The sequence below is a fragment of the Helicobacter sp. MIT 03-1614 genome, assembly GCF_000762925.2.
GTDB classification, from domain to species: Bacteria; Campylobacterota; Campylobacteria; order Campylobacterales; family Helicobacteraceae; genus Helicobacter_C; species Helicobacter_C hepaticus.
In genome coordinates this window covers 57,672-115,342 of record NZ_JRMS02000003.1, presented here as the reverse complement: position 1 = coordinate 115,342, position 57,671 = coordinate 57,672, and the positions used below count along the sequence as shown (strand labels likewise).

The 57,671-nt window shown below is 36.6% G+C and carries 52 protein-coding genes and 1 tRNA gene (2 of these 53 cut by a window edge); 17 read left to right on the top strand and 36 right to left on the bottom strand.

Annotated features, from left to right (window positions below; all coding sequences use genetic code 11):
- On the top strand, window positions 1–938 hold the 3' portion of the coding sequence (lon, locus tag LS66_RS02945) for an endopeptidase La (protein WP_034366536.1). The gene continues 1,471 nt to the left of window position 1, outside the view; 938 of the gene's 2,409 nt are visible here — the last part of the coding sequence; its start codon lies off the left edge, out of view; it ends in the stop codon at window positions 936–938.
- Window positions 939–981: 43 nt separating this feature from the next.
- On the opposite strand, the gene LS66_RS02940 is transcribed toward lon, so the two are convergent.
- The 3 genes from LS66_RS02940 to LS66_RS02930 form a co-directional block, all read right to left on the bottom strand.
- Window positions 982–2,178: a capsular biosynthesis protein gene (locus tag LS66_RS02940; protein WP_034366534.1), complete on the bottom strand. Its 1,197-nt coding sequence runs from the start codon at window positions 2,176–2,178 to the stop codon at window positions 982–984.
- 187 nt (window positions 2,179–2,365) lie between these two features.
- On the bottom strand, window positions 2,366–3,700 hold the full coding sequence (locus LS66_RS02935) for a BspA family leucine-rich repeat surface protein (RefSeq protein ID WP_052057364.1): 1,335 nt from the start codon (window positions 3,698–3,700) through the stop codon (window positions 2,366–2,368).
- 133 nt (window positions 3,701–3,833) lie between these two features.
- A complete protein-coding gene (locus LS66_RS02930; protein WP_034367864.1) occupies window positions 3,834–4,271 on the bottom strand; it encodes an energy transducer TonB in 438 nt (145 codons plus the stop codon).
- Window positions 4,272–4,358: 87 nt separating this feature from the next.
- Here LS66_RS02930 and cysK point away from each other — a divergent pair, with 87 nt between their 5' ends.
- On the top strand, window positions 4,359–5,261 hold the full coding sequence (cysK, locus tag LS66_RS02925) for a cysteine synthase A (protein ID WP_011115689.1): 903 nt from the start codon (window positions 4,359–4,361) through the stop codon (window positions 5,259–5,261).
- Window positions 5,262–5,358: 97 nt separating this feature from the next.
- Here the strand turns inward: cysK and ilvD are convergent, their stop codons facing one another.
- The 4 genes from ilvD to LS66_RS02905 all read right to left on the bottom strand — a co-directional run bounded on the left by ilvD (window position 5,359) and on the right by LS66_RS02905 (window position 11,436).
- A complete protein-coding gene (ilvD, locus tag LS66_RS02920) occupies window positions 5,359–7,062 on the bottom strand; it encodes a dihydroxy-acid dehydratase (protein WP_034367866.1) in 1,704 nt (567 codons plus the stop codon).
- A gap of 80 nt (window positions 7,063–7,142) precedes the next feature.
- Window positions 7,143–8,048, bottom strand: coding sequence for a methylenetetrahydrofolate reductase (locus tag LS66_RS02915; protein WP_034367869.1), 906 nt, complete (start codon window positions 8,046–8,048; stop codon window positions 7,143–7,145).
- A 35-nt stretch (window positions 8,049–8,083) separates the two neighbouring features.
- Window positions 8,084–10,360, bottom strand: coding sequence for a 5-methyltetrahydropteroyltriglutamate--homocysteine S-methyltransferase (gene metE / locus LS66_RS02910; protein WP_034367871.1), 2,277 nt, complete (start codon window positions 10,358–10,360; stop codon window positions 8,084–8,086).
- A gap of 218 nt (window positions 10,361–10,578) precedes the next feature.
- Window positions 10,579–11,436 carry a phospholipase A gene (locus tag LS66_RS02905; protein ID WP_034367873.1) on the bottom strand — a complete coding sequence of 286 codons (858 nt, stop codon included), beginning with the start codon at window positions 11,434–11,436 and terminating at the stop codon, window positions 10,579–10,581.
- A 110-nt stretch (window positions 11,437–11,546) separates the two neighbouring features.
- On the opposite strand from LS66_RS02905, the gene glmS reads away from it, so the two are divergent.
- Window positions 11,547–13,343, top strand: a complete 1,797-nt coding sequence (gene glmS, locus LS66_RS02900) for a glutamine--fructose-6-phosphate transaminase (isomerizing) (protein WP_034367879.1) — start codon at window positions 11,547–11,549, stop codon at window positions 13,341–13,343.
- Here glmS and LS66_RS02895 read toward each other — a convergent pair.
- Together LS66_RS02895 and LS66_RS02890 are read right to left on the bottom strand one after the other, a co-directional pair.
- The gene (locus tag LS66_RS02895; protein WP_034367881.1) at window positions 13,330–13,764 is read right to left on the bottom strand and encodes an NfeD family protein; all 435 of its coding nucleotides are present in this window, start codon (window positions 13,762–13,764) and stop codon (window positions 13,330–13,332) included. The genes glmS and LS66_RS02895 overlap by 14 nt on opposite strands.
- 24 nt (window positions 13,765–13,788) lie before the next feature.
- The gene (locus tag LS66_RS02890) at window positions 13,789–14,691 is read right to left on the bottom strand and encodes an SPFH domain-containing protein (protein ID WP_011115696.1); all 903 of its coding nucleotides are present in this window, start codon (window positions 14,689–14,691) and stop codon (window positions 13,789–13,791) included.
- Between the two features lie 229 nt (window positions 14,692–14,920).
- On the opposite strand from LS66_RS02890, the gene LS66_RS10250 reads away from it, so the two are divergent.
- Window positions 14,921–16,870, top strand: a complete 1,950-nt coding sequence (locus LS66_RS10250) for a BspA family leucine-rich repeat surface protein (protein ID WP_161594726.1) — start codon at window positions 14,921–14,923, stop codon at window positions 16,868–16,870.
- Window positions 16,871–17,021: 151 nt separating this feature from the next.
- Here LS66_RS10250 and alaS read toward each other — a convergent pair whose 3' ends face one another.
- The 6 genes from alaS to LS66_RS02855 form a co-directional block, all read right to left on the bottom strand.
- Window positions 17,022–19,700, bottom strand: coding sequence for an alanine--tRNA ligase (gene alaS, locus LS66_RS02880; RefSeq protein ID WP_034366140.1), 2,679 nt, complete (start codon window positions 19,698–19,700; stop codon window positions 17,022–17,024).
- Window positions 19,701–19,751: 51 nt separating this feature from the next.
- A complete protein-coding gene (locus tag LS66_RS02875) occupies window positions 19,752–20,342 on the bottom strand; it encodes a phosphatase PAP2 family protein (RefSeq protein WP_050720604.1) in 591 nt (196 codons plus the stop codon).
- Between the two features lie 78 nt (window positions 20,343–20,420).
- Window positions 20,421–21,347, bottom strand: coding sequence for a 4-hydroxythreonine-4-phosphate dehydrogenase (pdxA, locus tag LS66_RS02870; protein WP_034366142.1), 927 nt, complete (start codon window positions 21,345–21,347; stop codon window positions 20,421–20,423).
- On the bottom strand, window positions 21,335–22,138 hold the full coding sequence (locus LS66_RS02865) for a pyridoxine 5'-phosphate synthase (protein ID WP_371414315.1): 804 nt from the start codon (window positions 22,136–22,138) through the stop codon (window positions 21,335–21,337). The genes pdxA and LS66_RS02865 overlap by 13 nt, the downstream gene beginning before the upstream one ends.
- A 10-nt stretch (window positions 22,139–22,148) precedes the next feature.
- Window positions 22,149–22,631 carry an acetolactate synthase small subunit gene (gene ilvN, locus LS66_RS02860; protein WP_011115703.1) on the bottom strand — a complete coding sequence of 161 codons (483 nt, stop codon included), beginning with the start codon at window positions 22,629–22,631 and terminating at the stop codon, window positions 22,149–22,151.
- A 1-nt stretch (window position 22,632) separates the two neighbouring features.
- The gene (locus LS66_RS02855) at window positions 22,633–24,345 is read right to left on the bottom strand and encodes an acetolactate synthase large subunit (protein WP_011115704.1); all 1,713 of its coding nucleotides are present in this window, start codon (window positions 24,343–24,345) and stop codon (window positions 22,633–22,635) included.
- Window positions 24,346–24,498: 153 nt separating this feature from the next.
- Between LS66_RS02855 and LS66_RS02850 the strand changes: the two genes are divergently transcribed.
- Window positions 24,499–25,668 carry an MFS transporter gene (locus tag LS66_RS02850; protein ID WP_034366146.1) on the top strand — a complete coding sequence of 390 codons (1,170 nt, stop codon included), beginning with the start codon at window positions 24,499–24,501 and terminating at the stop codon, window positions 25,666–25,668.
- Between the two features lie 270 nt (window positions 25,669–25,938).
- Window positions 25,939–26,142 carry a hypothetical protein gene (locus tag LS66_RS02845; protein WP_052057348.1) on the top strand — a complete coding sequence of 68 codons (204 nt, stop codon included), beginning with the start codon at window positions 25,939–25,941 and terminating at the stop codon, window positions 26,140–26,142.
- 35 nt (window positions 26,143–26,177) lie between these two features.
- Here the strand turns inward: LS66_RS02845 and LS66_RS02840 are convergent, their stop codons facing one another.
- The 4 genes from LS66_RS02840 to LS66_RS02825 are packed head-to-tail and all read right to left on the bottom strand — an operon-like array spanning window position 26,178 to window position 30,189.
- Entirely contained in the window at window positions 26,178–27,578 is a 1,401-nt protein-coding gene (locus tag LS66_RS02840; protein ID WP_034366149.1) for an FAD-linked oxidase C-terminal domain-containing protein, read from the bottom strand.
- A 2-nt stretch (window positions 27,579–27,580) separates the two neighbouring features.
- Window positions 27,581–28,327, bottom strand: coding sequence for a plasminogen-binding N-terminal domain-containing protein (locus tag LS66_RS02835; protein ID WP_034366152.1), 747 nt, complete (start codon window positions 28,325–28,327; stop codon window positions 27,581–27,583).
- Window positions 28,328–28,337: 10 nt separating this feature from the next.
- A complete protein-coding gene (locus LS66_RS02830; protein WP_034366156.1) occupies window positions 28,338–29,000 on the bottom strand; it encodes an NUDIX hydrolase in 663 nt (220 codons plus the stop codon).
- On the bottom strand, window positions 28,990–30,189 hold the full coding sequence (locus LS66_RS02825) for a peptidoglycan DD-metalloendopeptidase family protein (protein WP_052057350.1): 1,200 nt from the start codon (window positions 30,187–30,189) through the stop codon (window positions 28,990–28,992). Before LS66_RS02825 ends, LS66_RS02830 begins: the two co-directional genes overlap by 11 nt.
- 165 nt (window positions 30,190–30,354) lie before the next feature.
- Here LS66_RS02825 and LS66_RS02820 point away from each other — a divergent pair, with 165 nt between their 5' ends.
- The 5 genes from LS66_RS02820 to LS66_RS02800 all read left to right on the top strand — a co-directional run bounded on the left by LS66_RS02820 (window position 30,355) and on the right by LS66_RS02800 (window position 33,877).
- Complete coding sequence (locus LS66_RS02820) at window positions 30,355–30,543, top strand: hypothetical protein (RefSeq protein WP_011115713.1); 189 nt, start codon at window positions 30,355–30,357, stop codon at window positions 30,541–30,543.
- Window positions 30,544–30,633: 90 nt separating this feature from the next.
- Window positions 30,634–30,846 (top strand): flagellar biosynthesis anti-sigma factor FlgM, encoded by a 213-nt coding sequence (locus LS66_RS02815; protein ID WP_034366159.1) that lies wholly within the window; start codon window positions 30,634–30,636, stop codon window positions 30,844–30,846.
- A gap of 64 nt (window positions 30,847–30,910) precedes the next feature.
- Window positions 30,911–31,336, top strand: coding sequence for a hypothetical protein (locus tag LS66_RS02810; RefSeq protein WP_011115715.1), 426 nt, complete (start codon window positions 30,911–30,913; stop codon window positions 31,334–31,336).
- 8 nt (window positions 31,337–31,344) lie between these two features.
- Window positions 31,345–33,165, top strand: a complete 1,821-nt coding sequence (gene flgK, locus LS66_RS02805) for a flagellar hook-associated protein FlgK (protein ID WP_034366162.1) — start codon at window positions 31,345–31,347, stop codon at window positions 33,163–33,165.
- A gap of 1 nt (window position 33,166) precedes the next feature.
- Window positions 33,167–33,877, top strand: a complete 711-nt coding sequence (locus LS66_RS02800) for an EI24 domain-containing protein (RefSeq protein ID WP_034366165.1) — start codon at window positions 33,167–33,169, stop codon at window positions 33,875–33,877.
- A gap of 81 nt (window positions 33,878–33,958) precedes the next feature.
- On the opposite strand, the gene LS66_RS02795 is transcribed toward LS66_RS02800, so the two are convergent.
- The 9 genes from LS66_RS02795 to LS66_RS02755 form a co-directional block, all read right to left on the bottom strand.
- A complete protein-coding gene (locus LS66_RS02795) occupies window positions 33,959–34,336 on the bottom strand; it encodes a hypothetical protein (RefSeq protein ID WP_034366167.1) in 378 nt (125 codons plus the stop codon).
- Window positions 34,317–36,005: an AAA family ATPase gene (locus LS66_RS02790; RefSeq protein WP_034366170.1), complete on the bottom strand. Its 1,689-nt coding sequence runs from the start codon at window positions 36,003–36,005 to the stop codon at window positions 34,317–34,319. Before LS66_RS02790 ends, LS66_RS02795 begins: the two co-directional genes overlap by 20 nt.
- Complete coding sequence (gene mtaB / locus LS66_RS02785) at window positions 35,992–37,263, bottom strand: tRNA (N(6)-L-threonylcarbamoyladenosine(37)-C(2))-methylthiotransferase MtaB (RefSeq protein ID WP_034366173.1); 1,272 nt, start codon at window positions 37,261–37,263, stop codon at window positions 35,992–35,994. Before mtaB ends, LS66_RS02790 begins: the two co-directional genes overlap by 14 nt.
- An 11-nt stretch (window positions 37,264–37,274) precedes the next feature.
- Entirely contained in the window at window positions 37,275–38,858 is a 1,584-nt protein-coding gene (locus LS66_RS02780; RefSeq protein WP_371414317.1) for a mechanosensitive ion channel domain-containing protein, read from the bottom strand.
- A 35-nt stretch (window positions 38,859–38,893) separates the two neighbouring features.
- Window positions 38,894–39,955 (bottom strand): 3-dehydroquinate synthase, encoded by a 1,062-nt coding sequence (aroB, locus tag LS66_RS02775; protein ID WP_011115722.1) that lies wholly within the window; start codon window positions 39,953–39,955, stop codon window positions 38,894–38,896.
- A gap of 8 nt (window positions 39,956–39,963) precedes the next feature.
- Entirely contained in the window at window positions 39,964–41,397 is a 1,434-nt protein-coding gene (locus LS66_RS02770) for a COG3400 family protein (RefSeq protein WP_011115723.1), read from the bottom strand.
- 64 nt (window positions 41,398–41,461) lie between these two features.
- Complete coding sequence (locus tag LS66_RS02765; RefSeq protein ID WP_034366181.1) at window positions 41,462–42,145, bottom strand: MqnA/MqnD/SBP family protein; 684 nt, start codon at window positions 42,143–42,145, stop codon at window positions 41,462–41,464.
- A gap of 8 nt (window positions 42,146–42,153) precedes the next feature.
- Window positions 42,154–42,411, bottom strand: coding sequence for a DUF493 domain-containing protein (locus tag LS66_RS02760; protein ID WP_011115725.1), 258 nt, complete (start codon window positions 42,409–42,411; stop codon window positions 42,154–42,156).
- A 3-nt stretch (window positions 42,412–42,414) separates the two neighbouring features.
- Window positions 42,415–42,831: a thioesterase family protein gene (locus LS66_RS02755; RefSeq protein ID WP_034366184.1), complete on the bottom strand. Its 417-nt coding sequence runs from the start codon at window positions 42,829–42,831 to the stop codon at window positions 42,415–42,417.
- A 171-nt stretch (window positions 42,832–43,002) separates the two neighbouring features.
- Between LS66_RS02755 and LS66_RS02750 the strand changes: the two genes are divergently transcribed.
- Entirely contained in the window at window positions 43,003–44,412 is a 1,410-nt protein-coding gene (locus LS66_RS02750) for a sodium-dependent transporter (protein ID WP_034366187.1), read from the top strand.
- Window positions 44,413–44,416: 4 nt separating this feature from the next.
- Here the strand turns inward: LS66_RS02750 and carA are convergent, their stop codons facing one another.
- The 4 genes from carA to LS66_RS02730 all read right to left on the bottom strand — a co-directional run bounded on the left by carA (window position 44,417) and on the right by LS66_RS02730 (window position 49,594).
- Window positions 44,417–45,553 (bottom strand): glutamine-hydrolyzing carbamoyl-phosphate synthase small subunit, encoded by a 1,137-nt coding sequence (carA, locus tag LS66_RS02745; RefSeq protein WP_034366189.1) that lies wholly within the window; start codon window positions 45,551–45,553, stop codon window positions 44,417–44,419.
- The gene (locus LS66_RS02740) at window positions 45,550–46,101 is read right to left on the bottom strand and encodes a DUF507 family protein (protein ID WP_011115729.1); all 552 of its coding nucleotides are present in this window, start codon (window positions 46,099–46,101) and stop codon (window positions 45,550–45,552) included. Before LS66_RS02740 ends, carA begins: the two co-directional genes overlap by 4 nt.
- Before the next feature lie 69 nt (window positions 46,102–46,170).
- Window positions 46,171–48,180: a transglycosylase domain-containing protein gene (locus tag LS66_RS02735; RefSeq protein WP_034366191.1), complete on the bottom strand. Its 2,010-nt coding sequence runs from the start codon at window positions 48,178–48,180 to the stop codon at window positions 46,171–46,173.
- 7 nt (window positions 48,181–48,187) lie between these two features.
- Window positions 48,188–49,594 carry a methyl-accepting chemotaxis protein gene (locus tag LS66_RS02730; RefSeq protein ID WP_034366193.1) on the bottom strand — a complete coding sequence of 469 codons (1,407 nt, stop codon included), beginning with the start codon at window positions 49,592–49,594 and terminating at the stop codon, window positions 48,188–48,190.
- Between the two features lie 248 nt (window positions 49,595–49,842).
- Between LS66_RS02730 and LS66_RS02725 the strand changes: the two genes are divergently transcribed.
- Together LS66_RS02725 and LS66_RS02720 are read left to right on the top strand one after the other, a co-directional pair.
- Window positions 49,843–50,298, top strand: coding sequence for a Fur family transcriptional regulator (locus LS66_RS02725; RefSeq protein ID WP_034366214.1), 456 nt, complete (start codon window positions 49,843–49,845; stop codon window positions 50,296–50,298).
- Between the two features lie 65 nt (window positions 50,299–50,363).
- Window positions 50,364–50,439, top strand: a tRNA-Lys gene (locus tag LS66_RS02720).
- Between the two features lie 36 nt (window positions 50,440–50,475).
- Here LS66_RS02720 and LS66_RS02715 read toward each other — a convergent pair.
- Genes LS66_RS02715 through LS66_RS02700 form a run of 4 tightly spaced genes read right to left on the bottom strand, consistent with a single transcriptional unit; the run spans window position 50,476 to window position 54,688 of the window.
- Window positions 50,476–51,156, bottom strand: a complete 681-nt coding sequence (locus tag LS66_RS02715) for a hypothetical protein (protein ID WP_034366195.1) — start codon at window positions 51,154–51,156, stop codon at window positions 50,476–50,478.
- A 2-nt stretch (window positions 51,157–51,158) separates the two neighbouring features.
- Window positions 51,159–52,463 (bottom strand): glycosyltransferase family 39 protein, encoded by a 1,305-nt coding sequence (locus LS66_RS02710; protein ID WP_034366197.1) that lies wholly within the window; start codon window positions 52,461–52,463, stop codon window positions 51,159–51,161.
- 9 nt (window positions 52,464–52,472) lie between these two features.
- Window positions 52,473–53,699, bottom strand: coding sequence for a threonine ammonia-lyase (ilvA, locus tag LS66_RS02705; protein WP_011115736.1), 1,227 nt, complete (start codon window positions 53,697–53,699; stop codon window positions 52,473–52,475).
- The gene (locus LS66_RS02700; protein WP_138091851.1) at window positions 53,699–54,688 is read right to left on the bottom strand and encodes a DMT family transporter; all 990 of its coding nucleotides are present in this window, start codon (window positions 54,686–54,688) and stop codon (window positions 53,699–53,701) included. The genes ilvA and LS66_RS02700 overlap by 1 nt, the downstream gene beginning before the upstream one ends.
- A gap of 194 nt (window positions 54,689–54,882) precedes the next feature.
- Here LS66_RS02700 and flgH point away from each other — a divergent pair, with 194 nt between their 5' ends.
- The 3 genes from flgH to pseH all read left to right on the top strand — a co-directional run.
- Window positions 54,883–55,596, top strand: a complete 714-nt coding sequence (gene flgH, locus LS66_RS02695; RefSeq protein WP_193328816.1) for a flagellar basal body L-ring protein FlgH — start codon at window positions 54,883–54,885, stop codon at window positions 55,594–55,596.
- An 11-nt stretch (window positions 55,597–55,607) separates the two neighbouring features.
- On the top strand, window positions 55,608–56,291 hold the full coding sequence (gene pseF / locus LS66_RS02690; RefSeq protein ID WP_034365163.1) for a pseudaminic acid cytidylyltransferase: 684 nt from the start codon (window positions 55,608–55,610) through the stop codon (window positions 56,289–56,291).
- A 1,027-nt stretch (window positions 56,292–57,318) separates the two neighbouring features.
- Window positions 57,319–57,671 carry the 5' portion of a UDP-4-amino-4,6-dideoxy-N-acetyl-beta-L-altrosamine N-acetyltransferase gene (pseH, locus tag LS66_RS10245; protein ID WP_236096968.1) on the top strand. 199 nt of this gene lie beyond the right edge of the window, so 353 of the gene's 552 nt are visible here — the first part of the coding sequence; it begins with the start codon at window positions 57,319–57,321; its stop codon lies beyond the right edge, outside the window.

Genomic DNA, 57,671 nt, shown 5'->3' with positions numbered 1-57,671 from the left:
TTATTTTTATTGCCACTGCAAATGATATTTCTACTATTCCCGCACCATTGCGCGATAGAATGGAATTTATTGCCGTATCTTCCTACACGCCGCAGGAAAAATTTGAAATCGCCAAAAAATATTTGATTCCTCAAGAATTAAAAAAACACGGCTTAAAACCCGAAGAGCTCAAAATTTCTACACCTACGCTTAAAATTATTATTGAAAAATACACGCGCGAAGCAGGAGTGCGCAATCTACGTCATAAAATCGCACAAATTATGCGCAAAGTTGCAACTATTATTTTAAAAGGTGAAAAATCTATCACACTCACACCACAGAATCTAGGGCAATTTCTTGATAAAATTGTGTTTGAAATTTCACCCACAGATAAAAAAAATATGGTTGGCATTGTCAATGGGTTAGCTTGGACAAGTGTAGGCGGCGATGTGCTTAAGATTGAAGCAGTGAAAATTAAAGGCAAAGGCATACTTACGCTTACAGGGAGTTTAGGCGATGTAATGAAAGAATCTGCACACATCGCACACTCCGTGGTAAAAGTCTTGCTTGATAAAAAAATATTAAAACACAGCGCAAAAGCGCCCATTTATCAGCATTATGATATTCATCTTCACGTCCCAGAAGGTGCAACACCAAAAGATGGACCAAGTGCGGGTATTGCTATGGCGTGCGTTATTGCCTCAATCCTTACAGATTCTAAAATTGATACAAGTGTGGCGATGACAGGCGAACTCACATTAAGAGGCAATGTTCTACCTATCGGTGGTTTGCGCGAGAAACTCATTGCTGCACATAAAGCTGGCATTAAAACTGCGCTTATTCCACAAAAAAATTATGAACGCGATTTAAAAGATATTCCCCAAGAAGTGCTTAAAAAGCTTAAAATCATTGGCGTGAGTGATATTAAAGAAGTGCTTGATATGGCTCTTGTGAAATAAGATATTTTGAGGTAATTTTGCCCAAATGCACTCGATTTTCTACTTATTCTACTTTGATGTCAAGTTTATGGAGTAGATTCTTTAAGCACTTTAAATTATAATTTAAATGCCATTTTTGTGCTGCCCTATGACTCTCTTGCTTGTATTTATCAATATCTGTAATTTTAAGTTTTAAAAGCATTTGTGCAATATCGTAGCTTTGAAAACCTTGTGTTATAGCACCGCAACTATGTATTTGCACAAAATTTCTCACATCATAAAGCGGTGTAGAGACGATTGCTAATCGTGCTTGGAGGTATTCAAAAAGCTTATTTGGCATACAATGAGCGAGATTAAAGGTAGTAGGCTTAAAAGGAATAATTCCTATATCATATTGTGTGCTTTTTGGGATAATCTCCTCTAGGCAAACAGGCGGCACAATTTCAAGTGATGGAATCTCATAAGCATTAGTGCAAAAAGATTCTAAAAAACCCTTTTGGTTACTCAAAACCATAGCACAAAGTGTATAAGGCGTATTAATAAGCAAACGTGCTAACTCTAAAAGCTCCATAGAGCTTCTATCAGGGCTTATAAATCCGTGATACAAAATCTTGATTTCTTGCTTTAAAGTGGGCTTAGGCTTATAATCAAAAAATGGTGGCAGGGAATAAAAAAGCTCGCAAGTAATGCCAAAATCACTTTTATACCGCTCACACAACCCCTCACTCACGCTTATTGCCATATCTACATAAGGCAAATATGTTTCACACAAATATGCAAAAAATCGCCCTAATCCTTGTAGCCATTTTTCATCATTTTCATATTCAAGCGGATAAAACTCACGCAAATCAATGAGAATCTTACAAGTTTTATGTGTATTTTTATATGCGCACGCAAAAGGAAGAAGTGTAATATCTTCTACAATTAATACATCTTGAGGTGGCAGAGAATCTAAAAGATTAGGAATACACTTGCGATTTGGTGTAAAAATAAGCGATTCAAAATTGCCACTTTGACAATGAGATAAAATAGCATCATTTTCTTGTTGAGTGCGCTCTTTGCTTGATTTATCATTGCCAAAACAAAAAAGGTGAGATTCTATGCCTAAAGCATTAAATTCGCGTGTATCACAGGCTTTAGAAATAACGCTAAGACTTAGTTTAGCCCCCTCTTGCTTTATCTTATCTAAAAGTTGTAACATACGGCTTGAGCGGGGTTTTTTCGTGATATTATGATCGCAAAGCAAACTTATATATTTCATTTTTTTCCTTTTTTAGAATCTTAAAAGCTATTTTACTCTTTAGGAAATCTTTTTAGCAACTCTAAAAAATAGAGAATCTTTACTATACAAGATTCTATAAAACTTTAAGGAAAATATTTAGTTTGAATGTCAATTCTTTCTTAATCCTCAATACCAACTCGGGAGTGTTTCAAGGCTTAAAGCATCATCAAACATATAAGCTGTGTTTGCAATTTTTTGATACCTGCCAAGATTCTAAAGAGGCATTAAAAAAATAGGCATTTTCAAAACAGCTTGTAAAGTCCTCGACTTGTGAGACATTCCACTTTTCTATCCCGCTAAAATCCCTCCTACAAGAGCGGGAAAATAAATATTTCATACTTGTTACCTTGCTTGTATCAAGCTGACTTAATGGAATCTCCTCTATTCTGGCAAACATTTTCAAGGTCTCATTATCTACTTCAATGACTTCTCCCCTCTTGATAGAATCTAAACTACTCATAAATCTTTGCAAAGCTTTAAAATACGCTAACGCTTCTTCATCCTCTTTAAATATACTCCCATAGGCATTGCCCTTTGTAGTTAATATAATGTATTCCTCAATCTTTTTTTGCAAAAAGCTCTCAAAGTCCTCTCCTTTGTCGTTTTTCCTGCCCTTATGCAGTCCAAGAAAAAGGGCATATTCTAAAACTTCATAAGTTGTATCCTCAAACATCGCAAAGACAAAAGGCACGATTCTTTGAGTTTTTGGCTGTGTATGTATAGAGTCAGTATCTAGCAAGGCTACCCCCTCCTTGCCTAAAAAAGCGAGATTTATTCCACCTTGTGGTGCTAATCCTGAAAAGCTAGAATCTAGCACTTCTATATCAAAGAGCTTATTTCTTAAGGCATAAATAAAGGCTTGCTGGGATTCCCTACCACTTCGTCTGCAACGCTCTATCCCGTCATAAAACGTAATGCCTGTGGAGTAGATTGCATCCATACTAAAGCCCTGCGCAATAAGTAACTCCCACATTATCCTTAGCATTTCATCTTTTTTGCACTTAAAGCCCAAAGCATCAGCAAAATGCACTTCAATATTAAACATATTATCCCAATCATATCTTAAGTCATTGAGATGTTCTTGCGTAAAGGCTATACCATTTTTCACTAGCACTGCAGCAATATCGCTCCTACCCGCACTGATAGCATATTTTAAAAAGTCTAGTCTGCTTTGCTGCATACCTAACACGACACTTTTGTCTTTGGCATTGTCAATGAGAAATTCCACAAGCTCCAAAGGCAGGAAAGTTGATACTTCTATGCGTTGGCTATAAGATTCTCCTCTAATCTCTATCCTTGCACTCCATCTACCTTTTTTTAAGCAGGTTTTAAAGACTTTGTATAAATCTTTATCGCTGATTTTCCTGCCTTTTTTTGCAATAAGGATATTTTGTAGTGCTTCTAGTGCTTTTTGGTAAATCCCCACATAGTAAGCTATCTCTCTATCACTCTCTGCGTCCTCGATAAAGGCACAAATTGACTTAATGTCTGTAAGTTCCATATTATTCCTCCTATGACAAATCCTTTGTGTCCGCGCATTATATTGTTTTTTTTTTTTTTGTAAAGCAAGATTGTATATTCAATCATAATAAATTGTATTAACTCAAAGTGCTAAATTCACCATTTAAATCTTTTTAGATATTCATTTTTTGCACTTCAATATCTTGTTTTTTAGAATCTGCAAATCTAAATTCTATTGGCACTATGAAAGCATATTCAAAGATTATCTTATCAAAATAAGCATCAAATACATTTTGCAAACATATTTTGGATTTTTCAACCGCCCTTAAAGCTGCTATATCAAAGATTTTATAACCACTGCTTTGTATGATTTGGAATTTATGTATTTGATTATTTTTAAGACTTATCATTATTTTTGCAACACCCTCAATCTTATTGATTTTAGCTTCTTTAGGATAAAGCAAATGTTGCATAATGCAACCTCTGCTTTTTTGACCTAATGCTTCCTCGCTGAAATTATTTACTTGCATATAAGAATCTGCTGCTTGAAGCGGAGTAAAGAATTGATATATCACATAAATAACAAAAAAATAAGAGAAGAAAATTTGCATTATTTTCCTTGATTTTTTTATAAAAAATTGCTAGATTCTAAGCTTTAAATACCAAATTCACGCTTAAATGCGCACAAAGGATTTTCAATGATAGCTCAAAATATTACCGAACTCATTGGCAACACTCCGATTTTACAACTTCAGCAATTTGCTCCAAATCTTTATGGCAAATGCGAGTTTTTAAACCCAAGCCATTCTGTTAAAGACCGCCCCGCATATGCAATGATAGATGAGGCTCTAAAGACAGGCAAAATCACAAAAGATACAACTATTGTAGAATGCACAAGCGGCAATATGGGCATATCTCTCGCTATGATTTGTGCTTCTCTTGGATTAAAAATCATCATCACTATGCCAGAATCTATGAGCATAGAAAGACGCAAGATGATAGCTTTGTTTGGTGCGAATCTTGTGCTTACTCCTGCAAGTGAGGGTATGCAAGGTGCGCTCAATAAGGCTCAAGAAATTTTAGATTCCACACCAAACTCATTTATGCCAAGTCAATTTGATAATCTCGCTAACAAAGAAATGCACAAACGCACTACTGCACTAGAGATTTATAAAAGCTTTGAGGGAAGTTTGGATTATTTTGTGGCAGGATTTGGCACAGGTGGGACAATTAGCGGTGTAGGCGAAGTGCTTAAAGAGAAGATTCCATCTATTAAAATTATTGGTGTAGAGCCTGCTGCTTCACCACTGCTTAGCAAAGGACAAGCGGGACCACATAAGATTCAAGGCATTGGCGCGAACTTTATCCCTAAAATCCTTAATCGCGATGTGATAGATTCTATTGAAGTTGTAGAAAATGAAGTCGCTATTAAAATGGCTCAAAATTTAGGCAAAATCGGCGTAATGGTTGGAATTTCTAGTGGCGCAAATGTCGCAGCTGCGCTTGAAATTGCCAAAAACAATCCAAATAAAAAAGTGCTTACTATGCTTAATGACACAGCGGAGCGATACCTTTCAACGGATTTATTTAATACGCTTTAAACCTTGAATGCTACTAAAAGCGGTGGATAATGAGACTTTGGCAATGCTTCCTTGATACAAGCAAAGTAACAAGAGTTTGAAAACCGCATTCTCACTCTCATATCTCCGTCTTTAAAACCGCGCCATTTGCGGCGTTGCTCACAAGCAAAGAGTATCTTTTAAGCCATTTGCTTTTTATCTCTTTTTTTATAGGCTTCCATTGCGTGCGGCGAGATTCTATAATCTTAGAATCCACAAGCAATTCCAATGTGCCTTTTGAAACTGAAATTGCGATTTTGTCTCCGTCCTCAATGAGCGCGATTAGTCCTCCCTCTGCTGCTTCGGGGCTAATATGTCCGATACAGCCGCCACGCGTTGCCCCGCTAAAGCGTCCGTCCGTAATCAGCGCAACCGATTCTCCAAGTCCCATTCCCATAATAAGACTTGTGGGGGTGAGCATTTCTTGCATTCCCGGTCCCCCTTTGGGTCCCTCATAGCGGACTACTACGACATTTCCCGCCTTTACCTTGCCTCCCGCAATGCCTTTAATCGCTTCCTCTTGCGAATTAAAGCACACTGCACTTCCTTCAAACTCTTTCATAGATTCCGCCACAGCGGCGACTTTTAGCACCGCACCTTCACGCGCGAGGTTGCCATAGAGGATTTTCAAGCCTCCCACAGGCGAATACGCGTTTTCATTGTGGCGAATGATATTAGAATCTGCAATTTCCGCGCCTGCAATGCGTTCTCCCAAAGTCTCGCCTGTAATTGTGAGTGCATCTAAATAGAGAATAGAATCTTGCATTGCATTTCTTTTTGCAACTTCATTCATTACTGCCGACACGCCCCCCGCGCGATTGATGTCTTCCATATGGATTGTGCTTAATGCCGGAGCAATTTTAGCGATATGCGCTACTTGAGAGGCAATGGCATTGATAGAATCTAAGTTGAAATCCACCTCCGCTTCTTTAGCAATAGCTAACATATGCAAGATTGTGTTTGTGCTACCACCCATTGCCATATCCACGACAAAGGCATTATGCACAGCCTTTTTATTGAGGATATTGCGGAATCTAAACTGCTCGGTTTTACGCTCATCTAGGGCAATTTCTACAATTCTACGCGCCGCTTTGCGTAAAAGCTCCTCACGTTCCTTGCTTAAGGCTAAAATCGTGCCATTTCCCGGCAGCGCAACCCCCATCGCCTCACAAAGCGTATTCATAGAGTTTGCAGTAAACATTCCACTACAGCTCCCACCGCCCGGACACGCATTGCATTCTATCTCGTGTAGCCTTTTTTCATCAATCTTGCCCTCTGCGAACGCTCCCACAGCCTCAAAAGCAGAATTTAAATCCAAAATTGTGCCGTCCTCTAGCTTCCCGGCTTTCATTGGACCACCACTCACAAAGATAGTTGGCACATTCACGCGCAACGCACCCATAAGCATTCCGGGCACGATTTTATCGCAATTTGGGATACAAATCATCGCATCTAGCGAGTGCGCGTTCATCATTGTTTCAATAGAATCTGCAATCAGCTCACGACTAGGCAAAGAGTAGAGCATACCGCTATGCCCCATTGCGATGCCATCATCTACGCCAATGGTATTAAATTCAAAAGGCACGCCCCCAGCAGCGCGAATCTCCTCTTTGATAATCTGCGCATAGCGGTTTAAGAAAAAATGCCCGGGAATAATGTCAATATAACTATTTGCAATGCCGATAAAGGGTTTATTAAAATCTTCATCTTTTAGCCCTGTGGCACGCAATAAACTTCTATGAGGGGCTCTTTGATAGCCCTTTTTCACAATGTCGCTTCGCATAAATCTCCTTTAGAGTTTTCTAAAATGCCATTATAAGTGAAATCTTTGAAAATATTATAAATCAATAAGGAATCAAAGCTTTATGCAAATTCCTTTACCAAGCTTGGCTTATTTGCACTCATAAAGTGAAATTTATTATGCACACTTTTAAGTTCCATAAACAAAGAATGAGAAATCTCTAGCCCTACCTTATTTTCCTCATCTTTGCCTTTATTATGAGCTTTTTCTAGTTTTTGCACCCATTCATTTGGTATATATACACCCGGAAGCTTATCGCGCAAAAAAAGTGCCGTTTTGTAGCTTAAAACAGGAAAAAATCCAAGTACAAGTGCGCTTTTGATATTGCATTCACTCTTAATCTCTTCAAGGCTTTGGAGTAAAAATTCCGCTGCATTAAGAGAATAAACAGGCTGTGTAAAAAGAGCGTAAATCTCGCAACTGCTTAATTTTTTACGCATTTTATTTTTTAGCGATAAAGGATTATTCGCATACGCATTTATCACTTGAAAATTATAGATTCTTTTAATGTTTTCTTTAAGAGACTTGCCATTGAGTGCTCTACCACAATTTAACTCATCAATGATATGTCCGAGTTTAAGAGAATTATCCTCAAACACACCCTTTGATTGTAGGCAATCTCCATTTTTAATGCTATCGCCTGTGAGTGTCAAAAAAGTGCGCAATCCTAACTCATTAACACTTAAAATATCGCCACATAAAGCGATAGAGTTCCTATCTCTCATTGAAATTGTGCAAATAACAGGCTTTTGGAGTGCATTTTGAAACTTAAGAGAACTTAAGATTGATGAAGGTTTAAAACGAGCTAAAGGCGAATCTGTGCAAACAAAAGCGTGAGCAAGTTTAAGTGTTTTTAAATCTTCTAGTAAATTCTCATCAAGCCTACCACTTATACTTGGAGCAATCTCTACACTCAAAAAAGGCTCTGTAGAGTGAATTTGCTCTATGAGGGATTCTATGTCATACATATCTATTTACCATTATCATAGAATCTATTTCACACTTATAAAGCTGCTCGCACACTCTTAACAGCTTCTACAATGTTTTTCAAACTTGGCTTTACTTCTTCCCATTTGCGCGTTTTAAGCCCACAATCTGGATTAATCCATAGCTGCTCTTTGGGCAATACTTCAAGCAAAGCCTTAATTTGCACATTAAGTTCCTCCACACTTGGGATTCTAGGACTATGTATATCATATACACCCGGTCCTACTTCGTGTGTATAACCCACTTGTTTAAAGACTTTTAATAGCTCATTGCCACTTCTTGCTGTTTCAATGCTTATCACATCAGCATCAAGGGCTTCAATGGTTTTAATAATATCATTAAACTCACTATAACACATATGGGTATGAATCTGGGTTTGAGGAAGTGCTACTGCGGTAGAAATCTTAAAGCACTCTAATGCCCAAGTCTCATACGCTTTGATATTTTCGCTACGCAATGGATACCCCTCTTTGAAAGCAGCTTCATCAACTTGAATGATTTTAATTCCACCCTTTTGCAAATCATCAATTTCATCAGCAATAGCTAGAGATATTTGCCTACACACCGCACTTCTCTCTAAGTCATCTCGCACAAAACTCCAATTTAAAATTGTAACAGGACCTGTGAGCATTCCTTTCATCACCTTTTGTGTAAGGCTTTGCGCAAATTTACTCCACTCTAATGTCATAGGCTTTGGACGAGCCACATCACCAAAAATAATCGGTGGTTTTACACAGCGACTGCCATAGCTTTGCACCCACGCATTTTGACTAAACACAAATCCTTCTAATTGCTCGCCAAAATACTCCACCATATCATTTCGCTCCGGCTCTCCGTGCACAAGCACATCAATGCCAATTTCTTCTTGGAACTTCACACAATCTCTAATATAAGTTTTTATACCCTCTTCATATTGCGCCTTATTTATCTCGCCTTTTTTGTAATTAAGACGCAATGCTCTAAGTTCAGGCGTTTGGGGAAAAGAACCAATTGTAGTTGTAGGTAGGATAGGAAAATTAAACTGCTCTTTTTGAAGCTTAATGCGCTGCGCAAATGGCACACTTCTTTGATTTTGTGTGTGATTTTGGACACGCTCTCTCACAGCCTTGTTATTTGTTTTATCTGAATTTTTACGCGTAGCATTTATATTTTTATTTTCTTGTAAAAAACCTTGAATTTGATTATCCACACGCCCTTTAAATACGCTCTCCAACACACTGATTTCTTTAATTTTTTCCTGCGCAAAACTAAACCAAGAGAGAATTTGAGAATCTATTTTTTCTTCACCCTCTTTACTAAAAGGCACGTGCAAAAGTGAGCAAGAGCTGCTTACCACGATGCGATCTTTGGGGATAAATGTCGCTATATGCTCTAAAAGAGCAAGTTTGGATTCTATATCTGCCACCCAAATATTGCGTCCATCTATCACCCCAGCGTAGAGCACCTTATTGCTTTTACCAATAAGTTCTAAAGATTGCTTATTTTTTTCTCCATAAATAAAATCTAATCCAATGCCATAAATATCTGTTTGGAGTAAAATCTCACTTAGCTCATTGCTATGCTCAAAAAATGTGCTTACAATGGCTTTGATACCTTTTTTGCTTATTTCATTATAAACACACTCTAGCGCAGACCTATCATAAACGCAATGCAAAGATTCAAAAAGCTCTTTATTATCCTTAAATCCAAGTGCAAAAATAGGCTCACTAAATTCTACCACTACATCACTGCCAAGCGCTGAAATCTCATCTATTAAATCCATATATGCGTTTTTTAACTTATTAAATATCGCCGCTGTATCACCTTTAACAATCTTACTCAAACCAAAAAAAGTAAAGAGTCCAATAAGTGAAATTTTGGGCTGATAACCTAAGGCTAAAGCCTCATTATATTGTGCTTTAATATTTTCTATATTTGCTTTGTAATCATCATCATCGCTTAATTCTGGCACTACATAATGATAGTTAGTATTAAACCATTTTGTCATCTCACAAGCCACACCCTTTTGATGTCCTCTCGCCATTGCAAAATAGCCCTCTAATCCCTCCAAATCCTTAAATCTATATGGTTTGGCATTGAGTGCATAAGCTAAATCTAATACATTATCATAGAGACTAAAATCATTGACACATACATAATCAAGTCCTTTTTGTATTTCCCAATGCTTTGCTCTTAAACTTTTTGCTACAGATTCTAATTCTTGACTACTACACTTTCCACTCCAAAAGCTCTCTAGTGCTTTTTTTAACTCTCTATTTTTCCCAATACGTGGAAACCCTAAAATGCTGCTCATAATATCTCCTTTGAAATAAATTTCCATATTTTCGCATAAAATTTATAAATACAATATGTAATTTTATTTTTTTGTTGAGATTTTTAGAGAATCTAATGTGCCAAAACTGCTCCAAAGCCCTTGATATAAGCATTTTACAAAAGATACAAAAAGTAACAAATACAATATGTAATTTTATTTTTTTGTTGAAAAATGAATGAAATTCTATATTTTACCTATCACTTATCCCACAAGCGAAACCCTACACCTATGCGTTCGCTGCGCATTTTATACTCAAACATATTATCCCCATATCCATTTATATATTGAACATAAATCCCTATATTATCACTCACACGCAGTGTATAGCCCAACTCAAAATAAGGATAATACCTCCGCGCAATAGGTGGACGCATATATAATTCAAGCAAATTACGATTACTCTTGTAATACAATCCTATATCATTATACCCACGATAAAGGGCTAAATCAGGATTATCTGCCATAAAACCATCAAGATGTTTGCCTATATACACCCACGTACCTAGCTTAATACCAAATACACTTTGTGGTGCTATGTCATACTCCCATCGCATATTAAGCAAAATACGATTCTGTGTGCGTGAGCGCAATGCTCTCTCACCATTTGAAATATGATTGTATCCAAGAGAAATATTCTTAAAAGAACCGCCCAAAAAGCTTATAGGACGCTCATAGCTATAAAATAATTCAGGTTGATAATCCACATCTCTAAAAGGACGAGAATCTGCTTGATTATAACTTTGAAACCACGCTGTTTGTGTATAAGCAAAGTAAAAATATCCATAGGGCGAGAAAAGCTCATTAAACACAGCAAGTTTAAAACTAAATTGAAATTTGATTTCTGTATCTTTATTTTTGTATGCACTTTGGCTAGGAGTAGGCTCACTCAAGCTATGATAAAAAGGCAAAATATATACTGCATTGTGTGGGTAGAGCAAAAGATAAGGTTTTTTATTTTCTTTTTCTTGTGAGTGAGTTATAAGATTATTGGGCAATGAATCTGCAAATGCACTGCTTAATCCCACAGATAAATATAGCATACACCATTTATTCATAATTATTTCTCTCCTCTAAATATGGATAGATTCTCTAAATCGTGTGATAAAGCGTGAATAATTTTATAGTAAAATACCCAAAAATTACATTAATTCTAAAAGGAGAGGCAATGTGCGGTATTGTAGGCTATATTGGTCGAGATGAAAAAAAAGAGATTCTTTTAAATGGCTTAAAGGAGCTAGAATATCGTGGTTACGATAGTGCAGGAATTGCGGTATTAAGCGAAAATGAATTGCAAACTTTTCGCTCTGTTGGAAAATTAAGCAATTTAGAATCTAAATGCAAAAATTTTAGCTCCACAGATTTTGGCGTGAGTATCGGGCATACGCGTTGGGCTACGCACGGCAAACCTACCGAAGCAAATGCCCACCCTCATATCGCTGCTTTTAGCAATGTTGTGCATAATGGCATTATTGAAAATTATCAAGAAATTAAACACGCTTTGGAACAAAAAGGACATACTTTTCTCTCGCAAACTGATACCGAAGTGATTGTGCATTTATTTGAGGAATATACACAAACTTTTACAGATTCTCTCCAAGCCTTTAAAGCGACTATTGCCGAGCTCAAAGGTGCTTTTGCCATTTTGCTTATTACCAAAAAAGCACCCGATTGTATCTTTTATGCCAAAAATGGCTCACCGCTTATCATTGGCAAAAGCGCGACAAAGCAAGATGAAATTTATTTTGCAAGCTCTGATGCGCCACTCATAGGACTTGTAGAGAGTGTAGTATATTTGCAAGATGGCGATATAGGCGTGATGAAACTTGGCGCATTTGACACGCTCAAAGGTGCAAAAAAACTAAATAGCACCAAAGGCTACGCACAAAAAGAAGGGTATCGCTACTTTATGGAGAAAGAAATCTATGAGCAACACAAAGTTCTCCTTGAAACTATGATGGGACGCGTGAGTGAGGGAGATATTATCCTCAATGAAATAGAATCTCACTTTTTTAATGATATACAAAGTATTAGCATTTGTGCGTGTGGGACAAGCTATCACGCGGGATTAAGCGCAAAATACCTCTTTGAACGTTTGGCAAAAATAAAAACAAATGTGCTCATTGCAAGCGAATTTCGCTATTCTCAACCTGTGATGAATAAAAATGAGCTTTTTATTGTCATCTCCCAAAGTGGTGAAACTGCCGATACACTTGAAGCCCTCAAGCTTGCCAAAAAAAATGGCTTAAAAAGCCTCGCTATTTGCAATGTGGATAATAGCTCTATTGTGCGTGAAGCCGATGTCTCGCTCCTCACTCGTGCAGGAATTGAAAAAGGCGTGGCAAGCACAAAAGCATTTGCAACGCAAATGATGTTGCTGTGGATTCTAAGCGTGTATATAGGCAAAATACGCGGACATATCGCACAAAAAGAGCTAGAAACTCATATCGCACAAATGGTAGCTTCGGCAAAAAAAACTTATATAGAATCCGATATGCACGAACACATTAAACGTCTATCAAAGCGATATTTACACGGACACGGATTTTTCTTTATCGGGCGAGATGTGTTTTATCCTCTCGCACTTGAGGGTGCGCTTAAGCTCAAAGAGATTAGCTATCTTCACGCTGAAGGCTACCCAAGCGGAGAAATGAAGCACGGACCTATTGCACTAGCAGATTCTGAGCTTTTTACCCTTGCTCTTATGCCTACACATTTACTTTTTGATAAAATTAAAAGCAATGTAGAAGAGCTAAGTGCGCGTGATGCAACTATTTGTGCAGTAAGTGCGCAACCCATTAAAGGCGTTGATGATATGATTCTTATCTCACCTTGCCAAAGCTATATGGAGGAGTTTTTTGCGATGATGGTAGTGCTTCAACTTTTTGCACTTGAAGTAGCAATCAGATTAGGAAATGATGTAGATATGCCACGTAATCTCGCCAAAAGTGTTACGGTTGAATAATTGCCTTATTATCCTTAATCTCTAGCACTTTAACCTTATCTCCCTCTTGCAAGTTATAAGAAGGCTGCTGGCTATTCTCTTTGCTCTCTTGCTCATACGCCCACAAAGTGCCTTTAAAATACACCATTCCTTGTTGTATTTCGCCTATGCCACCCTCTAGTAAGCTATCTTCATATACTTGTGAGTGGCTAAACCACGATTTTATGGGTTTTCTTAGTGCTACAAGTGAGAGGAGCGAAAAAAGACAAATACTCACAGCCTGCCACACAAAAGCATTTCCAAAGTGATGAAAACCAATAAAAAATTCAATAGCTGATGTTATACAAAATCCTATGCCCACAAATAAAAGAAAAAACGAGCCAAAAAATATTTCAGCTATTATCACAGCAATACCTACACCTAGCAATATTAAAGCTGACATTATTTTCTCCTTATGTGTGTGAGCCTATTTAGCAGTTTTTGCACCTAAAAAGTCCCCAATCACACTTAAACCACCGATAAATTCACTTGTCTCATAGGGAATAATGACTTTATCTTTGCTGGGATTCTTTGAAAGCTCATTAAAAGCACTTATACGCTCTTTTGTAAGCAAAAACTCCGCAGCTTGTGCATTTTTTGCCATTTGAGCGGCAATAAGTTCCATCGCATCGCTTTGTCCTTGTGCCAATGCAATTTGCTCATATTTTTTCGCATCTGCCATTCTCTCAATCGCTTCAGCTTGAAGCACTTTTTCTTGTTTTAAGGCTTCAGCATTGCGAATAAGCGCTTCTTTTTCTGCTTGAGCTTTAAGCTCAATGGCTCTTTTTTCCCTCTCTGCTTTCATTTGTAGATTCATAGCCGCCTCAATATCTCTTGGCACAGATATTTCACTAATCTCAACACGCATAATTTTCACACCCCAATTATTCGCTGCATCGCCTAATGCAACCTGCAAAGCAGCATTTAATCTATCACGAGATGAGAGAGAATCATCAAGATTAATGCGCCCTATTTCACCCCTAAGTGTTGTGGTGGCAAGATTTGCAATCGCATTTTTATAATCATTTACGCTATATACGGCAGATTTTGCATCAAATACCTTTAAAAACACGATTCCATCAATATTGATATTCACATTATCTTTGGTAATCACTTGCTGTCGCCCAATATCTATGATTTGCTCCCTTGCACTCACTACTGCACTCACTCTATCAATCACAGGAATAATAAAATGAAAGCCTCCATCAAGCACTCTATGGAATCTCCCTAATCGCTCCACAATCGCAATATCTGTTTGTGGAATAATTTTTATCCCTACAAATAACACCGCTACACATAAAACTAATACAACCAATGCAAAACCAAGCATAAAGCCTCCTTTAACTCTACGAAATGCAAAATTATAACATTATTTATCACAAAGTTTATGGGTATTTATAAGTTTCAAGGGAGAGAATACACAATAATAGGGTGAATTTAACACTTTGAGTTAATACAATTTATTATGATTGAATATACAATCTTGCATTTACAAAAAAAAAAAAAACGATATAATGCGCGGACACAAAAATCCACAAACAACTTACAAAAGGACACTAATGGCAGAAACGCAAAAAGATAATAACAAACTCACACAAAAGCTTGAACAAGCAATAGAAAATCACAATCTCGAGCAGTTAAAAGAGATTTTGCACACAATGGAAGTAGAGAAAATAAAACTAAGCAGCATAACACTTGGTAAAAATCAATCAGTTTTTGGCTTTGCCTTGTATTGTATGGTTTATCCAAACGAGTCTGGGTATGTTCGTTGGGATATACGTAGGAAGCGGTATGCGCCGATCATCTCCACACTTTTAGAATTAGATGCGATTAAAGATTCAAGAGACTTAGAAGATGCAAAAATTTTAGAATTTATTATCAGGGAAATGCCGCATTTGGTGGTTTTATATGTCAAAAAAGGGCTTATTTTACATCGGGAGCTTTCAATTGCAGGCTATATGCCCGAGAAGGATTATGGTATGCTTAATCTCCTTGCCTTTGCGGTGCTAATGGACGCGTATTGGCGTTTAAATAATCCAGACGAGCCAAATTACCACAGGGATCTTATCAAGGTGCTTTTGGAATCTGGCGTAAATCCCAATGAGGTTGCACTCACGCAAGAGGATTGCAGACACGACAATCGCGGCAAGGGTGCGATATACTACACATTAACCTTTGGCGAATATGAGACACTCCTACCACTTTTGCAACAATATGGCGCGAAAGATGAGGGGATATTTTTAGCATTGCTTCATTGCTCACAGAAACAACAAGAGAAACTTTTAGAATCTTATATCAATAAGGTAGATTTGAACTACATTAACTATGACAGCGCGTTGCATAGGGTGAAAAATGTCGCGTTAGCTAAACGTCTTATTGATAAGGGCGCAAATGTGAATGCGCAAAATATCAATGGTCAAACGCCCCTAATGGTACACTATCGCGATGTAGATATGTGGAAACTCTTACTTGATAATGGCGCAGATATACGCATCAAGGACAATGCAGGCGATACACTCGCATTTTATACCTTAAAACGTGAGTGGGATGGCAGAGATGGCGATATGAGCTTTTTAAAGACCCTAAAACTCCTCATAGCAAATGGGCTTGATGTCAATGAATGCAACAAGGACGGGTGTAGTCTGCTCTATCTCACCCAAAAAAATCAATTCAAAGAATCAAGTGAATTTTTGCAAGAAAATGGAGCAAAATTGTCGCAAATTGATGAGCAATTAATAGAAGAAGAAAAGAAAAAAGATGAAGAGCTCGCACCTAAAAATAGGCTTAGAATCGAATTGATTGAAGCAATTGATGACAGCCTAACCGCACTTAATAGACAATCAGTAGAGAAATTAAAATCTCTTAAAACAAAAGTTCTAGATCTCTTTGAAAAAGGAGCTGTGATAGAAGAAGATGAGATTTCTAATTTAGAGAATTTTCTTGGCGATTTGGAGCAAGAGTATTGGGACGATAGAGCTGTGTATGCTGGGCGAAGTGTCAAACAGATGCGCGAGTATTGGTACTTACAGGCTGTAAAAAAACTAAAGTATGCGGAGGATAAGGCAGAAGCATTTGATTCACTCTTTATGCTTGGCACACAATCTAAAGGTGTAACATATCAGCCAAAGACAAAAGCGGAGCTTAAAAAGCTTGTCAAGGATTATAAAATTTATTTGGGTGATATTGATGTAACTTGCACGAAAAACTTTGCAAGCTTATTTGCTGGAAGCAGAAGAAAGTATTTTGATGGAATAGAGCTATGGGATACAAGTAAGGTTACCACTATGGAAGATTGCTTTAGCGGAGCAAAGCATTTTAATGTGAATATTCAATCGTGGAATGTGAGCAAAGTAAAAAATATGAGTGGTATGTTTTATAACTCAAACTTTAATCAAAACCTTGATAAATGGCAGGTGAGAAGTGATTGTGATGTGGGGTATATGTTTAAAGGAACGCCTTTAGAAAAGAATCCGCCCAAATGGTATAAGAAAATAGCAGATAAGAACTAAGTATAATCCCTTTGCAAAAAGTGGGTTTAGCCCACCAAAGGAAAAATACGCGTTTTATTATGGCAAATGATATGAGAATCTGCCAATGTCATTTACTCCTAATCTTTAGAATTTTCCTAATAATTGAGCGCATTCCTTAGCATCATATTCCTTATTGCAAAGCCTTTGTAGCAATGTCTTTTGCAAGATTTAAAGCCTGTGAGATTTTGTCTATATCTTTACCTCCAGCAGTGGCAAAGTCATCTCTGCCCCCGCCATTGCCTCCTAATTCTTGCGCGACTTGTTTTACCCAAGCTCCTGCTTTAAGAGGTGCATTTTTTACCCCTGCTACAATGCTTATTTTATTATTAGATTCGCTAAGAAGCAAAATAGCTACACTTTCATTTTCGTTTTTGCTTCTATCAATAATTTCTTTTGCCTCATTTGCACTTACAGAATCAAGTTTGAGCACAATCAGCCTCACACCATTTATCTCCTCATAATCGAGGCTTTTTACACTTTGTTTTGCTTTGTTTGCTTTCTCTTTTGCCTCATTTAACTGCATTTTTATTTTTTCAATACCCTGCAAAACATCTTGTGCTTTTAAAGATTCTCTTGCCCTACTTAGTTCAAGCAAAGCATTCTTGCCATAATGATATGCCGCATTCCCACACACTGCTTCAATGCGACGCACACCACTACTTACACCAGATTCTTTTACAATATAAAAACTGCCGATTTCAGCAGTGTTATTCACGTGAATCCCACCGCATAACTCAATAGAATCTCCAAAGCTCACTACGCGCACCCTCTCTCCATATTTTTCACCAAAAAGTGCCATTGCACCTTTTGCTTTTGCCTGTTGCATATCCATATTCTCGCATAATTGCGCATTTGATTGTAAAATCTGCTCATTGACAAGATTTTCAATGTGTGTAATCTCCTCATTTGTCAAAGCCTTTGGGTGAGAGAAATCAAAGCGCAAACGATGCGGCTGCACAAGACTTCCTGCTTGAGCGATATGTGAGCCCAAAATCGTGCGCAATGCCAAATGCAGCAAGTGCGTAGCCGAGTGATGTTTGGCGATTTCAAATCGTATAGAATCTACCTCTGCAAAGACTTCTTGCCCTACTTTTAAAGCACTTAAAACTTCGATTTGAGAGAGATTTAACCCAAAAAATTTCTGCGTATCAAGCACTTGTGCAAACTTCTGTGCTTGTGCAGATTCTAAAGATTTATTTGTAGAATATAATGCGCCCTTATCGCCCACAGGACCGCCAGATTCAGGATAAAAAGGTGTTTTATCAAGCATTACCCAACCTTGAGAGCTAGGGCTTAGAGTATCCACCATTTTAAATTGAGAATCAAGCAAGGCTTTAATCTTGCAAGTTTCTTTATTGCTCTCATAGCCAACAAATTTATTTTCTCCAAACTTGCTTAAAAGCACATTGAAATCACCCTCTTTTAAAGCGTCCCCGCTACCTTTCCAACTCGCTTTAGAGCGATTTTTCTGTTCATTCATACATTGCTCAAAAGCTTGCATATCCACTTGTATATGCCTTTCTCGCAGCATATCTTGGGTTAAATCAAGTGGAAAACCATAGGTATCATAAAGCTTAAATGCTACCTCTCCACTAAAAAATATCTCTTGTTTTTTACTAGAAGCTACACTTTGCAGATTCTCTAGCTCTGTATTAAATAATACCATTCCAGATTCTATGGTTTCAAAGAATCTTAACTCTTCCGCTTCGCATTGTGCCATTATGGCAGCTTTACGCTCTTGTAAGTAATGATAATGCTCACCCATACATTCACATACCACACCCACAACTTCATATAAAAATGGCTTTTTAAGCCCTAATAAATAGCCGTGTCGCACTGCTCGGCGTAAGATTCTGCGCAAAACATAGCCGCGTCCCTCTTTATCAAAATTCACCCCTTGTGCGAGGAGAAATGCTACACTTCGTGCGTGGTCAGCTATCACGCGAAAAGAAGCTTGAATATTTTTTATTTCAACAATCTGTGCTTCTTGCAAATCAAGTCTATCAAAAATTTCATCATCTCCAAAATATGTTTTATTTGTAAGTTTTTGAAGACATTGCATTAAAGGTGCAAAAAGGCTTGTATCAAAATTATTTATTTTGCCCTCTTTAAGTGCTATCACGCGTTCTAGCCCCATTCCTGTATCAATACTAGGCTTTGGTAAAGGTGTTCTCACACCATCTTTTTGCTCAAACTGCATAAAGACAAGATTCCATATTTCTAAGAATCTATCTCCCTCGCCACCAAAATAATCCTCTTCAGTATGAAAATATTTCTCGCCTTGGTCTATGTAAATTTCACTGCAAGGTCCGCAAGGTCCGCTATCACCCATTTGCCAAAAGTTATCCTTATCGCCCATTCTTTTAATGCGACTTGGCTCAATGTGTTCGCACCACAGCTCGTAAGCTTCATCATCGCTCTCGTGGATTGTTACATATAGCACATCTTTACTAAAGCCCAAAACTTGCGTTACAAACTCCCACGCATAAGCGATTGCTTCTTTTTTAAAATAATCACCAAAACTAAAATTACCCAACATTTCAAAAAGTGTATGATGACGCGCAGTATAGCCGACATTTTCTAAGTCATTATGTTTCCCACCTGCTCGGATACACAGCTGTGAGCTTGTAGCTCGTGGCGGAGTAGGAATTGGAATCTTGCCTGTAAAAATATCTTTAAACTGCACCATACCTGCATTTGTAAAAAGCAAACTCGCATCATCTGGCACAAGTGGCATAGAATCATAAACCTTGTGAGATTTAGAGGCAAAAAAATCAAGATATTGCTTTCTAATATCATATTGCGCCATAAAAATCCTTTGTTGAATAAATTAATGGGTAATTATAGCCAAAACTCATATCTAAAAGCTATATCGCACATTAAGACTTAAAGAGGGATTGCCTTGCATATCTGTATCAACACTTGGCATAATCATCGTATTTTTGGGCATATATTTATTTGTAAAAACATACGAAAATCCCCACGCAATAAGCGCTCCAGCACTCACTTGCAAGAATGAATGCTTCTTTGCCTCAACTCTTGAAGCAGCAGTAAGCACTGCTAAGATGCCCACAGGAATAGCAGGTTTCCACCCATAGCGATAATACACATATCCCGCCGCGCTAAAAGCCGCTGATGAATGTCCGCTTGGCATACCTTTCCAATCCTCACAACAAGGTCTTTTGGCAAAGGCTACACTATTGCCATTTTTATGAGCGGTATCAAAACCCCATTTGATACCCTCTGTAACAAGCTGTGTGCTTAAAGTGCCAAGCGCAAGCTGCCCCATACCCTCATAGTCTTCCATTGCCAAAGATACAACCATCACATATAAAGGTAAAAGCCGAAAGGTATCGCCAAATTGTTCAAATTGATTCTCTCGCGTATAAACGGGGGGGGGGGCAAAGATAAAATATACCAATGCAAATTGCAAAAAAAATTTTTTCCACATAGATTTCCTTATAGTCATAATATTCATAAATAAAACAAAACTATTATAAAGATTCTATTCTTAAATTACATTTTAGCTTCAAGCATTATTTATAGCATATTTTACTGCATTGAGATAACTTTGCACACTAATATTACTTCCTTTTTTATATGCTTTATCATACGCTACGCCGTGATCTACTGAAGTGCGAAGTATTGGGAGATTAAGGCTAACATTAATACTTTGCTCAAAATATAATGCCTTTAAAGGAGCTAAACCTACATCGTGATACATACTCACAAAATACCTAAATCTCTCTCTATTTGATGGCGAAAATGCACTATCAGGTGGATATGCTCCAAAGAAAATTTCATATCCAAGCTGCATATTTGCCTCACTCACTGCTGCATTTATCTGCATATCCTCTACTCCCATAATACCCTCATCTCCACAATGTGGATTAAGCCCTAATACACAACAAGGCTCATTAAGATTCACTCCTTGAGCAAAGCGCAATAAAAAATCCCTCACTCGCTCTTGTGTAACACACGCACTTACTTGTGAGAGGGCAATATGATCTGTAAAAAGAGCGACAAAGAGAGAAGGACAACCAAGCATCATTATAGAATCCATATTAAATATTGATGAAAGTGCGTGAGTGTGCCCTACAAAACCTATGTCTGCCTCTTGCCAAGCTTTCTTATGAATAGGTAGAGTTACTAAAGCTACACATTGCTTACTTTGGACAAGGCTTACTCCTTGTAAAAAACTCTCATAGCTGTATTTTCCACTAGAGGCACTTATACAACTTGGCTTAATCAAATTATCAACAAGGCATTCAAAATCAGCCACACATTGCATATCTTGTGGCATAGGATAATCCAAAAGTGTGCTTGCAGATTCTAAAACTTCCCTATGCACACAATAAAGTGGCTCACACCATTGTGCAATATGATGATGCGCCTTTAATGCAATTTCAAGCCCTATGCCATTTACATCGCCTACGCTAATAGCTACTTTTGGCACATTGCCTCTCTCATTTGGATAATCGCACGCTCTAAGCCTACAAATACAGAACGAGCAATGATACTATGCCCAATATTCAACTCACTAATTTGTGGAATCTGCGCTATTGCACCTACATTTTGATAATTTAATCCGTGTCCTGCAAAACATTCAAGAGGGCGAGTATCAATGGTTGAAGTGGCAAGTTTAGCACATTGTGCAATATCATCAAGTGTGCGAGAAATCTCCTCATTTATTTCTTGTGTAGGAAATGCAAATTCTTCTAAAGCACGATGTGTGCGAGAAAGATTACTATATGCCATAAGCATTAAATTTGCGTATCTGCCTGTATGAAGCTCTACTGCCTGCGCTCCAAGCTCACGCGCAAGAAAAATAGATTCCTTTTTAGGATCAATAAAAAGCGCACTTACAATGCCACAGGATTCAAAGGCTTTAAGCGTATCACGAATACTATCATAATGAGATTCTATATCTAAACCACCCTCTGTGGTAATTTCCTCTCGCTTTTCAGGCACAAGTGTAATACGTTGTGGTTTTAAACCACAAAGATAATCAATAATTTTTTCATCAAGCGCACATTCTATGTTAATAGGCAAAGGACTTGATTGAATAATGCGTTTCACATCACTATCGTGGATATGTCGTCTGTCTTCACGTAAATGAAATGTGATTTGATGCGCACCTGCATTTTTTGCAATAAACACTGCCTCAAGTGGGTCAGGCTCATAAATAGCTCTTGCTTCGCGCAAAGTTGCAATGTGGTCAATATTTACACCTAATCGTATAGACATTTCTTTCTCCTTATCTTTCCATAGCAATTACACCGCTTCTTATAATCTCTTTTGGATTAAAGATTCTAACAGCTGCAATAAATTGATTAATCGCTGAAGGTTTATCAGTGGCAATTACAATAATATATTTTTCATTAGCATTTGCAATCTTGCCATTATAAGCCTTACATAGTGCCTCTATATCTGCTAAAGACTCATTTAATGGAATCTTTACCAACACTGCTTCTTTTTCAAGTAAATCATCACTTGAGATAACGCTCACTACGGGGATAAGCTTATGAAGCTGCTTAATAATCTGTTCAATGACAACTTCAGAACCTTGTGTTACAATCGTAATGCGCGAGAGGTTGCTATTAGGAATGGGGGCAGTAGTGAGAGATTCTATATTATATCCACGTGCAGAAAAAAGTCCTGAAATCCTCGCTAAAACGCTATGCTCATTGATAACATTTATACAAATGCTTTTTTTGAGCTCTGTATTTTTTGCTTCCATATCACTTCCCCTCTCTTAAGGCTTTTTCTCCACTTGAGAGAATCATCTCATAGATTGCTCCACCACTTGGCACCATCGGCAAAACATCTTCGTATCTATCTATCATTACTTCAATAAATGCCACTTTTTTAGCATCTAATGCCTTTTTAAACGCCTCATCAAATTCACATTTTTTCTCTACTCTAAAGCCCACACCGCCAAAAGATTCTATAAGTTTAATAAAATCGGGTTGCAAACTCAAATCTGTATGCGAGAAACGATGTTCATAAAAAAAGCTTTGCCATTGCCGCACCATTCCTAAATAATTATTATTTAAAATAACATTAACAAAAGGAATACCATACACAACACAAGTCATTAACTCTTGAATATTCATTAAAATTGAGCCATCACCTGTAATATTAATAATGGTTTTATGAGGACACGCAAGTTTCGCCCCAAGTGCTGCAGGCAATCCATAACCCATTGTGCCAAGCCCTCCACTGCTTAAAAATTGACGCGGAAAGCTAAAAGGATAAAACTGCGCAGCCCACATTTGATGCTGTCCTACATCAGTAGTAATGATTGCATTATCTCCTAAATGTTCGCCAAGTCTTTGAATCACCCATTGAGGCTTAATAGAATCTACACTATCTTCAAAGCTCATAGGATGTGTGAGTGCATAAGAACGCAAATGCTCTCTCCATCTCATAATTTTTTGTGTATCATATCCACTTAGCTCAATCATCATATCTGATACAATATGCTTTAAATCACCGACAATAGGGTAATCTACAGCTATAATTTTACCAATAGAGCTAGGATCAATATCAATATGTGCAATTTTTGCATTTTTGGCAAATTCACTTAACTTACCTGTTACCCTATCATCAAAGCGCGCACCAAGACATACTAATAAATCACATTCACTTACTGCCATATTTGCAGCATAGCTCCCGTGCATTCCAAGCATTCCAAGTAGATTCTCATCATCATATCTTAGCACTCCACGTGCAAGGAGTGTTTCTGCACACGGAATCCCTGTGCAATGCACAATTTCACGAATAATCTCACTCGCATTTGAAAGTATCGCTCCACCGCCAATATAAAATAAAGGCTTTTGCGCACTCATAATTGCTTCACAAAGTTTTTTAATTTGACGCGAATTGCCTTTTATTGTAGGCTTATAACTTTGAAGTGAAATAGATTCTGGGTAGGCAAATTCACCCAAAGTGCCTGTAATATCCTTTGGAATATCTACAAGCACGGGTCCTTGCCTCCCACTACGCGCAATATAAAAAGCTTCTTTAAGGATTCTAGGCAATTCACTAATATTACGCACCAAAAAATTATGCTTTGTGCAAGGACGAGAAATACCTACTGCATCAATTTCTTGAAATGCGTCAGTGCCAATTTGCGTAATGGGCACTTGCCCACTAATGACTACAAGAGGTATAGAATCTGTATAAGCCGTAGCAATGCCTGTAATTGCATTTGTAAATCCCGGACCTGAAGTGATAATTGCTACACCAACTTCTCCGCTACTACGCGCATAACCATCGGCTGCACACACTGCTCCTTGTTCGTGTCGTGCAAGAATATGTGAAAAATAGTTTTGTTTATAAATCTCATCATAAATATGCAATACTGCACCGCCCGGATAGCCAAAAACAACCTTTACACCTTCAAGATGTAAAGCTTGAATAAGCATTTGAGCCCCTTTCATTACCTTCATAAATGCCCCTTCCATAATAATTCAAAGACAATATAAATACCAAAATTTACTTAATAATTACTTAATAATATAAATTTATAAGCTTAAGATAATTTTTTAAAGATTTATACTCATTTTATACAATACACAAAGAAAGCTTTATAAGGAAATTAAATGACATTGCACAAAAAAATCTTTCTTATTAATCTTTTACCTATTTTGCTTATCAGCCTTAACCTCCGCGCACCTATTACTTCTGTGGGACCTGTGGTAGATTTAATTAAAGATTATTATCATTTAAGTGCCGCTCAAGCAGGATTACTCACTTCTTTACCGCTTTTTGCATTTGGCATTGTCTCTTTTATAGTAGCGATTTTTCAACCCACAAGGGCAATGCTTTTTGGGCTCTTATGTATCGGTATAGGTGAAATTATTCGCTGTATCGGCGGAAGTATAGAGCTTTTTATCGGCACTGCAATTATGGGAAGCGGCATTGCGGTAGCAAATGTTCTACTTCCTAGCTTTGTGAAAGCAAAGTTTCCACGTGATGTGCCCAAAATAATGGGTATTTATAGCCTTGTGATTAATATCTCTGCCACACTTGGCATTGCAGCGATTTTACCACTTATTCATCTTATGTCTGTGCCTATAGCGATGGGCTGTTGGATAATTTTGGCAATAATGGCAATTCTTAGCTATCTCCCTCAAATTAAAAATCATAGAATCTCACGCAAAAAAGTTAAGATTCATCTCAAAGGCACACTTTGGACAAACTTGAGTGCGTGGAATATCTCGCTTTTTATGGGATTTACAAGCACGATTGCTTATAGTTTTTTTACTTGGTATCCTAGCTTTATCATTTCTTTTGGCTATAGCCAAACTTTTGCCTCAAATATAATGATACTTGCCCAAATGATTGTGATTCCCGCCTCTTTTTTAGCACCGCTTATGCTTGGCTCACTCACACATAAACAAAAAGGAATATTTATAGGTGCGATTTGTGGGCTATATATACTTAGCTTTTCTCTTTTGCTTTATACACATAATTTATGGGTAATTGTGCTTGTTTCAATACTTATAGGAATCCCTGTAGGAGGAGTATTTGGCATTGCCTTACTTTTTATTTCAAATAAAAGTGCAAATGTGCAAATTGCCACAAAACTTTCTGCTATGGCACAAGGTATAGGCTATCTTCTTGCTTCACTTGGTCCTGTGCTTATTGGCAGATTCTATGACTTATATCAAAACTTTACATATTCGCTTATCGCACTTTTATGCCTAAGTATAATGCTTAATATTATTGGATTCCTTGCGTATAAATCTCCGCAAATACAATCCTCTTGAATAGAGCTTATTAAAGTTGATAATGAGTGGAAAGTTATTCTCTAAATTCATTTATCCTACTTTTAGCTTTGCAGTTCTTGTAGCTGTAAAGCTTTTATATTCTTTATATCCTTTTAATACATTATCAAGCTTCGCAACCCATACATTTAAAACTCATATTTTAATACACTTCCTCCCCTTGAAATAGGCGATATTATTTTTCGAGAAGGCAGAGGTATAGAAAGTGTAGTCATACAAGTATTAAGCAATCACCACTATACACATATCGGCTTGATAGTTTCTACACATCCTATTATCATTCTTCACGCCACGCCTGATGACAATCCGACAAAAACCAATCAAGTTATACTTAGCTCACTTGATAAATTTCTCTTCCACGCAAAACAAATTGCGATTAAACGTTTTGATTTTTCTACTCAAACGCGTGAAAAAATGCCCTTGAAGCACAATTATGGCTTGGAAAGCCTTTTTTGAATCTACCCAATCAACTTTAATTTATCAATCAGATTCTATACATTCTCCATCTTAAGTCCCATTTTACCCGGATTGAGGATATTATTTGGGTCAAAGGCTTTTTTGATATGAGCAAATAAATTCATCTCTGCCTCACTAAAAGCTAAGTGCATAAAAGGTGCTTTTGATAAACCTATGCCGTGCTCACCGCTTAATGTCCCTTCAAGTTCAATAGCAATTTTAAAAATCTCCTCAATACACTCATATCCTTTTTTGAGAGATTGCTTATCATTTGGGTCAGGCACCATAACATTTACATGCACATTGCCATCTCCTGTATGCCCAAAGCAGGGAATCTTAAATTCATATTTTTTGCTTAACTCTCCTATACGAGCCAAAAGCTCGGGTAATGCCGAGCGAGGCACAGTAATGTCTTCGTTGAGCTTTTTCTTGCCATAAATTGTAATACTTTGGCTTACATTTCGTCTTGCAAACCACAAATCTTGGGCTTGAATGTCATCTTGAGCAATCTTAAAATCAATGCAACCATTTTCTTTGAATCTTGCTGATAAAACCTCAAGCTGAAAATCAAGTTGCTGCTCCAAATCACCATCAACTTGAGTAATAAGTATCGCTCCAGCATCTATGGGCAGTCCCTTTGAAAATCGCTCCTCTACCGCACGAATGCTCAAATTATCTAAAAACTCCATTGCCACAGGAGTGATGCCACTTGCCATTGTTTTATACACAGCATTCATTGCAGATTCTATATCGGCAAAAACACCCATAGCCGAACGCACAAATTTAGGCTTCGCAATAAGTTTAAGAGTAATTTCAGTAATCACAGCAAGTGAGCCTTCACTCGCTATCAAAATACCAGCAACATTAAATCCTGCGACATCTTTAATTGTTTTTTTTCCTGCACGGATTATATCGCCATTTGGAAGCACTGCACGCAATGCCATAACATAATCTTTCGTAATGCCATACTTTGCTGCACGCATACCACCTGCATTTTCGCTGACATTCCCACCAAGTGTGCTGTATTCTTGGCTTGCAGGATCTGGTGGATAGAATAAACCTTTTGCCTCCACCGCTTCTTGAAAAATTTTATTGACTACACCGGGTTGCACACGTGCGATAAGGTTTTTTTCATCAATTTCTAGAATCTTATTAAAATATCGCTCTAGTGCAAGAATAATCCCTCCATTTACAGGCAACGCTCCACCTGTAAATCCGCTTCCTGCACCACGTGGAATAACAGGTATTTTATGCTCATTACAATAGGCTAAAATGGAGCTTACATCTTGTTCATTACGTGGAAAAACTACTGCTTCAGGCTCATAACGCTCCCGTGTGGCATCATAGCAATATGCTACTAAATGCGCCTTATCATCATAACAATTCTCTTCCCCTACGATGCGCTTTAGGGCTTGAATATGAGACGTATTTAACATATTTACTCCTTATGTTTTAGATTCTCAAATGATTTAAGACTTGAGCGCAATAAATTATCATAGTAAGGAAAGTATTGGCGCGATTTCTTTGAACGCAATTTGTTTGCAAGAGAACCTGTATCTATATTCACAATACGCGAAAAAAATGGTGCTTGTGTATTTTGAATATATGGCTTATCAAAAGGCAGCACTTCAAGGATACTAAAACTTTGGCAATCAAGCACATTGACACCATTGGAAGCAAGAATATACAATAATCCTATGCTATACACATTACAAAATTCATTTAAATGCTTGGGTTTTGGATCATTAATACCATCTTTTGCCAAAAATGCAGCTAATAAATCAATATGGGCAAAACTCGTATTGGATGCAAGAGAGAGAATCTTATTATAACTTTCTTGGTCTGGGGCAATGGCGATTGATTTATTATAAAAACTTCCAAAAATAATTTTATCTCCTTGTGCTGGAGAAGATTGAGGTGTAGGAAGATATTTTTGCGAAATACTATCAAAAGGTGTATAACTCGCATAAGCTGTGCCATTTTTAATACTTTTAATGACAGCACTAGCAATAATAATATTATAACCTTGATTCTGCGTGAGCACGATACCACTTTGCCCAACTTTTAAATGGTCTGCACGAAAAGATAGAACGTTTGCATTTACCTCATCAATTTCCACGCCCTTTGGCAAAGTATCAATAGCTTGAAGCATAATTGCACAAATTAATCCTGCTAATATCCGCATTCTCTTTCCCTTAAATCATATTTTCATCTTTTAATTTCTCATAATGATGCAAAAACCATAGCACACCAAAACCTAATCCGGGCGTTTTCACCCTGCTTTCATCATACAGGAATGTTTCTAACTCACTCACTTTAACCAATACAGATTCTATAACTTCGCCATCAACGCCACCTCCCGCATTTACCCTATCTTTTTCACTTATAGCTGCATAAAAAAGTGTCTGTGTTGCGCCACTATGCCCTACTGCAGTGGCAAATGTAGCAATTTTACGCAAAGAATTCACTTTATAACCACATTCCTCTTGCACTTCTTCTTGTGCAATTTGTTCTAAACTTTTACCCGCCTTATCCGTTAGCCCAGCACATAACTCATAAGTATAACCTATACCTTGTGATATATGTGAATCCAAATGAGATTGTGTTAAATGTTCTTCTTTATTAAGCGCACGCACAAATACTGGAGGACGAAATTGTTTTACAAAAAGCAAACTATCCTCTTGCCTATGATAAAGCACAATCGCCACAGAATCCAAACTTTGGATAAAATCCCACGAACGTTTTAATCCATTTTCGGTATAAAGCATACGTCTTGGTTTTACATAAGGTGAATCTACACATTCACAAAAACTCACATCACTAATGTGCGAACAAGGTGTAATAGCTTTAGGCTTCATGAATAAACTTATGAGGATTATTCACGCTTGAGAGCGTATCGGGCAAATTAAGATTCTCATTTGGAGTAATAGTATTTGTATTATTATTTAAAGCCTCTTGAAGATATGGCATAAAATGTTCCTTGAGAGAATCAAAATCTTGTTTCTCCTTATCTTTTAACTCCTTGCTCACAGCTTTTACATTAGAGAGAGGATTAATGGGCACATTGTTGCGGTAAAGTCCAAAATGTAAATGCGGTCCTGTGCTTAATCCAGTAGAACCTACACGCCCAATCATTTGCCCTCTTTTCACTCTTTTGCCCGATTTCATACCTGTAACAAATGAACTCATATGGGCATAAAGTGTTTTGAGATTATTTTCGTGCCGAATCTCAATAAGATTCCCATATCCACCTTTTTTACCTGCAAAAATAACCACACCATCAGCAGCTGCAACGATAGGGGTGCCTTTTGGTGCTGCATAATCCACTGCATAATGTGGGCGAATTGTGCCAAGTATAGGGTGTCTGCGCCCAAGTGAAAATTTAGAACTTATTCTTGCTCCTGCTACTGGAGTTTGAAGCAAGAAACCCTGAATCTCTTTGCCCTCTTTGTTATAATAGCGTCCATTATTGAATCTAAAAAGATAGTGAGGTTTTTTATTTATCTCTACCACAGCCGCTTTAATACTTGCATTTTTAAGAGGTTTTCCCAAACGATATTTTCGGTCATAAATCACAGCTAATCTATCATTTTTCAAAATACTATGAAAATTTATGCTGTTTTTATAAGCATTTAGAAATTCGCCTACTAGCCCATTATCGCGAGTCATCTCAAGCAAATCTTGATAAGGCGATTTTTGAATAGAAAGACTAATAGTCTGCTCCTGCTCAAAATAAATCATAGGTGTAAAATCTAACATATACGCACCATCACGCTTGAATATATGAATCTGCATACCATCACCTATAGGGATAAGAGCCTGAATCAACTCGCCATCATCTCCTAAGAGTGTGTAATAAGTAACACCTGCATATACTTCTGATGTAAGCTCTTTATCTTTAGGAGGTAAATTATAATATACACTTGTAGGAATATTATATTTTTGAAAAAATGCAAAAAGTGTGTATCCTGTTTCCCAAGTCTGATTATGGGCAACTGCACCAAAACAAAAACTACACACACTTATCAACATAAATACTTTTTTCATCAGATGCCCTACTTACCTGCCAAAATCTTAAATGCTAAAATTGCACGATTGTAATATAAAAATTTTAATAAAAATGTTAAAATGCCGTTTTATCTTTAAACTTGGTATTATTTTTGCATTCACTAAGAGACATATTAGAATCTTTACATTAAGGAGTTTTAGATTATGAGCACAGGTTTGAAAAATTGGCTATTTCCTACGCTTAGCTTTGTTGTATTTTTATATGCTATGCTTTTGCTCGGGATTTGGACATATCGTGTTGATGCAAATAAACCGCTCTTTAATTCACAAGGTAACTCTAAGACAACAACACTTAAAGATTTTAAGCAAGAATTGCAAGGATATGTCAAATAATAAAATTAAGGGTAAAATTGTCCTAAATCTATTAAAATTATTTGGTTTAATCCGATTTAGTTAGCAATAAACCACTTTAAAGGAGTGTCTATGGTAAATGGTGTAAATACAAGCGTTAAAGTCGCAAATATGCTTAATAGAGATGTGCTCGCAAAGCAAAACGAAAACAATGAAGTAAAAGAAAAAGAGCAAACCCAACTCTCAAAAGCTGAACAAATTAAAGAGCAAATCAAAAACGGAGAATACAAAATAGATTTGCAACAAACTTCTGAAAAAATGGCATCAAATTTGCTTAACCTATAAAAATTTTACATTGACATTTTGTTTGATATTTTCTAAATGTCAATGCGATTTCTTAGGATAGGCTATGCTACACACTTATATTAATGGTGCTATTAGCGATTTGAAAGCGCTCATAGAACTTACCAAACTTGATAATGCTGATATACAAATTGCTAATCATCAAGCGATTTTTGATAGAATCCAACAAAAAGATGATCTTGTGAAAGAATTTGAAACTAAAAAGTCTCTTCTTCACCGAGAAATGCTTATCTTATGCGATAAAAATCCACATAAAACATTAAAAGAAATCCTTGATGAAAAAGCAAGTCAGCTCCTTGATGATATGCGAAATACCCTTGAAGAACTCAAGATTCTTAATACTCATTATGCGCGGAGTGCCTTTGCTGTATCAGAATTTTATAATTCGCTTATCCAAAGAGTAATACCTCACGAAAACAATGGCTATGAACATCACCGACCTCAAAGCCATTTACTTAAAACTCAAGCTTAGGACAACTAATGGGCGGCATTCTTTCCTCACTTAACACTTCCTATACAGGCTTACAAGCTCATCAACTGATGGTTGATGTAACAGGCAATAACATTTCAAATGCAAGTGATGAATTTTATAGCCGACAACGTGTGCTTGTGCGTCCTGAACGCCCACTTTATTACCAAGATTATAATCTCGGCAGAGGTGTAAGTATTGAGACTATACAAAGAATCCACGATGAATTTGTGTTCAATCGTTATCGTAAAGCCGCTGAAGAAGCTCAATACTATGATACGCATTTTACAACCTTGCGTGAAGCATCAGCCTTTTTCCCTGAAGTTGATGGTGTAGGAATCTATAATGATTTAGAAGAATACTTCAATGCGTGGAAAGACTTAGCAAAAAATTCCACTGACCCCGCCCAAAAACAAGTTTTAGCTAAAAATACTCAAGTGCTTAGCACCAATATTAAAGATACGCGTTCAAGACTCGTGCGTTTGCAACAAAAAGTAAGTGAAGAACTTGAAGTAACAATCAATGAAGTCAATCGTATTGCAAAAGAAATTGCACATATTAATGGCAAACTCAAAGAAATGGAAGACCAGCGAGAGCTTAAGCAAGCCAATGAATTGCGTGATAGACGTGATGAGCTTGAATATAATCTTCAAACACTTATAGGAGCAAATGTTTTTAAAAATCATCTTGATTCTAATGCGTCTATTCACCCTAAATTAGCAGATTTTGATGACGAATATGTATTAAATATTGGCTTTGGTTTTAATATTGTAGATGGTGCGATGTTCCACCCACTCGTGCTCAAAAAAGATGATAATCATCTCAATCTTAATCGCGTATATTTTCAAGGTGATGATTTTAAAACCGTTGAAATTACTGATAAAATCGTTCAAGGCAAAGCTGGTTCTCTTATTAGTCTTTATAATTCAGGAGCTGAAGGCACACGAGTAGGAAAAATTCAAGATTATATTAATCATCTTGATATTTTTGCAAAAGGATTTATTGAAGCTACAAATGCTATTTACTCTCAAAGTGCAGCAACACAAATTCGTAGCGATAAACTTGATGTATGGAGCTTAAATGCTTTGGTAGATAGCAATTATAATATTAAAGAAGGAAGCTTTGATATTGTAGTATATAACACACAGGGAGAAGAAATCGCGCGTAAAACAATTAATATTGATAGAATCACTACTATGAATGATGTGGTAAGAGCTATTAATGAAAATACTGATGATAATAAAGATAACAACGCACTCAATGATGTTGATGATTATTTTCGTGCATATTATGATAATGGCGCAAAAGAATTTAATATCCTCGCCAAGAATCCTTCTCAAGGTCTATATATAGCCATTCAAGATAAAGGCAGCAATTTTACAGGCGCATTTGGTTTAAATAAATTTCTTGATGGAGATGATGCGCATAATATCGCTCTTAATCAAGAATATGTCAAAGATGCTACACTCATACGCCCTTGGCTCACCCCTGTAAATGGAAACTTTGAAGTAGCGAATATGATGCAACAGCTTCAATATGATGATGTAGATTTCTATATTAATAAATATGAAAAAAAACAAATGAGAATCCCGGAGTATTTTCAGTTCCTGGCTGGACGCGTAGCAAATCAAACTGAAGCTACCCAACGCACAAAAGAAACAAAAGATGCTGTGCTTTCTGCTGTCAAAAAAGAACATTTAGCTATTTCGCAAGTAAGTCTTGATGAGGAAATGGTAAATCTTATTAAATTTCAAGGTGGTTATGCAGCAAATGCTAAAGTGATTACAACTATTGATAGAATGATAGAGACCCTACTTGGTATTAAGCAATAAAATGCTAAAGATTCTAAAAAATAGTCTTAATGATTTTTTTACCCTAAAGATTATAAATCTTATTTGGGTGCCTTTAATCTTGAATCTTTTGCTTATAGGTAGTGTGCTCTATTTTTGTGGCTCTTACTTTTATGATTTTATTCTCTCTCTTACGCCTAAGTGGCTTCAAGACATCAATGCAAGCACTGCTCTTTGGGCGCAAGCAGTGAGCTTTATATATAGTGTGAGTATATATCTTATCTTGGGTTTGGGCGTTGCTCTCCTTGCTTTGCTATGCAACCTGTTTTTTTCATTGTTTTATACACCTTTAATCGTGCGATATGTGCATAATAAAGATTTTTCTTTTATCAAACTTAATCCCTTTGGTTCAATGTGGGGTGATACTCTAAGTTTTGTTAAAGATTTGTGTATGTTTATAGCACTTCTTATAGTTTGTATTCCTCTATATTTTATCCCTATATGTGGCACATTCATACCCTTGATAATTGGGTTTTTCTTTTTTAAAAGACGCACCTTTTATGATGTAGGAAGCTACATAATGGATAAAGCACAATTTGATGCTCTGCAATCCCAAAAGTTCCAAAACTATATTTGCGCACTTCTTAGCTTTCTCCCTAGCTTAATTCCTTTTATTAGCTTTTTTCTTATGCCATTGCAGATTCTTATCATTACGCGATATATGTTTGACAAATTACACTCTCATACTTCTTAATTAGACTTAAATATGTTTAAATGACGAGAATAAAGAATAGGATATGATGCACACTTAGATTCTAAATTAGAGACTATACGTTTATTTGATACAATGAGTAAAAGAAATATTCTTATAGAATCTCACTACTCCAAAAGCAGAGCAAGATTGTAAAATTACTAAAGCATTCTCATCTTTTTGCCCCACATATATATCAAGTAAGACACCCTGTGTGTGCAAAAATGCTAAATTTTCTAAAGAATAAGTCAGAGGAGCAATAAGCACAAGATTCTGTAACCTTTTACAAGAAGAAATCATCTCTAATGCCCTATTAATTGCACTTTGAGTGCTAAGAAACTCTCTATTTTGCCATACACCCCCATTGCCACAACCTATAAGCACATAAGGATTAGCAACATAAAAATTAAGGATACAATCAAGCACCGATGATGCGAGATTCTCATTTATGTATGCTTTCATATATCTCTTTTATCTCATCTTTACTTAAACGTTCTCTTTCTTGCAAAGCACGAGATACTTGCAAAAGCACTGCTTTGGAATTAATAATAAAATCACGCATTTGCGTTTGTGCTTGTTCTAAAATATGAGCCACATCACTATTATCGCTTAAAAGTCGCTCTCCCATACCATATTGCTCACACATTTGTGTAGCAATCTCTTTTGCGCTTAAAATATCATCTTTAGCATTGCTAAAAGTCTGCTGATAAATACATTCCACAGCAATATTACCACTTAAAGCGACTTTGATTTTACTCATAAGTTCTTGTTTGCTTGTAAGCTCTTTATCAATCTGCCTAAAACTTTCATTCACAAGCCCAATCTTATCAAAATCCACTTCAAGCCAATATGCACTTAATGCCTTTGCTGATTGATAAAGTGCAAGAATCTCTTTTTCATTTTCACTCAAACTTAATGCTTTTTTCTTGCCCACAAGCACCTTATCTTTAGTAGCAAGAATATCCTCTTTTTGTATGAGCTTTGATTTGCGCCGCAAAGCATTAAGAGCACTTTCATTTACAAGTGAAGCAAGGGCTGCACCGCTAAATCCTACGCAAAGACGAGCGATTTCGCTTATATCAAGATCGTATTTTTTGTCGCTCAAATAAAGTTGCAAAATATGCTCTCTCTCACTTAAATTAGGAAGCTCCACATAAATGCGCCTATCAAAGCGTCCACTTCGCAACAATGCTTCATCAAGCACTTCAATTTTATTTGTCGCAGCAATAACAATAACACCACTAGAATCTTCAAAGCCGTCCATTTCGGTTAAAAGCTGATTAAGGGTTGCTTCTCTCTCATCACTGCGCGCATTTCCTCGTGCCTTGCCGACTGCATCAATCTCGTCAATAAAAATAATACTGGGTGATTTTGCTTTAGCTCTCATAAATAACTCTCTTACGCGTTTTGCACCCATACCAACATAAATTTGCACAAAACTTGAGCCACTTTGATAAAAAAACGGCACACCAGCCTCACCAGCAACAGCCTTAGCTATCATTGTTTTCCCCACACCCGGAGGACCCACTAAAAGCACACCTTTAGGGAGTGATATACCTAATTCTTGATAATATTTAGGATTCTTAAGATAATCAATAATTTCTAATAACTCCTCTTTAACCTCACTAATTCCTGCCACATCTTTAAAGCGCACTACGCTTGTCATAGGCACATAAGTAGTAGAATGTGATGTAGATTCTAAAAGCGGAGATTCTCTCTCACGTGGAACTTCTGACTTTTTTGCTCCGCTAGGCATTGAAACAGATTTGAAAAATATAAGACGCATAACTTGAAACAACACTGCCAAGCCTAAAAGCACAAGAATCATAATACCAATTTCGCCCAAAGTATCATTCAAAAAATGTGCCTTTTTTGCCACCACAGGAAAATTCCAGCTCCATATACGAGGAGAGAGGCTATTAGCATATACTTTATAATGTTTTGTATTTGCCTCAAAATATACATATTCATCATCGCACGAAATATCTGTAACCTTCTCATTTAAAAATAGACGCTCTGCTTCTTTTGCGCTTACAAGCTCACTGCTATCTTTTATTATAAGCACTACGCCCAAAATAAGCGCTATCACAAGAGCAAAGATGCCAATTATTAGGCTTTTAGACTTCGCCATAATTTCTCTCCTTCTGAATACTATATGTTTTTATTTTTACCCACTGCCCTTCTAAGTGCGGATTGCTACTTTCAAATTGCATAGGATTAAAAAACTGGTCTAATCCCGTGTAAATAAAAGCAGTATCAGATTCTCTCCTGCTCTCACATAAAACATCAAGGGGTGCATTATGTGCTTTACGAAAAGCCTCATTATTATTCACAACAATCTCTTTAAGCGTATGAAGTCGCTCTTTAGCAATATTGCCCTTTACCTCATCTTTAATTGTGCTTGAGGGTGTGCCATCGCGTTTAGAATACACAAATGGGTGAAGATGCGTGAGAGGAAAAGATTTAAAATTCTCCAATGCCTCCTGCCACACTGCTTCACTTTCTCCGGGGTGTCCTACGATAAAATCACTTCCCAAACAGAATCCTTTTTTGGCAAAATACATAAAAAGCTCCAAATCACTCTCTACACGATTGTATCGGTTCATTAATGACAGCATAGTGTTACTTGTATGCTGCAGAGCAATATGTAAATGTTTCTCCATAAAGGGCAACTCGAGAGATTCTTTAAGCTCACTATCAATTTGACTAGGTTCTAAACTTCCTACACGCAAGCGTTTTAATACTCCTAAAGAATATATGTCTTTAATAAGTCTTGCAAGATTATAATCCTTCAAATCCTTGCCATAACTCCCAACATTTGTCCCTGTTAGAACCACTTCAGTTTTGCCATTTTGAGCAAGTGCGCGGATTTGCTCCAAAATGCTTTTTTGAGGGTAAGAACGTGCTTTGCCTCGCACAAAAGGAATAATACAATAACTGCACGCAAAATCACAACCTTCTTGAATTTTTAAAAAAGCTCGCGATTTGCCTGAAAAATGTGTAACAATAGTGCTATCAATATGCTCTGGGGCAGATTCTGTATGAAAAAATCTCTGATTGGTAGTTAAAAATTCATCAATACGTTCTTTAAAACTATGGGCAAACACACTATGAGCAAGATTATGTGTGAATATCTCCTCACCTCTTGTGCCTACGCCACAACCTGTGAAATACACTTTTTTATTTAACTCACGCATTTTATTAAGATAGCCTCGCACACCACTATCTGCACCATTGGTAACCGTGCAGGAATTAACTACCACCACATCGGCTTCATTTTCATTTCTTGCACATTCAAAATGTTTTAAATTACTTTTCATTACCTGTGTGTCAAAAAGATTCGTGCGACAACCAAATGTTTTAAAATATACTTTCTTTACTTCACTCACTCTTATCCCTTTTAAGAATCTAATTTTTGCACTTGCACACCTCCGCCTAAGATAACCTTAGAATCTAGCTCGTGCATTTGTGTGCTTCCTCCTATACCATCACCTCCATTAGCGACTACTTTACTTGTAGGATAAGCGATATGTATATCATCTTCTTGGAGAATGCGCTCAATAATCTCCCCTGAAATAGTGCTGCGCAATGAAAGCGTGGCATAAGCATTTGTTTGATACCACAATGAAATGCGTAACCCATTTGGCTCAATCATACAATAGCTTCGCACTTCAAGATTAGGATTGCGCAAAGAATACTTATCGCGCATACGATGCACCTGCTGACGCACCATTTCAGTATAACCCTTAGCATATTTCTTGCCTATATCGGTAGCAATTTTGAGTGCTTTTTTATAATTGCTATCAAAAGTGATACTAAAGTCTATGCCGTCCCACACCGTCTTTAATCCTGCGTGTGTATAATTAGCAAACATCATTGTAAAAATATAATTATTAGGCACAAAAATAATGCGCCCTGCTCTACGATTGTGCATATAGCTTGTGAGTGTTACATCTTCAAAAAGCGTGATTCTAAGCACAGAAATATCGAGCACATCACCTACATACACACTACCATCTTTACACACGCGCACCCTATCACCTACATGCACACTTCCCCCTAGCACAATCACAAACCACCCAAGCACACTCATAAACAAATCTTTCATAGCAATAGCTAAACCAGCTGAAGCAAACCCTACAACTGCAACCAAATAAGTAACATTCTCCATATATGCAAAAAGCAAAATTAAAACAATTATACTGATATTAATATAGTTAATTACCTTACTTGCAGTGTAGATTCTATCTGTATCAAGAATATACTTCCTCAAAGCAAGTTTAAGCAAAAAAGCTAAAAGAATTGTGATAAGAATTGTTACACCAATATAAATAATTTTAAAAAATTGACTTTTAATCTGATGAGTAAGCTTATTGATTACGCTGCCAGATTCTTGATTATAAATGTCTATTGAAGTTTCTAATATTTTTTGTGTGCTCTCTAGTTCTTCGAGCATAGTTTGAGTGCGAGCAATTTGCTTAGCAACTTCAACAGACTTATCCTCTTCGGCAAGTGTATTTAAAAGCACATATTTTTCCCTTATAACATCAAGCAAAAAATGCAAACTCTCTTTATTTGTATTGAGTATATTTTGCTGCTCTTTAAGTTGCTTAATAAATGAATAACCTGTAAGAATCAAAAAAGGATTCGTAATTTGTGGCACTTCCTCAATATGTTTGACTTCTAAAAGTGTTCCATAAGGGTGTTGTGCATAATCTCTAAGGAGTTCTTGCTGGCGCTTGAGTGTTTCAAAACGTTGTGTGAGCGAATGAGGGGGTGCGGTATGTATGTATGATTGTATCTCTTTTTCAAGTGTGTTCATCTCATTTGTAAGTTCATTATAGTTTTCTAAACTCATATAATGCTTTAGCCAGGCATTATGGCTTTCATCAAGCTTATTTTCAAGAGTTTGGAGTTCTTTTTGTATATTAGAAATTTTCGTGTCATCTTTGACAATAGGCGAAGCAAAAAGTATACAACTCATTGAATGTATTACTAAAACTATAAGATAAATGTGTTTCACTTGCCACTATCCTTACTAAAAGATGATAAAACATCAAGCACATCAGCTTTTGGCACATCATTGCGCAAACTCACATTACCAATCCCACAAGGCAATACAAACATAATTTTCGCATTAACACTTTTTTTATCTAAAGAAAATTTTTCATAAAAATCTAATGCGTTTTGAATATAAAAGTGTGTAGGCAAATCATAGCGCTCCAAAAGGGCACTGATTGCATCTTTTTGCTCTTTTGTTAAAAGTCCAAGCTTACAAGAGAGTGCATTTGCCATACACATACCTATACTTACTGCTTCGCCGTGTAAAAATTGCGAATATTGCGTAAGATTCTCAATAATATGCCCGAAAGTATGCCCATAATTAAGAGCTGCACGAATGCCTTGCTCTTTTTCATCGGCATTGACTACTTGTGCCTTAATCGCCACACTTTTGGCTATGGCACGAGTGAGAAAGTCATTATCATTAATACTTAGGATCTGCTCTTGAAGTAATATGAAAAATGCTTCATCAAAACATACTGCCATTTTAATTATTTCAGCCACTCCTGCTCCAAATTCGCGTTTTGGAAGAGTAGAAAGCATAAATGGGTCGATATACACTGCTTTTGGTTGATGAAAAAGTCCAATAAGATTCTTTCCAAAGGTATTGTTAATGCCCGTTTTTCCGCCCACAGAAGCATCAACTTGTGCAAGTAAAGTCGTAGGTATTTGTATAAAATCAATCCCTCGCTGATAAATACCGCTTGCAAAACCTACCATATCACCTATGACACCACCGCCAAGTGCTATCATTAAAGATTTTCTATCAAGCCTATGAGTAAATGCACATTCAAGAATATATTCTATGCTTTTCATATCCTTATATTGTTCGCCATCTGGGACAATACACACATAGACTTCAGGGGCTTTAATACGCTCTAAAACATACTTAAGATGTAATCCAGCGACTTTAGGATTTGAGACAAGTAATACCTTATGAGCATATTCTATATGCGGAAGTATGCCTATATGGATAGGATAGTTTGAAGTAGCAGTTTGAATATGCAATATTTCGCTCATAAGTGTCCTTATTTAAGTTCTTTGGGAAGAGGGATAAAAATTTGAGGATTTTTATTATTCATTGAGACAATTTTATACACATCTGTGGAAATAAAAGAAAAAGTCTTAGTTTTTGCGATATTGTGCTCAAATGGCACAAAACATAAATAAGGTACAAAACTATCTCGCAAATATAAAATAGGATTCTTAGAATCTGTTTGGATAATATTCATCTTACGTTCAAAAATACGTGAAAGCTCTTCATAGCTTTGCACTATATCATTGTGGTAGGACGCATCAGTATCATAATCATATACATCAACCTCTAAATTTAGCTGCTTAGAAATATCAAAAACAACAGAAGCGACATTTTCAGCATCGCCCATATTTTCGCTTAACATAACAAAACTTTTTTTGCACTCACTTATGTGTTCCCAACCTGTTTTGAGCACAGGGATTGAGAGTTCAAAAAGCACTCTACGATTTTTACGTGAGGCAAAAATATCTTGATTGATAATAATAAGTCCAAAACGTTTTTGCGCATCTTGGGCGATTCGTTGGATAAAACTTGCATTTGTATAATCTATCCTTACCTCAACACGTTTAGATTCTAAAGCTTTGATACTATCAAGCAAGTCAAAATGAGAGGGGTTGAGGATATAAATAAAGAGTTTATTATTTTTAAGATTATTATTTAAAAAAAGTGCATTTTGCACATCATTCCAAATTCTATGTTTATTTGAAAGCGACATATCCAAATACAAAAATATATCGCGTCCAAACGGCACTGGAAACTGCCCTATATCACTTTTAATCTGCATATACACATCATTGAGCACTTTTGGATTTCCTGCAATAAGAAGACTATCGTTGGGCTGAATAATTAAAGAATGCGAACTTAAAAGAAGTTCTCCTTGTCTATATATGCCTACAATGCGCCATTTTTTCTGCTGAATAGAGCCGATATGCCGATATGCAAAAATACTTCCTGTGGGGATACCAACCTCCATTATCTCGCCTTGCCCCAAACCAAAACTACGCGGGATAAGAGGAATATTTGGCAATCGTTCAATAAATTTATTCGTAATAATCATTTCCTCATCAAGAATAATAAGATTCTTATCATTTTGCATAGATTGAGTGTGTTTTTCTAATCTAAGCGAAATAACAATACGTACTTTCTTATTAATCTCTCGAAGCAACTCATAAGTGCCTAGAATCTCATTTTCATCATCAAGAATAAGAAAAACATTAACAATCTCATCGCTTATTATCTGTGAGATTCTGTATGCAGATGTATAATCAAAAGTGTGAAATTCAAAAGAGCTTGGCACTCTATCGGGGATAAAGCACATATCTTTTGACACAACAACATAATAGTCATTGCTAAAATATTTATCTAAAATTGTATCAAGAAAAATTTTTGCAATTCTGCCTTGTCCAATAATAAGAGTTTTTTTCACACTCTACCTTTCTATCGTGAATTAAGAGGCTTTGATTATAGCTAAGAAGTGATAACCAAATCCCTTAAAAACGCACAGGTTTTTTAATATTTTTTAAACGCAAACTTGTATAAAATCGTCTCAAAGCTAATTCTTCTTTTTTACCTATGCAATAATGTATGTGCTCTAAATACGCTAAAATATCCTTTTGCTTTACGCCACTTTGTGCAGATTTATCTTGCAAAATATAATAGGGTATTTTTATACGCGTTCTCACAAAACTTTTTGCTAGATGTGTATAAAATCGTGCATTTTTATTAAAACATAATCTACCAAAACAAAACCCCAAATGGTGCTTCTCCCACCATTTCTCTCCTAAATCAACACAACGACCACCTTGAAGCTTATAGCGCAATGCCTTATCCCCAATAAGAATCTCGCCATTAATGCCTAATACTTTCGCTAGCGCATTAGAAGAAGCTGATTGATAATCATCTTTATTCGCTTTTGGTAGTGCTATCACGCTCCACACTGCCCCTTTAGAGATGATTCCCGCTTTTGTAACCTGATTTTTGCGCATAGGATAATACCCAGCGATTGAAGAAATAAACCCAGCATCAATGCGCCGCATAAGAAAATCCTTATTCAAACGCGCAGGATACGATTTTTTGAGTTGTAAAAATTTCTTAAATCCCCACGATATGGGATATTTTTTAACAAATACATCAAAAGGCAAAAGATTGATATAAGAAATTTTACCAAAACGCATTTTCTATCCTAAAGAATCATCTTTACTTCTTTGCTTTTTTTCAAGCGCATAAAAATATTATTGCGCTCTTCTTCGCTTTGGACTTCAAGTTTCACATACAAACTCACAAATCGCCCTTGTGCGGAAGTCTTACCAAAATGCAATTCATATTCGCGCGGCATTAACTCAAAAATCAAATGTTTTAATCGCTCTTCACTTTCTCCAATAATACGATATTCCCATTGACAAGGATAAGTAATATGAGGTTTGTGCAAATCTAAATTCATTTTCTACTCCTGCAATTTACTTAGAATCTTATGCATTGATGAAGGAATCTTGCAAGGCTTTCCACGCTCAACATCAACAAAAGCAAGCGTAATATATGCTTTAAAGATAATCTCTTCACATTCCTTCTGCTCTAGCGCATTATAGATTCTATAAATATCCTGTTTTAAGACCACAGAGACATTTTTAAATTGTGCTATGGCACTTCTTACCTCAAGCATATCACCCAAACGCGCACTTGCAAGAAAATCTGCTTCAAGTTTTTTAAGCACAAAAGCACTTTGATTCTCAAAAGGTTGTGCTCCTTGCGCAAAAAATAATTCGCTACGCGCACGCTCACAATATTTAATATAATTAGTATGATAAACTATACGCCCACAATCTGTATCTTCAAAATACACCCTTACATGATATATGCTCATATGATACTCCTCAAGTCCTTATGTCTCCTAATTACGCTCAAATTGTAGCAAAAATTGCACCAAAGTAGATAAACACACTAAATCCCTACTTTAAAGCATTGCAAGATTCTCTATTTTGGCTAGAATGTATAACTTTGTATGTGAATATAAAAGTAATAAGAAAGGGAAGAAATGAATAATTTTAGCAAGATAGGTTTTATTTTGGCAACTTTAGGAAGCTCTATTGGGCTAGGACATATATGGAGATTTCCCTATATGGCTGGAGAAAACGGCGGTAGTGCATTTGTTATTTTTTATCTTATTCTCTCAATATGTATTGGAGTGCCTATGCTTTTAGCTGAAATGCTACTTGGCAATAAAGCACGAAGTAATCCTATGGATAATTATGTCGTGCTTCACACATTAAACTCTCTTCCTCTCAATACTGCACAAAATGAACATAATTATATTAATAAAGATTCAAACAAATCACTTATGTGGCTTGGGCTAAATGCAATAGCAGGTCCTATAATACTAAGCTTTTATGCAGTAGTGCTAGGCTGGATTATATATTATTTAATATTTGTCAGTTTTCATCTTCCAAACAATCTTAATCAAGCAAAAGCTATTTTTGATGAGATAAGAGCTCATTCTCTTCTGTATCAAACGCTTTGTTTTGGCATCATCATTGCACTTACTGCTTTTATAGTAGCGCGGGGAATTAAACGTGGGATTGAACGACTTAATCTTATACTTATGCCTCTTTTGTTTTTAATATTCATCGGGCTTTTATTATATGCGATGACTTTACCAGAGTTTGAAAAAGCGTGGCATTTTATGTTTAATTTCCAACCTCATAATATGAGCGCAAAAACCATTTTAGATTCTCTAGGGCAAGTGTTTTTCTCACTCTCACTCGGAGTAGGCACAATCGCAGTATATGCAGCAAGTGCGCAGCAAAATGAAAATCTCTTTAAAAGCGCTTTATGGGTGGTGATAAGTGGTATTATTGTCTCAATTATAGCTGGATTGATGATTTTTACTTTTATCTATCATTTTCAAGGGCAACCAAGTCAAGGTCCCGGGCTTCTACTCGTTTCGCTTCCGTTAGCATTTCAAACTTTAGGCGAGAGTGGTAAAATAATCAGTATGCTATTTTTCATAGCCATACTTTTTGCCGGGATTACTTCTACAATTTCTATGCTTGAGCCGGGTGTAAGTATCTTGCGAGATAAATTTACTTTCTCTCAAGCAAAAGCTTCGTATTTATTAAGTTTTGGTGTTTTTATTCTTGGCTTTTTAGTTATTTTATGGGCAAATGATGAAATATCACTCCCAAGCATATTTGGCAAAAGACTTTTTGATACACTTGAATTCATTACTTCATCATTTCTAATGCCCTTAGGTATGCTTATCACACTTGTTTTTTTAGGCTGGGGCATTAAAAAGGCATATTTGAGGCATTGGACAGGTTATTTAAATAACACACTCTTTGAAATATGGCATAAGATTATTTGTATCATTGCCCCAAGCGTTATTCTCATCATCTTGCTCTCACAATATATAGATATTATCGGGTTTATTAATAGCATATTTGTATAAAGCATTATTTACAACAGAGTTTGGCAAATTCTTCAAAAAGAATGCGTGCTTCTCTTGGTCCTGGACTTGCCTCTGGGTGATGTTGCACTGAAAATATAGGTTTATCTTTATAGCGCACGCCTTCAATCGTATTATCAAATAAATTACGATGTGTAATAGTGGCAATTTGTGCAATAGATTCTGGCACACAATAATTATGATTTTGTGCTGTAATTTCTACTGCCCCGCTTTGGAGATTCTTAATAGGATGGTTGCTTCCGTGATGACCAAACTTTAATTTATATGTAGGAAAGCCGTGTGCGATAGAAAGAAGCTGATGTCCCAAACAAATGCCAAAAATAGGAATATCTGATTGAATAAGCTGCTTAATTTGCTCAATCTCGTTATGCAACACCAATGGATCACCTGGTCCATTAGATAAAAAAACTCCTTGGATCTCCCCCGCTTTAAAACGCGATAAAATTTCCGCTGCACTAAAACTATGGGGAATAACCTCTACCTCTAGTCCCACTGCTACAAGTTCATTAAGAATATTACGTTTTGCACCAAAATCAATCGCAACGACTTTTGCCTTAAAGTTTGGAGATGTGCCATAAGCAAAATGTGTAAAATCAAATGTAGAATCTGTGTGCACATAAGATGTTTTTGTGGATACTTCTTTTATAAAGTTTATATCTTGGATAGGAGGTGTGCGACTTAGACTTGCTTTGAGCTCACTCTCTTGAATAATTTGCGTAGAAGCTATCATCATCATCGCGCCTTGTGTAGTGAGCATTTTAATTAAATTGCGTGTATCCACCCCACATATGCCCATAATATTATGTTCTTTAAGATATGTGCTAAGGCTTTGTTCGGAGCGAAAATTAGAGACAAAATCATTGTATGAAGAAAGAATAACGCCTGTGCAAGCGGCTCGGGGAGATTCACTATCTTGGTTATTTACACCCACAATACCAATCTCTGGCATACTAAAAACAATAAACTGCCCTGAATAACTTGGGTCAGTAATAACTTCTTGATAACCACTCATAGAGGTATTAAATACAACTTCACCTACAAAAGTCCCATCACTGCCAAAGCTTTGCGCCTTCAAGAATAATCCATTCGCAAAATACAGATATGCTTCTTTAAGAATGCTCATAAAAGTCCTCGTTTGCGTAGCTCTTCCTCATAAAGTTTGCTAAAAACAATCTCATATTCTTCTGTTCCATAAATAAGCTTTCGTTTGTATTTTTTAAGTTTATCAATAACTGCTTCTTCGGCTTTATCATAGATTTTAGAATATTCATTAATTGCTTTAAAAATAATATTTTTAATAAGAGTTTCAGATACCTCAAATGCAATTAGTTTATGGGTATCTAAACTACTAAGAATCTGATGTGATATATCACTACAACGCTCTTCCCACGCAAGATAAAAATTTTGTTCATTTGCTACCTGACGCTTACACATTCTAAAAAGCTCTCGTTCGTCCATACCAAAATCTTCAATTTCATCACTTCTTTCTTCAAGGATTTCGCGCACTCTTTCATCAATGGCTAGCTCTTTTTGGATATTTTCTTGAAGGCACTCAAGGGCACTTTGGGCAATATTTTGAATAGGTGCAAGAAGTGTAATGTATTGAGAATTGCCTAAATCAATACTGATTTTATTAGCTATATAGGGCGCGTGCTGAAGTTTTAGTCTCATCAAATTATCCTTTTTTAGATTTACGATATTGTAGCTAGTTTTAAGTAAAAATGGATTTAAGATTCTACACTAAAATAAAAGTTCCTCATCAATATCAACCACAGGTCTTTTAGTTGGCAATGGTGAATTTTCTGTAAAATAAAAATCTCCATAATCAAGAGTCTTTAGCCCCACACCTTCTGGCACTTTAAAACGTCTTGAAATACCCGGGTCAAAGGTTAAAACTTTAGAGAAAAAATATGCAAATGCTGGAGGAGCGACTATACCACCAGATTCGTGAGGACCTATAGGCGTATTATCATCGCGTCCATACCAAACAATCGCTTGGACATCAGGAGTGAATCCACAAAACCACGCATCAACATTGCGATTTGATGTTCCTGTTTTCCCTGCGACCTCCAAACCAACAATGCGCGCCCTTGAACCTGTGCCACGATTAACAACATCACGTAAAATATCAATAGTTAAAAATGCTTGAGCAGCAGCAGTAATATGACGCGTCTGCTCGGGAGAGCTATACACATTCTCGCCACTTTTATTAATGGTAGATTCTATAAGCATAGGCTTAAGAATTGTGCCATAATTTGAAAACATTGAATACTGCTGCGCAACTTCAAGCGGCGAGAGCTCAAAACTGCCAAGCACAATAGACATATTCTCTGGGAGATTTTCAAAACCATCTTGCTTAAGCGAAGCATAAACATTATTAAAACCTATATTTTGATCCACAAGATTAATTGTAGCAAGATTGCTTGATGTGCGTAAAGCATCTTTAAGCGTCATAAATCCGTGAAATTTACTTGTATAGTTTGAAGGACTCCATACTTTAGATTCTGTCTCTTCTTGAGTGGCTTCAGAGGCGGCTTCTGCTGCACCTTTTGTTGCAAATTTGCGAGGCACATCAGGAACAAAAGTAGCAGGAGAATCCCCCCTATCAAATGCAGTTTGATAAATAAAAGGTTTTATAGAACTGCCGAGCTGTCTTTTAGCTTGAGTGGCACGATTAAATTTTGTTTTTACATAATCTATGCCACCTACCATTGCTAAAATATCGCCTGTGTGCGTATCTGTAACAACCATTGCGCCATTAAGTGTATCATCATTTAAATCCCCATTTTCAAACATTTTAGGATAACGCTCGTGAAGACGCTTATTAATTTCATCATAGCCATATGCCATTGCTTCTTGTGCCGCAAGCTGATAATCTAAGTCAATCTTAAGCCTAATATAATATCCACCTGTTTTTAAATCTTCAATATGAGCTAACTCACGTAATACTTCATCAACAACATACGGAGCAACATTTTGGGTAAGTGTTTGGTTAAAGACTTCTGGCACTTCTTTGTTTGCATTTTCATATTCTTCCGTAGATATCCAACCAATATCATAAAGTCTATCAATAATGTCATTAGCGCGTGCCATTGAGTATTCTTTATTTTTTGTAGGGTCATAAAAACTTGGTGCTTTAGGAAGCCCTACAAGCATACAAATCTCTTTTAATGTGAGCTCATTTAAACTCTTATGGAAATACCCCAAAGCCGCTGTTTTAATGCCGTGATAACTATGCCCAAATGAAATACGATTTAAATAAAGTTCCAAAATTTTCTCTTTGCTCAAATGCCGTTCAATATGAATAGCAAGCATTGCTTCTGTGATTTTACGCTTAAGCGTTTTTTCTGGACTAAGTGCAATATTTTTAATAAGCTGCTGGGTGAGTGTGCTGCCTCCCTCCACATAACGCATACTTTTAATGTTTTTAAGCATAGCACGCGAAATTGCATCAGGATTTATACCTATGTGTTCAAAAAAAAGCGTATCTTCTACTGCAAGCAGTGCTTCAATCACACGTGGCGGTATCTCATCAAAAGTTGCATAGAATCTAAAGTTTTCATCAGTAAAAACATTTGCAATAAGTCTATCTTTTCTATCAACTATCTGTGAGGCAAGAGCAAATTGGTAATTTGTAATTTTACTCACTTCAGACTCAACCTCATAAAAAAGCTTGATAAGGTATGCTCCTGCTCCTATTCCAACAATAATAGCTATGACAAAAAGACTATGCTTTATTCTATGCCACATTTATTTGCTAATCTCCTAAGTCCTCTTTATTTGAGGACTCATCACTTTGAGATTCTGTGTGGGATTCTAGCTGAATGCTTGCTTGTGGATTCTTCTTATCTTCTTCCATTTTGTTTTCTAGTCGTCCAATTTCATCAAATACTTCTACACGTTTTTCATTATACATCTCAAGGATAGAATCCATAACACCATTAGAATTTTGCTCCATTGCCACAATCTTGCTATCAATAAAGGTTTTAGAGCAAGATTGATTGGTATCAGCAAAAGTTTGTGCCAAAGAAATAGCTTCTGTATGAACGCCTGCGTGATAAGCCTCAAGAGCTCTGTAGCCTTGTGTATTAGCAAATGCCATTTTACCATCGCCCTCATAATACCATTTGCCCAATCGGCAATTATAATGATCCACACAATTAAAGCTATCAGATAAGCCAAATATATAAGAATAAAGATTATTTTTATACACAACGTGGTCAAGTTTTGCCAAAACACAGAAGATTCTATTGCTCAAATTTAATGTGCTGTGTTTTGTAATAAGACTGCCTAGCTTAAGGTTATTAATCACCCCGTGAAGTTTCACAACTCCCTCACGCACATTATCTGTAGCTTCATTTGTCTCTTCCGTGCTTGTTTGAATATCATTTGCTTCTTGTTGCATTGACTTTACAACAACTGCTATTTCTTTTGTAGCTTTTTGTGTTTTTTCTGCTAGTTTTCGCACCTCATCTGCAACAACAGCAAATCCTCTTCCGTGTTCTCCTGCACGTGCAGCTTCTATTGCTGCATTAAGAGCAAGTAAGTTTGTTTGTTCAGCAATATCATCAATTAATGAAATAACACTTGTAATCTCATTGCTACGCTGTGTAAGAGAATCTACAAGTTGCGAAGCCGCTTGCATTTTTTCATATAAAGTTTCAATTTGCTCCAATGCAGCAGTGCTCATACCTAATCCATCTTCTGCAGATTCTGCGGCTTTAACTGAATGCTTAGTAACATCATTTGATTCTGTAAGCACATTTTGTAATGATTCTTGTGTGCCTGTTATACCTTCTTTGAGGCTTTTTGTATAAATATTAAAAAGATTTGTACCTGTTCTATTATTTGTTAAATGATTGAGTAATACAAGTGAATAATACACAATATCACCAACGCGTGCGCTTGTTACGCTGTATTCATTACGAATGTGGCTTATACTATCTATATGTTCTTTTAATTGGGATTTTAAAATATCAAGACTCTCTATTTTTGAGGCAACATCATTTTTATAAACAATCTCCTCGTCTTTTATCCCAATAATTGCTTCTATTTGTGAAAAGCCTACAAGCATTTTATAAGTTTCAAGCTCTTTTGTGATTTCTGCAATCTGTGCATCTCTTTCCATTATTTGACGTTGTAGTGCTTTGCTGGAACCAAACATACTTTCTCCTTGTGTTTTCAATTTAATAAACGAGTACATTATAGCATTTTACAATAAATGCTGTCTCTTTATCTATAAATTGTCACAAAGTTCTGCTTTATGTTGCAATTTTGTATATTTTAAAGCAAGAAAAAAGAGAAAATCTTAAATGATAAGCTTTCTTATTTGCATTTTTGTATTTTGTTGCTATAATCCTGCATAAAATAAGAATCGCAATCCTAAAAGCGCAACAAGGAGCGTATATGAATATGAATGCAAATCATCACGTGGAAACACTAGATTCTATACTTGAAAGGTTAAGAAGCTCAATTAAAAAAAATGGGCTTAAAAATTCTAAACAACGCGAAGAAATCATTGCTGTGCTGTATAAAAGTGGCACACATCTTAGCCCTGAAGAGATTACTAATATTATCAAAACAACTGATAAAAATGCAAGTATCTCCTCTGTATATAGAATCCTAAGCTTCCTTGAAAAAGAGGGATTTATTACTGCTCTTGAGGCTGATAAAAGTGGAAGACGCTATGAAATTGCTGCCAAAGAACATCACGACCATATTATTTGTTTAGCTTGTGGCGACATTATAGAGTTTGTAGATGCAGATATTGAACGTTTGCAACTTGATATTGCACAACAATTTGGCGCAAAACTCATCAGCCACGATATGAGATTATTTGTCAAATGCTCGAAATGTCAAGGACTCTAAAGGTTTAATTAAAAACTAAAATTCATTTGTGTATAATCACGCTTTGCTAAAACTTAAGCAATAAAGGACGTGTAGCTCAGCTGGTAGAGCAACTGACTCTTAATCAGTGGGTCCAGAGTTCGATCCTCTGCGCGTCCACCACCTCAACTTACAATTTTTCTACAAAATATACAGATTCTAACATTTTGTCCTAATGACACCGCTTTGTGGCAATACACAAAGACTCTTATGCTCACTTCCTTTGAATAAAGTAATCTTAAATGGTGAGCGCAAAGCGGTAGGAATTTTTCCGCAATAAGGCACGCCTCGCCTATCAAAATAAATTCTCGCAGTTTCACGCTCTTTACAAAAGTTATCAGATTCTATAAGAATATTCTCTACCCCGAAACGCTCTCCTAATCGTATCTCTGCAAGAGCATTATTTTTACATTCCATAGCGGTATTGGTGTTATTATAGGCGCTTAAGCATTTTCTATCCATATCTTTAAGAATAATATCTCCTGCCATTGGACGACTATCAAAATTCGTAGTAGTCGCCATTCTTGGTGTATCAATATAAAGGCTATAGCTATGAGTGGTATAAATTTTACCCAAATGAAATTGTATCTGCCACATAGCGTTACGATGTTGTGTTACAAGTGCATTTACATCAAGAGAAGGATAAAGTCGGAGCATATCGCGCGCATCTTGGGCTTGTATAAACATATTATCATCGCTCAAAGCAAAAAGCTGAAGCATTTTAAGATGGGAGATAAGTGTGCTATAAGCTACTTCTAAAGAATGATTGCTCCGAATCTGCACAAATGAGAAAAGCACTATGAACATACCTAAAGCAACAACACATTCAAAGAGTTTCATTCTTAATCTTTGGATTGACCTGATTGAGATTTTGTTGATTCTATTTTTTGCCTAAGTCGTGATTGTGTAGTAGTAATAGGACGACTTTGCACAGAGGGCACTATCACAAATGATGCCACTTTCTTCCCTAAATATATCACAGGGATTTCATTCTCATAACTTTCATTGAGATTATTCACAGGCATCAAATAAGGCTCTTCACTTCCTTTTATGCCATAAAATCGTAAAGCAAGCTCTAATTTGCGACTACTTGTTTTAATCGCATCAATGCCCTTTTGCTTGAGTAAGCGTGCTACATCTTTGCTAATATAATACGAACTTGCAAAGTGATTTTCCATACCAAAGAGATAAAATATTTTATTGCCATAAAGTAAGGAGGTTTGAATAAAAAGCAGCGCTAAAATCATTACGAATCGTCGCACATAACCTACCCTAAATGAAGGCAAACGCACCCTCATATCTGAAAAAAATTGCTTAATTGCCACAGGAAGAGCTACCACACTCATAGGAAAAAGTGTTTCAAGATCTACATCTTGTCTCAATGAAAGCAGCACAACAAAAAACATTGAAGATGCGCCAATATCTACAAGCACGTTATTTTGCTTTCTTAGAGCGTTATAAAGCGTATAGATATAATATATGAGCAACAAAGGTGAAAAAAACAAAGCCATATTCCCTAAATTTGACAGAAAATAATTGCGTGGAACACCTGAAACATCAAGCCCAAAAAAATACATATTCAAAGCAAAAAAAAGCAAGGAGAGAATCATTCCTAAAGTATTTTTATTTTTAAGTGCATAAAAAAAGAGTGCAAAAAATAAAATCGCAAAGCTTCCATCTAAAAATATTGCAAAAAACATCACAATATAAGGCATTTTTTGATATCTCATCTGATAATAACAACATAAAAGTGCCACAAAAATAATCAAACCACTTTTTAATACAAAAAGTGCGCTAAACATTACTCCGGGCAAAAGTGCATAAATGAGTATTACAACCAACGCATCACGAGGTTTTTTGAGGTAGATTCTAGAAATTTTATATAAAAGAAACATATTGCACATATGAATAAGAATAAAAGGCAAACGCAGAGCATAGTCATTATATCCAAATAGCTTAAGTGAAAAACGCGCAATAATAAAAGCCAAATCTTGAGAATAAAATACGCCAAAAGCTTCCTTATAATGAATACTTATATCGCCGCATAAGAGAAATAACAAAAAAACATTTATGCCCAAAATCAAACAAAAAAGCACATTTGTGCGTAAATTAGAATCTCTATATATCTCCCAAATCTCTCTTATCATTGCTTTTGCCTAATTAATCTCATTAAAATGATAACCATAATGTTGAAGTTGCTCGCGAATGAGCACTTTGTGTTCTTCGTTTTTTGTCTCTAATGCCATTGTTACAAGTGCATCTCCATATTTAAGCATAACAGAAGTCCTATCATATTCAATCTGAACGATATTTGCACCCACTTTACTTAAAATATTCGTTAGCCCTTGCAAACTACCGGGCTTATCTATGAGCACGACTTCAAGCTTCATCTTCCGATTAGATTTCAATAAACCTTTTTCAATAATAACATTAAGCAAAGTAATATCAATATTTCCTCCACTTAGCACAAGTGCTACTTTATCTTGCTTTGTAAGCGCAAACTTTTTGTGCAAAATACTTGCCACACTCGCTGCTCCTGCACCCTCAACAACAAGTTTTTGTTTTTCAATCAAAAATAAAATAGCATTTGCAATTTCTTCATCATCTACGCTCACTATTTCATCAACACATTCTTGCACAAGCGCAAAATTCTCCTCATTAACATCACGCACAGCTATACCATCAGCAATGCTCCGCACAGATTCTATTTTTTGGATAGCACCACTCTCAAAAGAGCGTTTCATAGCGTCTGCACCACTTGCCACTACACCTATAACTCTTACATTCGGATATAGTTGCTTATACACACTCCCTATACCACTAATCAAACCACCTCCACCAATAGGCACAACTACTACATTTAAATCCTCACATTCTTGTATCATCTCAAGCGCAATACTGCCCTGCCCTGCAATCACCTCCTCGTCAGCAAAAGGGTGAATAAACACTAAATCACGCTCTTTAGCAACCTGCAAAGCTTTAGCATAGGCTTCATCATAATTATCTCCACTTAAAACCACTTCCGCACCAAGAGCCTTTGTCGCACTTACCTTAAGTAAAGGAGTAGCTTCGGGCATTACAATCACGGCTTTTATACCAAAATGCTTTGCCGCATAGGCAACACCTTGCGCGTGATTCCCAGCACTTGCAGCGATAACACCCTGTATTTGGGAATGAGTAGATTGTTCAACCAAAGAGGCAATTTTATTGAACGCTCCACGAATCTTAAATGCTCCCGTCAGCTGCAAATTCTCTTTTTTAAGATAAATATCAGCTTGAGCTAAAAGAGAGAGCATAGGTGCATAGCTTAAAGGCGAGGGAATAATCACATTTTCTAAACGTTGCTTGGCTTTTATTACTTTTTCATAAATCTGCTTTTTCATCATATATCCTTTGTCTTGTTGTGAGATTTTCCCTCTGTATTGCGGATTGTATCGTGCCTTGCGTTAAGAGAACTTGAAATGCGCTTATATCTTCTTAATCGCCTCATATCTGCTAAAAGCACGGGTAATCCTACACCAACACCAGAAAGGATAATAAGCACAATACCAACACTTGTAGGGAGATTTGGCAAAGCATCACCTAAAATCACGCCCAAAATCACAGAAAATACTAAGCGCGTATAATCAATAGGCGCGATGATTCCAGCAGGCGCAATCATATAAGCTTTTGTAAGATAATGCTGACCCAAAGTGCCAAAAAAACCAAGCAATGCAATATGTAGCCACTCTATCCCATTAGGCATTACCCATTGCTCATCAAAATATGGCACACCGCACCAGCTTAGTAGCAATGCCATAACACTCATTGCTACTCCTGTAGAAAATACAATCACCCACGAGCTAAAATAATCCTTGAGCGCGCGAAGATTCAAAAATGCAACTGCCATAGAAAGTGCACCTGCGATACCAAAGACAATATTAAGCATTTCTAACTCATTTAAAGAAGGGTTACATATAAGCAAAATCCCTATAAAACCTAAAATAGTAGATAGAATCACGCCTACATTGAAATGCTCTTTTAAAAATATCATTGAAAGCACTACGACATATAAGGGCATACTTTGAGCAAAAGCACTCGCTGTGCCTAGAGAAATGGTAGCAATATTATAAAAAAGTGCCACAAAGCTAAGTCCTCCAGCACCAGCACGTGCCACAAGAATCCACCAACCGCCGCTTTTATGTCTTGGCAATTTCATAGGTTTATTAAAAAGCAGTGGAAGCAAAAGGAGAATCATCACAAATGAGCGAAAAAAAGCCACTTCCATAGGCGGAATAGAATCTGAAAGGATTTTTGCCTCTGCACTCATAAGAGCAAAAAGAAAAGATGAAATGAGCATTGCTAAAATGCCTTGAGTAATATTTTGCTTCATTCACGCACTCCTTTTGCCTTTTTGCACAACCAAAAAGTTATTGTATCAAAAGCTTGTTGCTTTAATGCAAATTGAACTCTAAGATTGCACACAATCTCCTTATGAGTATGCGCAATTAAAATAATGGAATAGCCTTTGCTTAAGAGCCTATAACTCTTACAAAGGATTGTAAAATGCTTATAAAAAGTATAGGTATGTATCTTATTGGAATTTTAATTCTCTTTATTGCTTTATATCCACGACACAGCTTTGCCTTTGAACCTAACATTGATTTTAACGCGCCTGATTGGGTAGAAGAGAGAGAATCCGCAGATAATGACATTCCCGAATTACCCCGTGCAGGAAGCCTTTTTGGTAGCGGAGATAAACCACTTTTTTCTGATAGACGCGCAATGAAGCCCGATGACCTTATTACGATTGTTATCTCTGAAAATGCCAATGCAAACTTCACAACAAATAAAAACTACAATGGTGCAAGTGGGGGCAATGTAACGCCTCCCTCCATAGAATACACAGGTAATAATGAAGAACAAAAACAAATTGTTTCTGAACTCAATGACCAAGCGGCTTATAATCTTACCAAAGCAAATAATACTTCTAATTTTCAAGGTGGAGGAGCACAAACGCGAAGTGAAGCCCTCAATGCTACGATTACAGCGAGAATTGTCAAAGTGCTTGATAACAATACCTACTTCATACACGGACGCCGAGAAGTGCTTGTAGATGGCGAGAAACAAATCCTTGAATTAAGCGGCGTGGTGCGTTCATTTGATATTAGCAAAGATAATGTTGTGCAAAGCAAACATATCGCAAATGCCAAAATTGCCTACACTTCGCTAGGACCAATCAGTGATACAAATCATAAAAAACCTGTAAGCGATGGCATAGAATCTCTGTATCCCTTTTAGTCGGTAAGTGTGTGAGAAAAGTCGCTCTTATCCCTGCTCGTGGTGGAAGTAAAAGGATACCTGATAAAAATATCAAGCCCTTTTGTGGCAAACCTATCATTGCTTATCCTATCATTACAGCATTAGAATCTGCACTTTTTGATGAAGTCATAGTCAGCACAGATTCTATACAAATCGCACAAGTTGCGCGTGAATATGGAGCAAAAGTGCCCTTTATGCGCCCAAAAGAGCTAAGTGATGACTTTACCCCCACTGCACCTGTGGCAAAACACGCCGTAGAATCACTAAAATTACACAAAGAGGATTTGCTCTGCGTGATTTATCCCACTGCACCTTTGCTTACTCAAAAAACACTCTCTCTTGGACTAAAGGCTCTTTTAGAAAATCCGCATAAACTCTTTGCTTTTTGTGCTGTAAGCTATGATTATAATCCTTATCGGAGTTTTTGTATCAAAAATGATGAGATAGAAATGCTTTTTCCAAAGCATTATCTCACGCGCTCACAAGATTTAGAAAAAGTCTATCACGATGCGGGGCAGTGCTATTGGGGATATGTGAATGCGTGGAGAGAATCTCTGCCTATTTTTGCACCTCACTCAAGTGCGATAATTGTGCCAAGTAAAGAAGTCCAAGACATTGATACACTTGAGGATTGGGCAATGGCAGAGATGAAGTATAGGCTTAGAGAATCTTAACTACATAAAAAATTTTGGTTAAAGGGCGTAAATGCGTATTGATATATTTTGTGAGAGCGGAAGTGCATATGGATTAGGACATTTTTATCGCTGTTTAAAACTTATAGCTCTCTGTGGGCGCATTCCTCAAGTAGATTCTATCACTTTACATAATCGTGGCAATTTTACTCCTCCCGCACTTGACACACTCCTGCCTCCACTGCAAATACAAATAGAATGCAAAAATTATGAGTGGCTCTCTACCCAACCCCAAATTCTTGATATTGCCATTGTGGATAGCTACGAGGCACAGGAATGGTTTTATCATCGCTTAAGCAATGAAGCAAAAGTGCTCATTTGCCTTGATGATACCTTTAGAGATGTATATCCACCCACAAGCTATATCCTTAATCCCGCTCCTAATGCGACATCTGTATTTCCTCAAAATAAGCAATTTTGGTGCGGAGAGGAATATTTAATCCTCCCTTTTCCCTGCGCAGATTCAAAAGCTCAATGCAGCAAATCAAGTATAAATGAATTAAAAAATATATGTGTTACTTTTGGCGGTGTGGATAAAAGCAATCTTGCTCAAGCATTTGTAGATAGTCTCTCTACAATGATTTTAACACACCCAAACCTTAAAGATAAACATTTTCATATTATCTTAGGCGGTGGATATACGCATACTCTGCATTTACCTCAATCTTTAAAAGAAGCCTCAAATCCACACATAAGCCTTTATCACAACTTAAACCCTTATGACTTTCTTTCTCAAGCACAGCAATGTGATATTGCTATAAGTGCAGGAGGTGGGAGTATGCTTGAACTCATCGCGCTTAAAATCCCAAGTATTATTATAGAATCCGCTACCAATCAGCATTTTCAAATCACACAATACGCACAAAAAAATGCCATACTCCAAGCCCAAAGCCCACAAGATACACTTAGAATCCTTGCTACGCTTTTACCCAAAGATATTATACATATTCAAAATGCGCTCAAATCACTTTCTTTAGGCACAAAACTCCCTTTTGCACTCCACAATCTTATCAAGTCTTTAGCACTTCAAACCACAGAAGATTCTCACAATCAAGAGATTGAAGCAAAAGATTTTACCCAGCTCACACAAGAAGAAGCTCATCTTGTGCTTGAAATGCGTAATCACCCGCAAATTGCGCAATGGATGTATAGCGAGCGAATTTTACCTCAAACGCATTTTGATTTTCTTAAGCAACTTAAAGATGATACTTCAAGGCGATATTGGCTTTTATGTCAAGAAAATGAATATATCGGTGTAGGTTCACTCACACGCATTAATTTCGCACATAAACACGCTTTTATCGGTATCTATACTAATCCTTTTTGTGCAAAAGTCTTTAAAGGACGCACGATTCTAAACTT

Excerpts from the sequence above, each read along its gene's own strand:
- LS66_RS02940 (WP_034366534.1), bottom strand. The coding sequence starts at position 2,178 with ATGAAATATATAAGTTTGCTTTGCGATCATAATATCACGAAAAAACCC.
- LS66_RS02825 (WP_052057350.1), bottom strand. The coding sequence starts at position 30,189 with ATGAAAAAAGTATTTATGTTGATAAGTGTGTGTAGTTTTTGTTTTGGT.
- LS66_RS02725 (WP_034366214.1), top strand. The coding sequence starts at position 49,843 with ATGAATGCAAATCATCACGTGGAAACACTAGATTCTATACTTGAAAGG.
- ilvD (WP_034367866.1), bottom strand. The coding sequence starts at position 7,062 with ATGCGAAGCGACATTGTGAAAAAGGGCTATCAAAGAGCCCCTCATAGA.
- LS66_RS10250 (WP_161594726.1), top strand. The coding sequence starts at position 14,921 with ATGGCAGAAACGCAAAAAGATAATAACAAACTCACACAAAAGCTTGAA.
- LS66_RS02855 (WP_011115704.1), bottom strand. The coding sequence starts at position 24,345 with ATGAAGGTAATGAAAGGGGCTCAAATGCTTATTCAAGCTTTACATCTT.
- flgK (WP_034366162.1), top strand. The coding sequence starts at position 31,345 with ATGGGCGGCATTCTTTCCTCACTTAACACTTCCTATACAGGCTTACAA.
- LS66_RS02730 (WP_034366193.1), bottom strand. The coding sequence starts at position 49,594 with ATGTTTGGTTCCAGCAAAGCACTACAACGTCAAATAATGGAAAGAGAT.
- LS66_RS02760 (WP_011115725.1), bottom strand. The coding sequence starts at position 42,411 with ATGAATTTAGATTTGCACAAACCTCATATTACTTATCCTTGTCAATGG.
- LS66_RS02895 (WP_034367881.1), bottom strand. The coding sequence starts at position 13,764 with ATGTCAGCTTTAATATTGCTAGGTGTAGGTATTGCTGTGATAATAGCT.
- LS66_RS02815 (WP_034366159.1), top strand. The coding sequence starts at position 30,634 with ATGGTAAATGGTGTAAATACAAGCGTTAAAGTCGCAAATATGCTTAAT.
- LS66_RS02840 (WP_034366149.1), bottom strand. The coding sequence starts at position 27,578 with ATGTTAAATACGTCTCATATTCAAGCCCTAAAGCGCATCGTAGGGGAA.
- glmS (WP_034367879.1), top strand. The coding sequence starts at position 11,547 with ATGTGCGGTATTGTAGGCTATATTGGTCGAGATGAAAAAAAAGAGATT.
- LS66_RS02765 (WP_034366181.1), bottom strand. The coding sequence starts at position 42,145 with ATGCGTTTTGGTAAAATTTCTTATATCAATCTTTTGCCTTTTGATGTA.
- LS66_RS02830 (WP_034366156.1), bottom strand. The coding sequence starts at position 29,000 with ATGAAGCCTAAAGCTATTACACCTTGTTCGCACATTAGTGATGTGAGT.
- carA (WP_034366189.1), bottom strand. The coding sequence starts at position 45,553 with ATGAGCATTCTTAAAGAAGCATATCTGTATTTTGCGAATGGATTATTC.
- LS66_RS02790 (WP_034366170.1), bottom strand. The coding sequence starts at position 36,005 with ATGGCGAAGTCTAAAAGCCTAATAATTGGCATCTTTGCTCTTGTGATA.
- LS66_RS02890 (WP_011115696.1), bottom strand. The coding sequence starts at position 14,691 with ATGCTTGGTTTTGCATTGGTTGTATTAGTTTTATGTGTAGCGGTGTTA.
- LS66_RS02930 (WP_034367864.1), bottom strand. The coding sequence starts at position 4,271 with ATGCAAATTTTCTTCTCTTATTTTTTTGTTATTTATGTGATATATCAA.
- cysK (WP_011115689.1), top strand. The coding sequence starts at position 4,359 with ATGATAGCTCAAAATATTACCGAACTCATTGGCAACACTCCGATTTTA.
- LS66_RS02810 (WP_011115715.1), top strand. The coding sequence starts at position 30,911 with ATGCTACACACTTATATTAATGGTGCTATTAGCGATTTGAAAGCGCTC.
- LS66_RS02850 (WP_034366146.1), top strand. The coding sequence starts at position 24,499 with ATGACATTGCACAAAAAAATCTTTCTTATTAATCTTTTACCTATTTTG.
- LS66_RS02875 (WP_050720604.1), bottom strand. The coding sequence starts at position 20,342 with ATGTGGAAAAAATTTTTTTTGCAATTTGCATTGGTATATTTTATCTTT.
- ilvN (WP_011115703.1), bottom strand. The coding sequence starts at position 22,631 with ATGGAAGCAAAAAATACAGAGCTCAAAAAAAGCATTTGTATAAATGTT.
- LS66_RS02935 (WP_052057364.1), bottom strand. The coding sequence starts at position 3,700 with ATGGAACTTACAGACATTAAGTCAATTTGTGCCTTTATCGAGGACGCA.
- LS66_RS02780 (WP_371414317.1), bottom strand. The coding sequence starts at position 38,858 with ATGAGTTGTATACTTTTTGCTTCGCCTATTGTCAAAGATGACACGAAA.
- ilvA (WP_011115736.1), bottom strand. The coding sequence starts at position 53,699 with ATGAAAAAGCAGATTTATGAAAAAGTAATAAAAGCCAAGCAACGTTTA.
- LS66_RS02820 (WP_011115713.1), top strand. The coding sequence starts at position 30,355 with ATGAGCACAGGTTTGAAAAATTGGCTATTTCCTACGCTTAGCTTTGTT.
- LS66_RS02915 (WP_034367869.1), bottom strand. The coding sequence starts at position 8,048 with ATGTATGACATAGAATCCCTCATAGAGCAAATTCACTCTACAGAGCCT.
- LS66_RS02755 (WP_034366184.1), bottom strand. The coding sequence starts at position 42,831 with ATGAGCATATATCATGTAAGGGTGTATTTTGAAGATACAGATTGTGGG.
- LS66_RS02795 (WP_034366167.1), bottom strand. The coding sequence starts at position 34,336 with ATGAAAGCATACATAAATGAGAATCTCGCATCATCGGTGCTTGATTGT.
- LS66_RS02800 (WP_034366165.1), top strand. The coding sequence starts at position 33,167 with ATGCTAAAGATTCTAAAAAATAGTCTTAATGATTTTTTTACCCTAAAG.
- LS66_RS02905 (WP_034367873.1), bottom strand. The coding sequence starts at position 11,436 with ATGAATAAATGGTGTATGCTATATTTATCTGTGGGATTAAGCAGTGCA.
- LS66_RS02735 (WP_034366191.1), bottom strand. The coding sequence starts at position 48,180 with ATGTGGCATAGAATAAAGCATAGTCTTTTTGTCATAGCTATTATTGTT.
- LS66_RS02835 (WP_034366152.1), bottom strand. The coding sequence starts at position 28,327 with ATGCGGATATTAGCAGGATTAATTTGTGCAATTATGCTTCAAGCTATT.
- metE (WP_034367871.1), bottom strand. The coding sequence starts at position 10,360 with ATGAGCAGCATTTTAGGGTTTCCACGTATTGGGAAAAATAGAGAGTTA.
- alaS (WP_034366140.1), bottom strand. The coding sequence starts at position 19,700 with ATGGCGCAATATGATATTAGAAAGCAATATCTTGATTTTTTTGCCTCT.
- LS66_RS02715 (WP_034366195.1), bottom strand. The coding sequence starts at position 51,156 with ATGAAACTCTTTGAATGTGTTGTTGCTTTAGGTATGTTCATAGTGCTT.
- LS66_RS02700 (WP_138091851.1), bottom strand. The coding sequence starts at position 54,688 with ATGAAGCAAAATATTACTCAAGGCATTTTAGCAATGCTCATTTCATCT.
- LS66_RS02740 (WP_011115729.1), bottom strand. The coding sequence starts at position 46,101 with ATGAGACTAAAACTTCAGCACGCGCCCTATATAGCTAATAAAATCAGT.
- flgH (WP_193328816.1), top strand. The coding sequence starts at position 54,883 with ATGTATCTTATTGGAATTTTAATTCTCTTTATTGCTTTATATCCACGA.
- LS66_RS02865 (WP_371414315.1), bottom strand. The coding sequence starts at position 22,138 with ATGTCTATACGATTAGGTGTAAATATTGACCACATTGCAACTTTGCGC.
- LS66_RS02750 (WP_034366187.1), top strand. The coding sequence starts at position 43,003 with ATGAATAATTTTAGCAAGATAGGTTTTATTTTGGCAACTTTAGGAAGC.
- LS66_RS02710 (WP_034366197.1), bottom strand. The coding sequence starts at position 52,463 with ATGATAAGAGAGATTTGGGAGATATATAGAGATTCTAATTTACGCACA.
- aroB (WP_011115722.1), bottom strand. The coding sequence starts at position 39,955 with ATGAGCGAAATATTGCATATTCAAACTGCTACTTCAAACTATCCTATC.